Raw genomic sequence first — 55,505 nt, 5'->3', positions numbered from 1 at the left:
TAGTAAGATTTTAAACATGATGACAGGGTGAAAGGCACTTTCGCCACGGTCACTGCTATGGACATGGCGTAGGGTGTGTTCGATACTTTGCCAGTTGATTAGGTTATGTAGTTCATCGAGTTCTTCGATGGCTTTGTGAGCGTTAATGAGACTGTCTGCTAGGGAGAGTTGCCCTGTTTGTTTCCATGCCATATTCGTGTCTTTTGCCATCTGTTTGATTTTACTGTATTATATCACTTTTACAAACTTTTGTGCATTTGTTCGTGCAAAGGTTTCTTTAGTAAAAAAATGCCAAAATTTGGCCCTACCACGCCGCTGTTATATGACGCTAAAGCACACAACACGCCTGCAAGCCGCTCGAACAAATGGTGGACAACATACCCAATCTAAACCATTATACCCAATCCAACTACTTAATTTGGGTAAATATTGCGTTAAAAAAGTTTGGTCATTGATAGCAAAAAATTAGTAAAATCGTCAATCAGCCTTGCTTTTGACCGTCGGCTGACAAAAATTTTGGTCAAGTGATATTTAGGCAAAAAATAGTACGGATTGCGCCACACTTAGCCTGTTGGCTCATTATTCATTGCCGTAAACCTGTGACTTCACGCGGTACTATACGTGTCTGACTATTTGATGTGTTACAAAAAAGCGTTGGGTTAAACCCAAAGGCAAGACAATGGACGATGGACAGCTAGCCCACTTGTTACCTTGTCACCGTTGTGCCACACTTGGCTTACAATTGTGTCATGGTTTTGACACACCGCCGCGTTATACTGCTGGTGCTTGAGCAATTTATATCAAGCGGTCTTGATGTTTTATGATTGATAAAATCAAACGATTTTATAAAAACTTTAAACTAGACTGATTGTTCGCCCTACGGCATACTAACCCAGTCAAATGACAACCGCCATTTATAAGTTGATGGCGGCATACACCATAAAGAGGATATAACCATGGCTGCAATTATTAACCAAACCATCCCTGATTTTAAAACCGAAGCCTTTGTGAATGGCGAATTTAAAACCATTTCATCAGACGATGTCAAAGGCAACTGGGCGATTTTCTTGTTCTACCCACATGACTTCACCTTTGTTTGCCCAACTGAGCTTGAAGACATGGCAAACCACTATGAAGAGTTCAAAAAACTTGGCGTAGAGGTGTATGCCGTCTCAACTGACAGCCATTTTGTCCACAAAGCATGGCATGACGCATCACCTGCCATTGGTAAAGTACAATACCCAATGTTGGGTGATGGTACAGGCGCATTGACCCGTGGCTTTAATATCATGATTGAAGAAGACCACGCTGCGCTACGCGGTACATTCTTGGTTGACCCAGATGGCAAAATCAAAGTCGCTGAAATCCATGACCTCGGCATTGGCCGCTCAGCCGCTGATATGCTGCGTAAAGTCAAAGCGGCACAGTATGTGCGTGAAAATGATGGCGAAGTCTGCCCAGCCGCTTGGGAACAAGGTCAAGAAACCTTGAAACCTAGCCTAGACCTTGTGGGCAAAATCTAATCTAACGGGTTAGTTTTTGGCACGTTTTAGCACAAAATCGGCTATCCACGGCTTGACGTTTGTGCTAGGATAAAATAAAAAACCTGTCGTCTTACGGCAGGTTTTTTGTGCCCTGTCATCTGGGCGCGGTGAGCCTTATCTGGACCATATCACCAAAAAACGCCCTGCGATACAGCAGGGCGTTGTTGGTGTCAATGTCGGCCGCGTGTTTAGCCGTTGGCATGGCTGTTGGCGGCATTGGTTGGCTGATGCTTTGATAAAATGCTATACAGCTGGTCTTTTAGGCCCAATTTTTCTTTTTTTAAGGCTTCAATATCCACATCACGGCTAGCAGCGGCAACGGGGTCGTTTTCAAGATTGGCGATTTGGTGGTCAAGGTCATTGTGTTTGTCAAACAACTTGGCAAAGTGTTGGTCGCTGGTTTTTAGTTGGCTAATTAGGTCGCGATATTCTGGGAACATGGTATCCTTCCTGTTATCCGATTGATTTAAATACGGGTGCTTAAACGATAAAGCCGATTATTTTTACACTTTATCTAAATTCATTGTAGCCCAAACGGTTTAAAGTTCTGCTGGTTTATTGTAACCTTCAATGGTTTAAATAATAAAACGTATTCGTTCTATCGTTTTATTTTATAAAACATAATAATTGATAGGATACGGTTGCCAAGTGTGGGCAAAAGCCCAATAATACACTTATCCAATGATGAGATGAAACAACCAAGATTGAGGTAAGTATATGTTAGACCAAGGTTTATTAGACGCTATCAAATCCTACAGTGAGCGCATGACCCATGGGGTTGAGTTTGTTGTGGGTACAGGTGAGCACGCCAAACGCGCTGAATTGTTGGACTTTTTGCGCCAAATCGCTGCCACCACGGATAAAATCAGCCTAAGCGATGAGCACGATAGCGCGTTGTCTGCGGTGAGTTTTAAAATCCGCGCGCAAGGCCGTGATACAGGCATTGTGTTTAGCGGTATCCCCGGTGGGCATGAGTTCACCTCGTTGATTTTGGCGATTTTGCAAGCAGGCGGTAGCGAGCTAAAGCTTGATGCCAGTGTGCAAAACTTGATTCGTGGTATCCAAAAACCGCTGCAATTTCAGACCTTTGTGTCTTTGTCTTGCCATAACTGCCCTGAGGTGGTGCAATCGCTGAACCAATTTGCCTTGCTCAATGACAACATTTCTAACGAAATGATTGACGGGGGTGTGTTTCAAGATTTAATCGCCAAACACAACATCCAAGGCGTGCCTGCGGTGTTTTTGAACGGTGAACCCTTTGCCAATGGTAAAATCGACACCGCCAAGCTGATTGATAAATTGCAAGACAAGTTCCCCGATTTGACTGAAGGGGCAAGCCATACCAGCGAGCTTGGTTTGCAAGATGTGACCGTCATTGGCGCAGGGCCTGCAGGCACGGCCGCGGCGATTTATACCGCGCGGAAAGGGCTCTCGGTCACGCTGATTGCTGACCGTATCGGCGGACAAGTCAAGGACACCCAAGACATCGAAAACTTGATTTCTATTCCTTTGACCACAGGCAATGAGCTTGCGGCAAACTTTGCCAAGCACATTGATGCGTATGCTATCACCACCAAACAGGCGGTGAGCGTCAAGTCAGTCGTGGCAAACGCCGATGATACCTACCAAATCACGCTCAACACGGGCGAGACATTTGCCAGCCGCAGTGTGATTGTGGCGACGGGGGCAAAATGGCGTAAACTTGGCATCAAAGGTGAAGAAGAAAACATCGGCAACGGCGTGGCATACTGTCCGCACTGTGACGGCCCATTTTTTAAAGGTAAAGATGTTGCCGTGGTGGGTGGCGGTAACTCAGGCATTGAGGCAGCGATTGACTTGGCAGGGATTGTCAAACATGTGACCGTGCTTGAGTATGCCGACAGCTTACGCGCCGACCAAGTGCTGATAAACAAAGCCCGTGAGCGTGATAACATCGACATCTTGACAGGCGTTGCCAGCCAAGAAATCCAAGCGCAAGACGGCAAAGTTACCGCGCTGGTTTACAATGAGCGCGCAACGGGTGAGCAAAAAACCTTGCCATTGTCGGCGGTGTTTGTACAAATCGGCTTAGTGCCCAATTCAGAGTTGTTCAAAGACTTGCTTGATATCAACGCGCGTGGCGAGATTGAAATTGATGAGGGTTGTCGCACCAACCGCAAAGGTATTTTTGCCTGCGGAGACGTATCAACCGTGCCATTTAAGCAGATCAACATCGCCATGGGTGAGGGCGCAAAAGCAGGTTTGGCCGCGTTTGAGTATTTGATGTTGCAATAGATTAACGTTTGTTCAGATTTCACCTTAAAAAAAAGTCAGCCGTGCGCTGGCTTTTTTGTTGGTTAAAACACGTGTTTGTTGTGTACGTTGTTTAACGCTGGCATGATAACCGCCAACTACCGCAAGCGGCTAAAATCGGCTAAACTGGCAAAAATTTTTGCTTTGTAAATACCATGTCCAATCACGCACCCGATGCACTTGCGCCCGATGCCGCGGCCGACCAACAAATGCGCACCTTGCTGTATTACTTACGCAGCAAGCAAACACCGCCGTTTGTGCTGCTTGGCTGGCAGACGCTACAAAAAATCCCGTTTGACCAGCCACAAATTGCCGATAACGCTATCGTGGCGTTGTGTCAGCAGCTACACACGCGTGGGCTTGGGGTTGAGCAAATCACCGCGCGGCAGGGTGGGGCGGCGTTGCTGTTGGCATTGGCGGCATATGTGGGGCAACGCGTTGCCGATGACTGTGATGAGCCGATTGCGTGGTATCGGCGGACAACGTTGGCACAGATGCCAATGTTGTCTGAGGATGGCGCATTGCCTGCGCGGTTTGAGTACTCGGTGGTGGCGCGCATTGGTGGCGCGTTGTGCCAGCCGCTGGCAGTACTGGCACAGCTGTTGGCAGGCAAGGCTGAGTTAGCCAACAGTTTGGACGATGGTGTGGCGCAAAACCCTTTGGAGGAGTTTTACCGCACATCGCGCCAAGCTGTGATGGCGGCACGGCGTATTGATTTGACCCAAGATGCCAATGACGTGGCCGACCAGTATTTGCTGCAGCTTGGTGCAGGCAAATTGTGGCAGGCGTTACCGACGTTTGCCCATGCCCTACAGTCCATCGCGTTTGATGGCAGCGCGCTAAGCTTGGTGCGGCTAGATGCGGCGTGGATGGCATTGCGTGCCAAGGTTCAGCCGCAAGATATTGCACGGTGGCAAGCACTGCCCGAGTTTCAAACGTTGGTGTATGCGCTGGGGTTTTATATCGGCGCGACGGCGGCACAGTTGGCAGGGCAGGTGTACAAATGGGCAGATTTTGCCGAAATTAGCGCATGGCTGACGGATACGGATTTTCGACCGACGTTGGCACACAGTTTTGTGATGCTCACACCTGAGGACTTGCACGCGCCGCTGTCGGTGGTTGTCGGGCAGTTGTTTGAGGTGGCAGATGCTCAGACAGCGCAGGGGTTTGCCAACCATTTGGCGCAAGCCGCCAGCGTGCCACTCGCGGTGCTCACCCCAAGCCAAGCGCCGATGGGGCAGGCATTGCCCACCCATTGGCAAGCGGCCGCACAGGCAACGGCAGATTTGATGGCGCAGGCTTGCCAAACGCTGCAAACCCAGCAGCCGCTTGCCCCTACGGTGGTGGAGATGGCAAACACCCCACCTGCGTCAGAGGCGCAAACCATCACGTTGGCACTGCCCACCAACACCACCCGTGCCGATCAATACGCCGCTAAGCTTGATGCCACCATTAACACGCTGTATCGGCGATTGGCAGAAAATCCCAAGCTGCTGGCTGCCCAAGCAGGCGGCTATGCAGGGTTTGCCAATTTACCGACAGGGCGCAGCCACGCGCTGATTTTGGAGGTGCGTGCGTATGACCAGCCGCCACTAAATGGCCAACTGTTATTGCCGTATCGTTGGCAAGCAGGTGAATTGTATGTTTATCCGTTGGTGAGTAACCAAACCGATTGGCTAACGCCTGACCCGATGGCGCAGCGCTGGCTACAAATGGTATACCAAACGCTACGTAATCATACCGACATCACCGTACGCACACTATGGCAAAGCCGTTTTATCGCTGATATGGCAAAACGTCCGCCACAAGGCAGACGCGAAGCAAAACCCGAGGCGCTTGCCAGTCACATCACGTTGCCACTTTTGACTGGACAAATAACCGCAGCACTAGCCAAACCAACGCCTGCACAGCCTATCGCTAGCACGAGCCAAACTACTATGCCGCCGCTCACGTCAGTGGCAAACGCGCCAACACCGCCCAAACCGCCTACTGCTGTGTTGTCACAAGACTTACAGCAACAGCTTGCCGCAGACCGCGCGCGCCTACAACGCGAACTTACCACTGACGCTGACGACAAGATGCACAAACTTTGGTTATTTGTCGCAGCGATGCTTGCGCTTGTGGCGGTTTTGTGGCTGGTGGTAAAACTGTGGTTGCGCCATTGATTGAAAAAATTTTGCCTTGACTTCCTCCCCTCCCTAAAGTGAGGGGATTCCTTCTGCAAGACGGTGAAGCCCCACCGCAAACCTAAGACAATGGCAACCGCCCGTACGACACACCGTACATCTTAGGTTCTTATTTTAAGCTAATCCTACCGTTAGGATTGTCATAGACACGAATTAGCTTAAGTGTGTGTTTGGAAACGTCTTACCAGTTAAGTTACTGCGTACTCGCAATTTAGTCTTAACTTAACTGTGGAATGTAAGACATTGAATATAGTGAGATGAGTATAGCAAAACTCATCGCATTTAACAATTGCCTTATATCCACCGCCTGAAGTCGCAGGTTTACGGCAACGAATGATAATCACAGGCACTTTTTGATAATACGCCACCGCTTTGGCCGTATCTAGGGTTTTACCACCGCCAAGTCCAACCACAAATTCAGCGTTGTTGTCATCCATGATAGCACGCAAACGGTTAATTTCATCGTCCGTGGTCTCACCGCTAAATTTACTAAATACCGCTTGGATATTGTGTTCTTTAAAGGTTGCTTCGGTGTCTTGTTGGGCTTTTTGCAAAATAAAAGGGTCACAAACCAACAGACCTGCCTTACCATACGGCTTGAGGTATTCACCCAATTGTGACAGCAAATTGGCTTGGATCAAAAATTTCATCGGGGATGTGATTGACTTGATGACACTCATGGTATTCTCCTGTTGTTGTACGTGGTTTTTTAAGAGCAGTAAAACGACAATAGCGTAACCATCGATTTCATCTTAGCACAAATCCCCACCTTTAGTAAGGTTTTACCTAATCATTTGGTGACTGGTCAATCCAAAATAATTTTAAGTGATCGATTAGCTGGCAATACCACAAAGGTCACACCCGCCAAATAGCGGTTAGTTATAGACGGCGTGATAACAACAAGCAAAAAAATAAGCCTTTATGACAAAGGCTTATTGGATCATAACACCCTGTTGCGCCTTAGCTAGCAGCCATTGGCGCGCAGTTTATGCTCTACTCGACTTATACTTTACCCATCTTACACTTTACCCAATTTAGGCTTTACCCCATTGTGGAAACTTGATCGACAAAATCGCTGTGACAGACAAGACCAGCACAATAAAGCCCAATGAAACCGTCATCGGCACATGCAGCACCTCAAGCAGCAACATCTTAACACCGATAAACACCATAATCACACTCAGCGCGTACGGCAACAAGTGGAACTTATCCGCCAATCCCGACAACAAAAAGAACATTGCCCGTAAGCCCAAAATCGCCAACAAGTTGGCCGTCAGCACGATAAACGGATCTGTTGTGACCGCAAAAATCGCAGGAATCGAATCCACCGCAAAAATCACGTCCGACAACTCAACCAAAATCAGCACCACCGCAAGCGGCGTCAGATACCGCACACCTTGTTGAACCAAGATAAAACGCTCTTGTCCAGCGGCATCGCGGCTTTCATCCGTCACACGCAAATGCTTTTGTAAAAAACGGTACAAGGCAGATTGCTTGGGGTCTTGTTGCTCCTCATGATTGCGCCACATCTTAACGCCTGTGTACAACAAAAACGCGCCAAAAATATACAAAATCCAGCTAAATTCCTGAATCAGCCACGCGCCAGCAAAAATCATCACCGTACGCATCACAATCGCGCCAATCACACCATACAGCAAGATTTTGCGCTGCATGGCAGGCGACACCGCAAACGCACCAAAAATCATCAACCACACAAACACATTATCCACGGCAAGCGATTTTTCAAGCAAATAGCCTGTGAAAAACTCGCCAACCTTCTCATTAGCCACCGCCGCGCCAAACGCTTGCTGCAAGTACCACCACAGCCCGACAGCAAACAGCACCGACACGCCCACCCAAATGGCACTCCACACACCTGCTTGGCGCAAGGACACCGTCTCGCCCGCATGGGGCGTTTTGAAGGTAAAAAAATCGACCAACAACAACACAGCGACAATGGCAAAAAACACCGCGTACAGCATCGGACTACCGATGGCAACGGCAGATGTCGCGTTTAATAAACCAACAAGCAGCATAATCGCTCCTTTTAGATAACATTAAAAGTTCGATAATCCTGCAGTGAGCGATGAGGGTGAGGGATGGTTCGCCAAAGACACAACAACCTCGACCAACGCTAACCACAAGTGATTAAACAGGTCAAGGTCTGGCTAACTATTTTGACAATAGCTGACTTACCGATAAGGACGACTGCCTTATGTGATGACGATAAGCCACCAACTTAGAAAAAAGTAGGAAGTTACTCCCCTTGATGGTCTGTATTGTAAAATATGCAATGGTTTTGCACAATATATTGCTTAAAGTATTTTGTGAAAATTTGTTAGGTATTGTGTAGTTTTAAGTTTAATCCTTTGGCTTTGGGTGTAACAATACATGGATGTGATGATCCACATCATACTTAATTTACGCGGTTCTATAGGTCGTCAGCAATCAGTAGGTTGCCATAACATCTTCATTTTACAAAATATTTTTTTAATTATTCAGCCTAGCCTTCCAAAATTGCATAATCAGCGCCAATAACGCTCCGTTTAAAAACCAAACCAAAGTTTACGTGCAGAAACTTTTTAGGCTTAGTTTAATGTGTTGCGGTTTGTTATACTTAAAAATGCGCTTTAGACTGGTGTTGTGACCAACCTAAATTAATCAATAGATCATCCAGTCATCGCTCTGTTTTGTCATTTTTCATTACAACTTGGGCATTTTTAACCTAACCACGAGGCTATCCATGGAACAGACCACCATCGGTAAATATCTAGCCGCTCGGCTAGAAGAAATTGGGCTAAAACATTATTTCACCGTACCAGGTGATTATAACTTGACCTTGCTAGATGAACTCATCAGCAATAAAAACATGCAGTATGTGGGCAACTGCAACGAGCTTAACTCTGCCTATGCTGCCGAAGGCTATGCGCGTGCCAATGGCGCAGGCGCGATGATTACCACGTTTAACGTGGGGGCTTTTTCGGCATTAAACGGTATCGTGAGCGCGTATGCCGAGCGCTTGCCAGTGATTTTTGTGTGCTCTGCACCCAATAGCAATGATATTCTTTCAAATCGTTTTGTGCATCACAGTATTGCAACGCATGACTTTAGCTATCAATATGAGATGATTAAACGGGTGACGTGCGCCGCAGAGCGTATTTTATATGCCGAAAACGCGCCTGCACAAATTGACAATGCGATTCGTACCGCGATTCGTGAACGTAAACCTGCTTATATTGAAATTCCTGCCAACCTATCCACGGCTAAATGCTCTGTGCCACAGCCGCTATTGCTTGATGCGCCTGTTGGCGGCAATACCCCCCTACCCGTCAATGAAGCCGCGCTCAATGCCGCCGTTAAGGCGATTGCCGAGCAGCTCAACAACGCCGAAAAACCGGTGTTATTGGCAGGGCCACACTTGCGTTCATTTGGGGCGGTGGAAGCTTTTCGCCGTTTGGCTGAAGCGTTGGGCTGTGCGGTTGCGGTGTTGCCAAACGCCAAAAGCTTTTTCCCAGAAGACCATCCGCAGTTTATCGGCGTGTATCTGGGCAAAGTCAGCAGCCCCGGCTGTGATGCCATTATGGAATGGTCAGACATGGTGTTGTCAGCAGGTGGCGTATTCACTGATTACTCAACCGTGGGCTGGACGATGGCGTTGCCAGAACGCGAGAAGATGATTGATGTGCGCCCTTGGGATGTGCAGTTGCCTGACGCAGACTTCACCAATGTGCCTATCGCGCAGGTGCTAGATGGTTTGGTGGCTCACGTCAATGCCAACAAGACCACCCTTGAGCAATTTAACCGCGATAACCAAATCGGTGAGGTGGTGGACTATACCCCACAAGCGGCGGATGAGCGTCTAAGCCGCGCTGAAATGGTCAATCAAATCGAGCACAAATTGATAGATGCCAATACCACTTTGGTGGTTGAAACAGGTGACTCTTGGTTCAATGGCATGTATATGCGTCTGCCCAATGGCGCAGGGTTTGAGATTGAGATGCAGTATGGCTCAATCGGTTGGTCATTGCCAGCAAGCCTTGGCTATGCGTTGGGCACGCAGCCTGACCGCCGCGTGGTGCTGATGATTGGCGATGGTTCATTCCAATTGACCGCGCAAGAAATCTCTAAGATGATTGAATTAAAACAAAACATCATCATGGTGGTGGTCAATAACTTTGGTTATGTGATTGAATCCGCCATTCACGAAGGCCCTTACAACTATTACCAAAACTGGGACTATGCCGCGCTGATGACCGCGTTCAATGGCAAAGACGGCAAAGGCTTGGGCTTGACGGCTACCACCGCAGGTGAGCTAAACGATGCTATCATGCAAGCCAAAGCCCATACAGGTGGCCCTGTGTTGATTGAATGTCAAATTGACCATGATGACTACACCAAGCAGTTAATCACTTGGGGCAGTGCGGCGGCAGAAGCCAATGCGCGTCCACCAAAACATGTTTAACCCAGCAGCACCAAGCCGCAAAGTTTAAACTCTAGCGGCAAAAAAAAGACCTAACGCGTGTTAGGTCTTTTTTGCTGGCAAGTAGTTGCGCTAAACGGCCGCGTTTAAAATCCGCTCAGAGACGGCCAAGTCATTGGTACGGTGTTCACCCAATTCTACCATGTTGTGTGCTTTGAGTTGGCTGACAATCGGCGCGATTGCAGATGCGTCCAAATCAACATCAGACAATCTGACGGGTAAGCCAAGTTCGCGGAAAAATGCCTCGGTGCGGCTGATTGCTTGCTCGATTTTTTCATCATCGCTGCCTTGCGTGATGTGCCAAACGTTGGCGGCGTATTGTAGCAGCTTGTCTTTTTTGCTGTCTTTGAACTCACGCATGACAGCAGGCAGCACAATCGTCAAGGTGCGCGCGTGGTCAATGCCATGCAGCGATGTCAGTTCATGCCCAATCATGTGCGTTGTCCAGTCTTGTGGCACACCGACACCAATCAAACCATTTAGCGCCATGGTTGCCGTCCACATGATGTTTTTACGCGTTGCCATGTCGTTGGGGTTGGCTTTGACCGCACGCCCCTCTTCAATCAAAATTTTGAGCAAACTTTCGGCATAGCTGTCTTGCACCTTGGCATTGACAGGGTAAGTCAGATACTGCTCCATGACATGCACAAAGGCATCGGCAATGCCGTTCATGACTTGGCGTTCAGGCAAGGTCAGGGTTTTGGCGGGGTCAAGGATTGAGAATTTTGGAAATACCAACGGGTTGCCAAACGGCAATTTGGCTTTGCGTTCGCTGTAGTTGATGACACCGCCTGAGTTCATCTCAGAGCCTGTGGCAGGAATCGTCAAAACAGTGCCAAGCGGTAAGGCTTGTTGGATATCACGGGTATAGCCTTTGAGCGCGTCCCACGCTTTTTCGTGGTCGGCATCATCCTCAAGCGTCGCCGTCAGCGCGATAAATTTGGTGCCATCAAGCACCGAACCGCCCCCAACGGCCAGCAAAAAGTCGATGTCGTGGGCGTGCACCATATCCACCGCTTTCATCAAGGTTGTAAATTCAGGGTTTGGCTCAATACCACCAAATTCAAAAATTTCACGGTTTTTGCCTTGTAGCGCGTGTTTGACTTCATCAAGCGTGCCTGTGCGCTTGGCAGAGCCGCCGCCATAGGTGATAAGAACGCGCGCGTTGTCGGGCACCAAATCGGCAAGCGCGGCAATTTGCTCTTCGCCAAATACGATGCGCACAGGGTTGTAATATTGAAAGTTGTTCATCTTTAACCTTATGTGAGTGAGTAAAATTTGTATTGATTGTTAAATAACTGTTAGGCTGTCTAGACGTTGCGCATAAGCTTGCAGCAACTGCTTGACTTTACGCTTTATTTGGGTGATGGTCTGGTTTTACAAGTGGCAAATTTGTGTGGGTTAAAGACGGGGGCAAGGCAGTTTTTTGGCTATATCGGCCGCCATGTCTGCTATGATACATGGGATCATTATCCCGTGATCTACGCCCCTATCAGCGATGTCATCAAAGCAATGACAAAAGCAGCAGTGACAAAATTTTATTCTCGTATACAAATTTTTATCAGGATCATTTATGGATATTTTAATTACAGGCGGTTCAGGATTTTTAGGCACGGCTTTGACCCATGCGTTAAAACACTGCGGCATCGATGGCAATACCGTAAACGTCACATGGGTGTCGCGCTCACCTATACAAGAACAGCAGCGCGATATCGCCGATGCAGTGATCAGCTATGATGACCTTGCCCACACCGACAAATACTATGCGATCATCATTAATCTAGCAGGTGCAGGCATTGCCGATAGCCGCTGGACGGACGCGCGCAAACAGGTGCTGTTTGACAGCCGCCTACAGCCCACGCAAGCGCTGGTTGATTATATCGCACGCATTGGCAACAAGCCTAAATTGTTGGTCAGTGGCTCGGCTGTTGGTTGGTATGGTGCGCAAGATACCAACGACCCCACCGCCCTGACCGAATCCCACGCGCCCGTCAAAGCCGACTTTGCCCATGAGATTTGCGACGCATGGGAAAAACTGGCATTGAGCGTGCAAGGTATCGTCCCTGTGGCGATTGTGCGCACAGGGGTGGTGATTGACCCAGCGGGCGGCATGGTTGCGCGGTTGGTGACTCCGTTTAAACTGGCAGCAGGCGGCAAACTTAGCAACGGCAAGCAGGTGATGAGCTGGATTAGCCGCCATGACTGGGTGCGTGCGGTGATGTTTATTATCACGCAAAATTTGCGCCAACCGCTCAATCATCAGCAAATTTATAATCTGACCAATCCAAAGCCCGTCACCAATACCGAATTTACCAAGGCGATGGGGCAATGGCTGCACCGCCCAACGCTGGCAACCTTGCCTGCCTTTGTCGTTAAAACATTGTTTGGTGAAATGGCAACCCTACTGCTTGATGGACAAAAAGTCGTGCCACAAGCATTGTTGGCGCAAGGATTTGTGTTTGACGACAACACCGTTTTACAAGCGTTGGCAAAACAATAGCCAATGCTTGCGCCGATTTGGTTTTAGCAGTTTTTAACATGATTTACAGGCATACGTGGCTTGTTTTGGCGGTGTTTCAGCACTATTTAGGGTATTTGGTTGCCCAAATAGTCTGATTTTTTATGCGACAAGATATGTCGTTTTGCCACGTCCATGCGCTTTTTTTTAGCCCAAAATTTGCTATCATAGCTTCATCAACGTTTAACAATCAGTAAAAATTTTATAGGCATTTTTTAAGTTATATTTAAGTTTAACAAAAATCTGCCTACCAAATAAGGAGTCCATATGGACGCAGATAAAGCAAAAGCGTTAGCCGCCGCGCTATCTCAAATTGAGAAGCAATACGGCAAAAACACCATCATGCGCTTGGGTGATGAGTCTGCCAAGGTCAAGGTTGATGTCGTGCCAACGGGTTCGTTGGGGCTAGATATCGCGCTGGGCATTGGCGGTTTGCCCAAAGGGCGCATTGTTGAGATTTATGGCCCTGAAAGCTCGGGTAAGACCACACTGACCTTGCAAGCCATCGCGCAATGCCAAAAACAAGGTGGCACGTGCGCGTTTATTGATGCTGAACACGCGCTTGACCCTGTGTACGCACAAAAACTTGGCGTGGATGTCGATGCTCTGCTGGTCACCCAGCCCGACAACGGGGAGCAGGCGCTTGAAATCGCCGATATGCTGGTGCGCTCAGGTGCGGTGGATTTGATTGTGGTCGATTCGGTCGCAGCCTTGACCCCAAAAGCCGAAATTGAGGGCGAAATGGGCGACAGCCACATGGGCTTGCAAGCGCGCTTGATGAGCCAAGCGTTGCGCAAAATCACGGGCAACGCCAAACGCTCAAACTGTATGGTGATTTTCATCAACCAAATTCGTATGAAAATCGGTGTGATGTTCGGTTCACCTGAGACCACCACAGGCGGTAACGCGCTGAAATTTTATGCTTCGGTGCGGCTTGATATTCGCCGCATTGGCTCGGTCAAAGATGGCGATAGCATCATCGGTAACGAAACGCGCGTCAAGGTTATCAAAAACAAGCTTGCGCCACCGTTTAAAGAAACCAAATTTGATATCCTCTACGGTGTGGGTGCGAACTTCTTGGGCGAGCTGATTGACATTGGCGTAGAGATGGATTTGGTCAAAAAATCGGGCGCGTGGTACAGCTACCAAGACAGCAAAATCGGACAAGGGCGTAACAACGCGATTCGTTTTTTGGAAGAAAATCCTGCCATCGCGCAAGAGATTGAAGCCAAAATCCGTGCCGAAAAATTCACCGATGTGCCTGCCGCCCAAGAGATGGACGATATTGAAGACGAGGCTTTGGTCGATGAGTCTTGACTTCCTCCCCTCCCTATCGTTCGGGGATTCCTTCTGCAAGACGGTTAGACCTGCCGCAAACCTAAGACAATGGCAACCGCCCGTACGACACACCGTACATCTTAGGTTCTTATTTTAAGCTAATCCTACCGTTAGGATTGTCATAGACACGAATTAGCTTAAGTGTGTGTTTGGAAACGTCTTACCCGTTAAGTTACTGCGTACTCGCAATTTAGTCTTAACTTAACTGTGGAATGTAAGACATTGAATATAGTGAAATGAGTCTAGCAAAACTTATCGCATTTAACAATTGCCTTATATCCATCGCCTGAAGTCGCAGGTTTACGGCAACGAATGATAAATAACCGTACTCACACAGTCCCACTGCCTAGGCACACCGCCTAGGCTTTTGCTATTTTATTTTATCCCATCCACCAGCACGATACCATGAACCAACAACCCACCTCCGACACGCCTGCCGATGTGTTGGCAACCATTCAAGCCCAACTGATGACGGATGAACAACGCGCCGCCCATCACGCGCAAATCAAGCAAGACGCGTATATGCGCTGGCTGGCGTTTTATTATCTGGGGCGGCGCGAGCATTCGGCACAAGAGCTGCGCGACAAGCTACTGGCAAAAGGCTGTGAGGCAGCGCGGGTTGAGGCATTGTTGGTCGAATTTGCTGCCGAAGGTTACCAAAGCGATACGCGCATGACCACCGCGCTGATTGCCGCAGGCATACGCAAAGGGCATGGGCGCACGCGTATTTGGCAAGCTATCAAACGCCATGGGCTTAAGACCTTACACAGCGCGCGTGCTATAGATAGCTGGATCAGCGAACACGCAGAGTTTTTTACACCAGATGACAGCCCAACCACTGGCACGACTGGCGCAAGCAACCCTACCCACGCTGACGCACACGCAACCACAGACAACACCACCTCAGATGCAACCGAGGTCGATTGGCTGACACTGGCTGTTGAAACACGGGTCAAAAAATTCGGCTCGGCTATACCCACCACGCCAAAAGAAAAAGCCCGACAGTTGCGTTTTTTGCAATATCGGGGCTTTGATACCTCGGTGTGCTTTGACGCGCTGCAACACGATTTGGACAGCCTTGCCGCGCGTTAAATGCCGCACGTTAAATATAGATGCCATCGGTTTTAGGTGTGATTCAGCGGTTCAACGGCCAAACCGCGTTATTTTGCCCCACTGGCAAGACTGGCAGGGTTGGCAAGTTGGTCAAACAATGCGCCATCTTTGAAATATTTTTCCATAATGGTCTCCCAATCGCCAAAGGTGTCATTGGCATCAAACGTGGCCATATCAGGAAAGCGGTCGCGGAATTTTGCCAATACCTCACCATCAACGGGGCGCAGATACTCTTCTGCCATCAGCGTTTGGGCAGGTTTGCTCCACAGGCTTGCCAAATAGTCATGCGCCAGTTGGGTAGTGCCGCGTTTGTCGGTCACAGCGGTGACCACTGCGACGGGGTTATTGATGCGAACTGAGTAGCTGGGGTACACGATTTGTAAGCCATCGTTGGCAAACTGCTGTTGGCTGATATGCGCTTCGTTTTCGGTGGTAATTAGCACATCACCGATTTGCCGCTGGGCAAAGGTCGTTGTTGCGGCGCGCGCACCGCTGTCATAGGTCGCCACGTGTGACAAAATCTGCTGCAAGGTGCGTTGGGCGGCTGTTTCATCGCCGTGTTTGAGCGCGTAACCGTAGGCGGCTAACACACCATACCGCGCCGTGCCGCTGGTTTTTGGGTTGGCAATGACCACGCTTACGCCATCGCGCGCCAAGTCGTCCCAGTCTTTGATGTGCTTGGGGTTATCCTTGCGCACCAATAGCACCATCGTGGTGGTGTATGGCACGGCTTGGTTGGGCAGTGCGGCTTGCCAATTTGGGTCAATCAGGCCTTTTTTGACCAACATGGCGATGTCTGAGCCTTGGTTCATCGTCACCACATCGGCGGCTAACCCGTTGGCGACGCTAAGCGCCTGTTTGCTTGAACCGCCATGCGATTGTTTGACGCTGACTGCCGTACCGTGTTGGGTTTTGTACTGCTGGCTAAACCAGTCGTTGTATTTTTTGTACAAATCGCGTGATACGTCATAAGAGACGTTTAGAATTTCATGGGGGTTGTTTGCGGTGGTGACGCTGTTGTCACTTGCCGCGGCAGAGGTGCTGGCAGCTTGGGTTGCCGTGTTGTCGGCAGCGTGTTGGGTGGGTGCGCGTGGGCAGCCTGTCAAAGCCAGCGCGCCAAGGCTTAACGCTGTTAAACCCAACAGCGGTTTGATTAAGCTGGTTGAAATCATCGAACGCGAAAAAACAGAATGTGAACGCATACAGCCGAATTCCTTTTGAGCAACTGATGAGACAAACGTGGCTGATTTCAGCACCGTTGATTGCGTCATCATAGCCAAATCGTATTAGGCTGTCTTGTTATAAGATAGGCTTTATTTAGTCAAAAATGGCATATAATCGGCAGCATTGAAAATTATATTTTAACCATCAATGTTTTATTTTTAATTAAAGTTAATAAATTGTGATAAAAATAACGGTCTGGCATAAAATGCCCTTGAAGTTGAGCCATGCCCAGCGCCTTTGGTGCGCGGCTGGATATACACGCCCATGCTACCAGTAAGTGAATTAAATCCTCTTTGCGGATCAAGCAGGGCACTTCTTACGGTGTCATAATCAGCCTTAACCGCTTCATACAACGGCGTTCCTTCATCAAGGTCAAATTCCACAATATCATAAACAAAACTAGCGTCACTATAATGTGAGCCAACGGTTCTAGCGACAACCACAGCTTTTCTAAGCTTGGCCAGTACATGGCTGTCTTCAAATTCTTTTTGGCAAACATTGACGGGGTCTATCATGGTGATTGCCATAGTTTCTTTGAACGCCAATCTACCATTTTTTAAAGTCTTGATGGGGATTGATTTTAATTCCCATGATCCAAAATTTGGTGATTGTGCCGAATTTAGAGGCAGTTCTAAAAATCGTTCTATTACATGACCTGCCCAACCTTTGTTTACTTTGCCAAGTGGGCTTAATACCGTTACATTGTATTCTAATGCAAGCTCATGTAGGTTTTTACCTTTCAACGCCTGCATTTTTTCAATAGCTTCTTTGCGTTCCATGATTACCTGAAAGTCATTTAAAAATTGCCAAAATTTCTTTGGCTTTGGTGCGCCCGTTGCCTTTTGAAGATATATTGCGCTGAACAGCTATGGTTTTGATATCCGCCCCTTGATAAAGCGTTCTGGTTAAGTCGGTGTCGTGGTTTGATATCAAAATGCCTTCGGTGTTGCTTGCCATCTGGTTTGCCAGCTGGGCTAAACGCGCTTGATCGTGGTAGCCAAAACCGTCTTTTGAATACGCTGTAAATGACGCGGTTTGACTCAAAGGTATATAAGGTGGGTCACAATACACCAAATCTTGGCGTTCAATCTTGCCAAAGGTGGTTGCAAAATCTCCATGCATCAATTCAATCCGACTGGATTTGGCAATGAAATTTTGCATTTCAGCTTCTGGGAAATAAACCGTTTTGTATCGGCCAAACGGCACATTGAAAATGCCGTTACGGTTGTAGCGGCATAAGCCGTTGTACGCATGGCGGTTTAGGTAGATGAATAACGCTGATCGTTCTACTATGTCGCTGGATTGATTAAACTGTTCTCTTAGTGCGTAAAATCGCGCGGCTTGGTTGTTATCATCAACAAAAAACGATTGCGCATAATCGATGAAGGCTTGTTTTTCGTGTTTTAACGTGGCAAACAGATTGATAAGATCGGCATTGGTGTCAGCCAGTAAATAACTGTCAAAATCAATGCCAAAACTCATCGCACCGCTACCACAAAAGGGTTCTATCAAACGCTGACGTTTATGGCTGGGCAGATTTGCCTCAATAAATGGCACAAGTTTGGCTTTGCCCCCTGCCCATTTTAAAAAAGGTTTGGTCACGCACACTCCTATCGCTCAAGGGGCTGTGTCGCCAAAAGGTCAGCTGCTTGGCAACCAACCTTTTGGCTCAATACACGCTATCATTTAGCACCAACTATTGGGCTTTTATTGCCCAACTGATGGCTTGTATCACGGTTTTAACGGCTTAAAACCGTGTTTTAAAGCGCGGTTTGTTGGGGCTTGTTGGCAAGTTTGGCGTGCTACCATTGCCCAAATTAACACCTGCGTTGGGCATGGTTGGCATTTGCACCGCGCTGCCGTCGGCCGCTGGTTGGTTACCGCCAAACAACGGGCCGCCACCACCGCCCATACCTTTGGCAAGCCCTTGTACGGCTTTCATCATGCGCTCGATGCCGCTTGGGTCTGCCAGCATTTTCATCATTTTTGCCATCTGTTTGTGTTGTTTGAGCAGTTGATTGACGTGCTGCACCTCTTTGCCTGCACCTGCGGCGATGCGACGTTTGCGGCTGGGGTTGATTTTGTCAGGGTTGCGCCGTTCATACGGGGTCATTGAGTGAATCAGCGCTTCCATTTCTTTGATTTTGTCTTCGGGGCGTGATTCTTCGATTGCCTTTTGTACCTCAGCGTTGCTCATGCCTGGCATTTTGTCCAAAAAGCCTGCCATACCGCCCAAATTACGCATTTGCTGAAATTGGGTCAGCAAGTCCTCAAGGTCAAATTCACCGCCTTTTTGGATTTTTTGCGCCATTTTTTCGGCTTTTTCGCGGTCAATTTTTTGCTCAACCTCTTCAACCAACGACAGCACATCGCCCATGCCCAAGATACGCTGCGCGATACGTTCAGGATGAAAGGGCTCAAGCGCGTCCAGTTTTTCTCCACGTCCCAAAAACTTAATGGGTTTGCCTGTGATGGCCCGCACCGACAACGCCGCGCCACCACGCGCATCACCGTCGGTTTTGGTCAAAATCACGCCTGTGAGCGGCAAGGCATCGTTGAAGGCTTTGGCGGTGTTGGCGGCATCCTGTCCTGTCATGGCATCGACAACAAACAGTGTCTCAGACGGATTGACGGCGGCGGTGAGTGCTTTGATTTCGGCCATCATTGCGTCATCGATGTGTAGCCGCCCTGCTGTGTCGATGATAAGGATATCTTGGTACTGGATTTTTGCCTGCTCAATGGCGCGTTGGGCAATGGCAATCGGGTCTTCGCTGGCATCCGATGGCACAAAGCTTGCGCCTACTTGACTGGCAACTTGCTCAAGCTGCTTGATGGCGGCAGGGCGATACACGTCTGCCGATACCAGCATGACTTTTTTCTTGTGTTTGGTTTGTAGTAGTTTGGCTAGTTTGCCTGCGGTGGTGGTTTTGCCCGCGCCTTGTAGGCCTGCCAGCAAATAGACAACAGGCGGCTTGCCAGTCATCTCAAGGCTTTGGTTGGCACTGCCCATCATGTCGGTCAGTTCGTCATAGACGATTTTGACAAACGCTTGCCCCGGTGCAAGCTCTTTGAGCACGGCCTGTCCCAACGCTTTTTCTTTGACACGGGCGACAAAATCGCGCGTAACAGGCAAGGCAACATCGGCTTCTAACAACGCCATGCGCACCTCGCGCAAGGTGTCTTTGATGTTGTCTTCGGTCAGTTGCCCCGTGCCTGAGATGTTGCGTAGGCTGGTGGATAGGCGTTCGGTGAGCGTCTCAAACATAACACGTCCTAACTGGTTGCAATCTAAAGAAATTTTTGCCGATACTGGCGCACACGTTTGCCAGCAGGCTTGTCATTTAAGCGGCAATATTTTGCTATTTTATGCCAAAAATGCCAAAAATGCCAAAACTGCTAATGATTTGCTGCTAAAATAGTACGTTATACGGCGTTTTCAATGGCGATGGGCAAGCCAATCTGCCCCACGCGCCACACAATAACGCGCCGATGGCAAACAATAAGGATTTGGCAAAATCGGGTTGTGATGATGATGACAGCGGTGTGGTGGGTTTGCTTGGTGTGCTATGGCTTGGCGACGGGTTATGTCGTCAAAGGCTTGCTACGCGGACAGCCATTGGCAAAAACATGGGTACTGGGGCTGACGGCAGTGGGCTTGCTGGCACACGCGGCGGTACTGTATCCCAAAATTGTCACAGCGTTTGGTTTAAACTTCAACCTATACAACGTGTTGTCGCTCACATCGTGGTTGGTGTTGCTATTTTATCTGGGGTTTTGCCTGCTGCGCCCCATCGTCGCACTTGGGGTGTTGGCATTGCCGCTAGCATTGGGCGGGGCGATGGTGGGCTATCTTGCCGATGCACCGTATCATGCGATTTATCAACTCTCGCCGATGTTGCAAGCGCATATCGTGGCTTCGATTGCGGCGTATTGCCTACTTGTGATGGCGGCGGTGCAAGCGGTGGTGCTACGCTTACAAATTGCTGAACTTAAGCGCGTGCGTGAGCATCCGCTGTGGGTCAATCGCCTGCCTGCACTACAAAGCATGGAAGCGTTGTTGTTTGATATGATTGGCGTGGGTTTTGTGCTGCTGACGGTCGCGCTGGGGCTTGGCTTTGCTGATACCACAAACTTACTGACGCAGCATTTGACCCACAAGACGGTGTTTAGTGTGTTGTCGTGGTTGGTGTTTGGGGCGTTGCTTATTGGGCATTGGCGGTATGGCTGGCGCGGCGCGCGCGCGGCAAATATGACGCTATACGGCGTGGCACTGTTGGCAATCGCGTTTATTGGCACTAAGTTTGTGCTTGAGGTGGTGCTGCAGCGCGGCTGATTTTTTAACTTTTAAACAACTTAAGTCAGCGTCAGCAAATACACCGCAGTTGCTTGTACCACCATTTCAACCAACGTAATAGCAAAAAATCCAATCATCGGTGCAAAATCCAACATCCCCGTGGCAGGCAACAGCTTACGAAACGGTGCGATAATCGGCTGAGTTAGCTGCTCAATCATGGCAAACGCAGGCGGCATTTTATTGCTAAAAAACACCACCCAACTGACCAAAAATGACGCGATAATCAAGTAGCGGCACATACGCAAAAAATCCAGCACCAGCGTCACCAAGGTGACAAACACCAGCATAAACGGTGAAAAATAACGGTGCAAATGCTCAACCATCTTGAGGTTAAAGTCATTCATCTGAAACCAGCCAATATACTGGCTATCCCAATTAAGCACTTGCAGAACACCCCAAATAAAAATCAAGCGCAGCAATGCCATGAGCGCCAGCGCAGCGGTGTTGATTCTGCCATCCAACCACGTCGGAAAAATCCGCCCAAACACATCCACCACACGGGTAAGGCGATAAATCACACGGGCAAACGGCTGCTTGGTCTCAACCTCCGCAAATTGCAGCATAAAGCGCACAAACAGCAGCAGCATGACGCTGCCGACAACGATGTCAAATAACCCTGCGATAATACCAGTCATGACGGCGTGCCTGTTAAGGTGGAGGTGGGTTTAGATGTGGTTGCGCCAAGCTCTTGGCTGATTTGCTGCGATCGTGTGGCACAAGCGTGCATCGCCTGTGCAATCGCCTGTCCAACATTTGCATCATCAAAAGCAGCAATCGCCGCTTGCGTTGTGCCGTTGGGTGAGGTGACTTTTTGGCGCAAAGTGGTCGGGGTGTCGGTGTGTTGGTGGTGGCTTTTGGCGGCCATGTGCGCTGCACCCACGGCGGTTTGTAGCGCAAGCGCTGCGGCATCGGCGGCATTGAGCCCCATCGCCTCGCCTGTGGCTATCATGTGCTCAAGCAGATAAAACACATACGCAGGCGCAGAGCCCGAAATCGCTGTGGCAGCGTGCAGCAAGTTTTCATCTGCCAGCCAGCGCACCAACCCAACGGCGGATAACAGCCGCTCAGCAAGTGCGCGTTGCTCGGCCGTCACACCGTCATCGGCATACAAGGCCGTTGCGCCTTGCTGAATCATGGCAGGTGTATTGGGCATGGCGCGCACGATTGCCACTGGCGCACCCAACCAATCCTTGAGCGTGGCAAGCGCGATGCCTGCGGCAATCGAAATCACCAACTGCCTATCCCACACACCTTGCAATGGTGTCAGCACGGCTTGCAGTACCTGTGGCTTGACCGCCAACACCACAACATCAGCGGCATGGACAGCAGCTGGCGTTTGCCCTGCGCCGGCCGCATAAGTGTGCACGCCCTGTGCAGCCAAATCGGCAAGCTTAGCGGTGTCCGTATCGGCAACGTGCAAGCAATCTGCAGGGTGACCTTGGGCAAGCAGCCCTGTGATTAACGCCTGCGCCATGTTACCGCCGCCGACAAAGGCAATGCGCGTGGGCAAAATCGGTTGTGCCATCGGTGAGTACGCCTTTTATGTTTAAAATTTTTTTGCAATCAATCGGTTAAAGCACCCAGCATCGGGCAACCATGAACCCCATCAAAGTAGCACAGGCAAGTTTAGCATAAGTTGGGCAAAAAAATAGCGATTTTCAACCGACGATTGCCGAACGCGCGTCTGCCGCATCAGCGAGCCAAATCAGCCGCTTGGGTAGCCACAACGCGCGCGCTTGGCCATCCGCTTCCACCACCCACAGCAAATCGCGCTGCCAACTTGGGATGGCAAGGCGTTGGCAGAGTTTTTTGAGCGGCTCATGAAAGGGCTTGCCTTGTCGGCAAAAACGCTCGCCCGTGTTGGGGCGGCGTAGGCGAAATGTGGCGTAAAAATCGGGCGTTGGGTTAAGCGTTGCCAACATGGCCGCCACCGCCGCGTGTGCCTGTGCGCTATCTGTCCAACGCGCGTGTTCGGTACTATAATCAGCCGCCAGCCGATACAGTGTGTTGTGATATCGTCGCACACTCACGCCTTGCCAATGGATTTGGTTTTGCGGTGACAGCCTGTGCGCATCATCTAAGCCCAGTAGTGCGACGATTTGCGTAATGACCTGTCGTGGTGGCGCGTACGGTTGGTGCTGGGCAAGCCACAGGCGCAACAGCGCGCGCACCCGTGGCAGCGGCAAATCCGCCACCTGTGCGATGTCTAACCGCGATTGGCTTGGTGTCCAGTCCGCCGCATCACCTGCCAGCAGGCACACCGCCAAATCCTGCTCGGCCTGCGTATGGACAATGTATTCTGCATCGGCAAGATTGGCACTGGTGCGCGTCAAATTGTCCAATAAACCGCCAAATTCGGCATTGAGCAGCGGTAACACTTGCGCGCGCAACCACGCACGGCGGTTGTGCGTACCGATGTTGGTTGGGTCATCGACATACGGCAAGGCATGGGCATGAGCATACGCGCTAATCGTCTCACGGCTGACGGCAAGCAGCGGTCGCCACAGCAGCAGCGGCACGCCAAATTCATGCTGCACACTCACCGCGCGCATACCCACAAGCCCACGCAAGCCCGTACCTTGGCACAGATTGAGCAGCAAGGTTTCGGCATGGTCATCGGCATGATGCGCCAATGCCAGTACGGGCGGCGCGGCGGCGGTATGGTTGGTTTGTAGCCAATTGGCCAAGGCGTGGTAACGCGCTTGGCGGGCGGTCTGTTCATTGATTTGCGCCCCGTCGGCCGCTTGCCAATCCAACGTCAAGCTGGTGCACGGCAACGCTCGCGCCTTGCAAAACGCTTCAACCTGTCGTTGCCACGCATCGCTCATCGTTTGCAAGCGGTGATTGACGTGCAGCACATGCAAGCTGAGCGTTAAGGCCGTTCTTAACTGACACACAACGTCCAGCAGCGCCAGCGAATCACGCCCACCGCTACAAGCGACGTAAATACACGGCGGCGGTACTTGGTCAAACTGGGCATAAAACGGCAACAGCTGATGGTGGTAGCTATCGGCAACGGTGTGGCAAAGCTCGATGGTCGGTGGGGTATGCGCAGACAAATTTTTTTAAAAACGGCAAATAGTTGAGAATCGTTTACATCAAGATGGGTGTTTGCCCGATGGTTGAATTGTACGTCATGAGTTTGGCGTAGCGCTGGTTGAGCCGTTCAGCGTTTGGCATAGCTTGCAAATGATCAAGCTGGGCACGTAATGCTTCGTGTAACGCGCTGATGGTCACCGCGCTGTCGATATGCGCCCCTGCCCCCTCGCTGATGACGTTATCAATCAGCCCAAGCCTTGCCAAATCCTCGGCAGTAAGCTTGAGCGCGGCACTGGCTTTGGGGGCTTGCTCGGCAGTTTTCCACAGAATCGACGCGCAGCCCTCGGGCGATATCACCGAATAAATACTATTTTCTAGCATATTGACCCGATCGGCCACGCCCAGCGCCAGCGCACCGCCTGAGCCACCCTCACCGATGATGGTCGCTATCGTTGGCACATTGATGCCAGCAAACACGGCCAAACACTCGGCAATCGCTTGCGCCTGACCGCGCTCCTCTGCGCCCACACCGGGGTACGCGCCTTGCGTGTCAATAAAGGTAAGCACAGGGATGCCAAAGCGTTCGGCAAGTTTGATAAGCCGCACCACCTTGCGGTAGCCCTCAGGATGCGCCATGCCAAAGTTGTGCTCAATACGCTCGCGCGTGCTGCGTCCACGGTGCTGCCCAATCAGCATCACCGCTTGCCCATCAAACGTCGCAAGCCCGCCCAAAATCGCCTTGTCATCACCAAACACGCGGTCGCCTTGCAGGATGTCAAACTCGCCAAACAACGCAGCGACATAATCCAAAAACAACGGGCGTTTGGCATGGCGCGCCAGCTGTACCTTTTGCCACACACGCTCAGCGGCTTGGGCTTGGTTGTCGGTGGCGGTCATCAGCTTGCCTCAGCCGATGCGTGTGGCTGGCCTTGGCTGCTTGACGATGCGTTCAACGCCTCGATGGTTAAATGCATGTGCCATTTTTGCCAAGCTTCGGCTTCATCGTGCAAATCACCTATCAGCATGCCACCGCTATCGCTGTCATCATCTAACGCCAGCGTCCAATGCGTTTCATCTTGGACACTAAGGCGTAAGGCAAATTCATCTTGCTTGCTGCGATTGTGGTGCAAAATCACCGCCAACCTAAGCAGCAGTGTCAAATACACCAAACTATCACCGCCGACCATTTTGACCTCGTCATAGCCTTCGATTTTAAGCTTGCGCCGATGATGCAGCACAAGCTGCGCCATACGGGTTTTATCAACTTGTGAAAAACCGTCAATATCCGAATTTTGCAGCAAATACGCGCTGTGGCGATGGTAGCTGCTGTGGCTAATCGCCAGGCCAATCTCGTGCAAATACGCGGCACGGCGTAGCAAATCCGCGTCCTCATCGTCCAATCCCAGCCGATTTTTGACTTGGTCAAACAGTAATTGCGCGGTTTTGACCACGCGTTTGGCTTGTTTTTTGTCCACCGAATAGCGCACCATCAATGCCTGTACACTGCGGTCACGCACATCTTCACTGGCAAAACGCCCAAGCATGTCATACATCACGCCTTCACGCAGTGCGCCGTCAGAGTAGCGAATGGTCTCAATGCCCAACACACTCATGGCAGCAAGCAGCACCGCCACCCCAGCAGGCAGCACCGCCTTGCGCGTGTCTTTGACATCGGCAAAACTGATATCATTGACGTGTTTGGTTTTAATCAACAAACGTTGTAGCTCTTTGACCCCGTGCAAGGTGATGCGCTCTTGCTCATCGGCAAGCCCCAGTTGCAGCAAAATCTGATTGACCGCCTTAATCGTACCGCTTGAGCCCGTCACACTGTCCCAGCCCGTTTTTTGGTACAAACGGCTGATGCTCAGCACCTCTTTGCGCGCCGCCGCCATCGCCTTGTCAAAGCCTTTGTCGGTGATATGCCCATCTGCAAAAAACGCCTTGGTAAACGCCACGCAGCCCATTTGCAGGCTTTCGGTCAAAATCGGATCAAAACCCTTGCCGATAATAAATTCCGTTGAGCCGCCGCCAATATCAATCACCAACCGCTTGTCTGTACTGGCGTTGGTATGCGACACCCCCAAATAAATCAGCCGCGCCTCTTCACGCCCTGCAATCACCTCAAGCGGTTTGGGTAAAATCTGATTGGCGCGCGTGATAAACTCATCGGCATTTTTGGCTTGGCGCAAGGCATTGGTCGCCACAATCCGCAGCCTCTGCGGCGACACCGCATCAAGCCGCCCAACAAACCGCGCCAGACAATCTAGCCCGCGCTGCTGCGCTTCTTCCGACAAATAATTGTTGTCATCCAGCCCTGCCGCCAGCTGGACTTTTTCTGACATCGAGGCAAGCTTACGCACCTCTCGATGATCAAGCCGCGCAATCGCAAGATGAAAACTGTTTGAGCCAATATCAATGGCGGCCATCAGCTCATTATCAGCAAGTAAATCGGGCATACGGTTGCTTATTCCAGTCGCTTGTCAAATCAAAATACGGCTTTGCCGCCAAAATTCCTTTATTTTACGCATTTTCGCCCAGCGGTGACAAGCAGTTTTGCCAAGCGCATGGCATTTGGTCGGCTTATTGATTTTTTAAAACCTCATGATTGGTTTTATACCATGCCAAACAGCCTGTTAGGCTTGTTTTTTGTTGTACGCACCCCATATCAAACCCAGCAAGATTTTTACGTTCAATTTTTTAATTTTAAAAAGGAAAAAACGATGTCTGGCGTAGTTCATGCAGGTGAAGACACCTTTGAAAAAGCGGTATTGCAATCTGACGTACCCGTGTTGGTCGATTTTTGGGCACAATGGTGCGGTCCTTGTAAAGCCATTGCACCGATTTTGGACGACTTAGCCGCTGACTATGGCGACAAAGTGCGTATCGTCAAAATCGACGTTGATGCCAACCCCAATCTTGCCGCCCAATACGGCATTCGCAGCATTCCAACGCTGTTTGTCTTCAAAAATGGCGAAAAAGTTGATAACGTGGTTGGTTTGCAGCAAAAACCACAATTGGCCGCGCTACTGGACAAACATCTATAAGCCTGCGGCAGACGCTCATAGCTGCCTAGCCAAAAGCACTGATTGACAAACCAAAAAGCAAACGGTCGTTGTATGACGTTTGCTTTTTGGTTTTTTTAACACCGCCTATCGCCAAATACTTGACAAATTTGGCACGCTTACCGTATAGTGTAGCCCACGATACCGCGTAGCTTTTTGCCAACAGGTTGGCACAAGCACATTATGACAAAAAGCGGTATTGGCAAGGGTACATCTACCCCATCGCTCAAGGCAATGTTGCCTTGTCTGTGTATTTTGGTTGGTCACTCCTCGGCTTGGTGCGCAATGATTTGCGGACACTGTGGCTTTAGGGATTGCTCAATCTGGCATTCTTTTCTTAATTATTCTACGTTTACGCCGTTGATGGTGCAAAAGCTGTGGCAGGCTGCATGACCTTCATGCGATGCCCAACTGTGTGTTGCGATGTCGGCGGTTGTCTTGGATTTGGTTGGGTGTAATTTGGCAGGCGTATCGCGCATGGTCAAAGTTAGCGAATCTGATTTTCTAAAGCCTTTAAAATCCTTGTATCATCATGTAGTTACCGTATGAATCTGACCGAACTTAAACGAAAATCCGTTGCCGAATTACTTGCCATTGCCCAACAAATGGGCTTAGACAACATGGCGCGTAGCCGCAAGCAAGACATCATTTTTGCGATTTTAAAAACCCATGCGCGTAACGGCGAAGCCATCTATGGCGATGGCGTGCTTGAAATTTTGCCCGATGGGTTTGGCTTTTTGCGTTCTTCAGAAGGCTCTTATTTGGCAGGCCCTGACGATATCTATGTCAGCCCCAGCCAAATTCGGCGTTTTAACCTACAAACTGGCGACTCTATCGCAGGCACGATTCGCCCGCCCAAAGACTCTGAGCGTTATTTTGCCTTGCTCAAGGTCAATGAAATCAACTTTGATACGCCTGACCGCTCACGCCACAAGCTGATTTTTGAGAACCTTACGCCATTATTCCCCACCCAGCAGCTAAAGCTTGAGCTTGGCAACGGCACGACCGAGGACTTGACGGGGCGAATCATTGATTTAATCGCGCCAATTGGTAAGGGACAGCGTTCAATCATCGTTGCACCCCCCAAAGCAGGTAAAACCGTGCTGCTGCAGTCCATCGCACAGTCAATCACGCGCAACAACCCTGAAGTATATCTGATTGTGCTGCTGATTGACGAACGCCCCGAGGAAGTCACCGAGATGCAGCGCACCGTGCGTGGGGAGGTGGTTGCCTCAACGTTTGACGAGCCGCCTGCGCGACACGTGCAGGTTGCCGAGATGGTCATCGAAAAAGCCAAACGCTTGGTTGAGCACAAACAAGACGTGGTGATTTTGCTTGACTCCATCACCCGTTTGGCACGTGCTTACAACACGGTGATTCCATCATCGGGCAAGGTGCTGACAGGCGGTGTGGATGCCAACGCGCTGGAGCGTCCCAAACGCTTTTTTGGGGCAGCGCGCAACATTGAGGAAGGCGGTAGCTTAACAATTATCTCCACGGCGCTGATTGACACAGGCAGCCGCATGGACAACGTGATTTTTGAAGAGTTTAAAGGCACGGGCAACCAAGAAATCACCCTTGAGCGTGAAATTGCCGAAAAACGTGTATTCCCTGCCATCAACATCAAAAAATCAGGCACACGCCGTGAAGAGCGTTTGATGGATGAAGCCATGCTGCGCAAGGTCTGGATTTTGCGTAAGCTGTTGCACCCGATGGATGAAATCCAAGCCACCGAATTTTTACTTGAAAAACTCAAAGACTCAAAAACCAATGACGAATTCTTTGAGCAAATGACACGCAAAGACAAAAGCTAGCTTCTAAGTCAAAACGGTCTTAAAAAAGGGCGTATATTTGCCCTTTTTGCGGCCTGTGATTTGGCAAAACCGACTAAATCCCACTGCTAAAGGTGTCACAATCGGCAAGGTTGCCGTTTTTCAAACCGCGTGAAAACCACGTCATGCGCTGCTCACTGGTGCCGTGGGTAAAGCTATCGGGCACGACGGCGCGGCCTGCCGCTTGAGCCAAGCGGTCATCGCCAATTTGGTGCGCCGCTTGCATTGCCTCTTGGATGTCGCCTTCTTCCAAAAAGTGTACGCGCTGCTCGTTGCGGTTTGCCCACACGCCTGCAAAACAATCCGCTTGCAACTCTTGACGGACGGACAGATTGTTGGCTTGGGCTTTTGACACGGTGCGGCTGGCTTCGCTGACTTTTGCGCTGATACCCAGCAAGTTTTGCACGTGGTGGCCAACTTCGTGCGCGATGACATACGCTTCGGCAAAGTCGCCTGCGCTGTTGCGGTTTTGCGCATCACCTGAGCCTTGGATATCCCCCGTAATGCCCAGTTGTTGGCGCATTTCTTGGAAAAACGACGTGTCTAGATACACGCGTTGATCGGCAGGGCAATAAAACGGCCCTGTGGCAGAGGTCGCGCTACCACAGCCTGAGCGCACGCTACCGCTAAACAAAATCATCTTGGGTTCACGGTATTGCATACCGTTTTCGGCAAATACTTGTTGCCACACCGCTTCGGTATCTGCCAATACCACCGAGGCAAAGCGTTGGTCGCGGGTGGCGTTTTCATTGTCCAGTGGGCGCGTTTGCTGGCTGCCTGCACCTGTCACCGCGCGGCTGGTTTGCATGGCGGTCATCGGGTCCATACCAAACACCAGCCACAAAATCCCACCCAAAATCAATGTACCGATACCACCGCCTGCCGCCGCACCGCCGATGCCGACGTTAGAACTGCCCTGTCTGCCTTCCCATTTCATAGTTTTTTGCCTTTACTGTCGTTGGCTCTGGTGTGCCATTTGGCTATTGCGCCATTTGGTTTATGCCGCTAGGCTTGTTGCCTACCTACCATGGCCCATCATCAAAATTTTGCTGCCAGTTTAAATTAAACTTCAGCAATTTACTAGCCGCTGCAACCGATGCGATACAAACCCACGAAAAAACCCCAGCTGGGCTGAGGTTTATCACGTGATATTGGCTGCATGTCTTTAGCAGTATTGCGCGGTTACCCTTCGGGGCAGACAGCCGTTATTTGGCCGTATCAACCGCAGAGGCGACAGGCGGTGCAACATCGGGGAGCGCGCCCGTATTTTCTTTGATTTCGCCCTTGGCTTCAGCGGTTGAGGCGTTGCGCTCATTGATGGTTGATTGCTCAGCGGCAGCGGTTGGCTCGCTGGCAGGGGTCATCACGGCGTTGTCTGGGCTTGCGACACTGGTATTGGGCGCAGATACGGTGGTGCTGTCTGTTGGCACGGTGACCGCATCAGTGGTGCTAACGGCAGAGGCTTCCACCGCTTGGGCAACGCTCATTGGTGTGCTGGCAACACCTGAGCTGGCTGCTTCGGCATTGAGTTTTGCCACGTCAATGTGTTGCCCTGCAGGGCGCAGATAGCTAGCTAAGCCGATAAGCAGCACGATTGATGCAAATGCCAACACCCCAACCAACGTCATGATGAGTTCGTTTTTGGTGTTTTTTTCTACCACGTCATGATGTTGATGCGCCATTACTTTCTCCCAACCTGTGCGCCGTCACGCTACAACTGGTGTAAATATTTAATCTAAAAATAGCCAAAACGTTACGCTATTATATGTCAGTTTGTTGCTATTATATAGCAAAATTTTTGAAAGTGCGACAATACCTTAACCAAAGTGGGGAGATGCCCGTGAGATTAGCGCAGGCGTGCGCGCGAATGACGCTGACCAAATGCACTCATCACAACCAACAGGGCGCTAAGTAACAACACAGGGTAGCTACCCCAACGCATAAATGGTGTATCACCTTGCCGTGGATGCACCTCACCGCGTAAGACAACGCGTTTAAATTGTGGCGCACGCGCGACGATTCGCCCGTTGTGATCAATGATGGCGGTCACGCCCGTATTGGTTGCGCGGATGAACCAGCGTCCCGTCTCCAACGCGCGCATTTGCACCATTTGTAAGTGTTGCAGCGGACCTGCCGACGTACCAAACCATGCGTCATTGGATACGGTCAGCAAAAAATTGCTGCCGCGCGCGTTGTGACGGGTGGTGTCAGGGTAAGCGACTTCATAACACACCGCCACGCCCACGCGCTGGTTTTTGACCGCAAGCGGTGGTTGGTTGGGCGCACCTGCGCGAAAACTCATCTCACCGCCCATCAGATTGGGCAATAGCCAGTTGAGCGCGCCCTCAAACGGGATGTACTCCCCAACAGGCACCAGATTTTGTTTTTTATACAAGCCTTTGGCATCCGCGCCCAGCGCAATTACGCTGTTATAAAATGGCTCATAGGCATCGGTTTGTGGGTTGTATTCAGCCACATCAAGGTAGGGCACGCCCGTCAGCCACGCGGTGTTGTGCTGTTTGGCAATACGGGCAACCTGACTGATAAACGGCATGGCATCGGTCTGGAGCATCGGGATTGAGGACTCTGGCCACAATACGATATCACGCCCCCATTCGGTTTTGCTTAGACCAGCATAAATCGCCAATGTTTGGATTTGGTATTCTTGCAGCCATTTTAAATCTTGCGGAATGTTGCCTTGGATCAATGACACCGACAGCGGCCGCGCATCCGTTGGCGTTGTCCATGACGGCGCGCGCCAATACAGCGCGACACTTGCCAACAGACTCACCGCCACGGGCAACAAAAAATGATAACGGCGGCGTGCCGCCTCAACCACACTTGCCGACGCAAGTACCGACAAAAACGACAGCGCAAACACGCCAAACACGGGCGCAAGGCTGGCGAGCCACGCCTGCTCCGTGTACGCATAGCCGACAAACAGCCACGGAAAGCCCGTAAACAGCCACGTCTTGAGCCACTCTTGTAACACCCACAACGCGGCAAAGGCAAACGGCTGTTTGCCCAAACGGTTAAACACCAATGCCAGCACCGCATGAAACAGCCCCATGACCGCGCCCATGCCGGCAATCAGCACCAGTGCAAGCCATGTTGGCGTATCGCCATAGGTGTGAATCGAGGTGTACAGCCAAAATGCGCCAACGCACCACAGCCCCATGCCATACGCCTCACCGAGCCAAAACGCACGCGCGTTTGACTGGTGGGGCAACAGCAGCGCGTACAGCAGCGCAGGCGACAGCAGTGCCACACCCCACACACCATACGGCGCAAGCGCGAACACAAACACCGCACCTGCCAGCCACGCCAACAACAAATGTGCCAGCACTCTGCCACGGGTGGGCGGTTGCTCATGGGTATTGACCAACCGCTTATGGCGTAAGGTTTGCGTGGTTATGCGCATAAATCTGTTACCGCAGTCATTGCCGCCGCACCTGCATTGGGCGTTGGCGTATCGGTGCTATCACAACGTATTGCCATCACAACGCATCAGCCTCGGGCGGCGGAAAATCTTTTACCAACTCAATGGCTTGAATAAAGCGGTCTTGTGCTGTCAGCACCGTCAAGCGGCAATTATCCACATACACCGTCTGCCCGAGCACCTCATGGACATCGCCCAAGTGCTGCATGACCAGTCCACCCATCGTGGTGACATCCTCGGTATCAAACGTCGTGCCCAGCTGCTCGTTGCACTCCGTAATCGGTGTTAAAGACTGGATAATCCAGCAGTCTTTGCCCAGTGCCGCGCCACCTGCCGCTGCAGGCACAATGTGATACATCGAACTGTCTTCGCCCAAGTCATCGTGCTCATCGACAATATCACCGACGATCTCCTCAAGCAAATCCTCCATCGTCACCACGCCTGCGGTATTGCCAAACTCATCAATCACAATCGCCATGTGCATTTGGTGTTTTTGAAACAGGCGCAGCAGGTTGTCTGAACGCGCATTTTCGCTAACATAAATCGGCTGACGCACCCAATCCATGACGTTAAAACTGCTTATCGCCTCACCGCTGTCCGCTTGACGGATTTGGGCGGCTTGTACCAAATACGGGATGACATCCTTGGTCACCAAAATACCTTTGACGGTTTCTTGCTGATTGTTCGGGTCTTGCCCAAACACAGGGTAACGCGAATGGGTAGTCTCAACAAACACCGCCATGATATCGGCAAGGTTTTGCTTTTCGTTAAAGCTGACCACATGGCTGATGGGGGTCATGATTTCATGCACCAAGGTGGCAGGCAAATCCAGCACCCCCTCAAGCATATCGACGGTATCGGGCTCCAAAAATTTGCGCGAATCATGCACCAATTTGACCAGTTCGTCACGGGTTTCGGGCGCGGTGGACAACCAGCGTTTGAGTCCCCGTGACCAACTACTGCCCGACGGGCTTGCGTTGTCGTCTGACATACGACGTACGACCTCTTATGGCAAAAGATTTTTCAACCATACCGCAAGCCTAGACGGAATGCAAGCGCGATTTTTTAACCATGTAATTAGGGCAAAAACCAACCTAGGCCTTAGATTTAGACCACGCGCGCGCAATCTCAATCAGCATAGGCAATACGGAAATCGCAATAATCGCCAACAAAATCCAAGAAAAATGCGTTTTGACAAACGGCAACTGCCCAAAAAAATACCCCAACAAGCTAAACAGCGTCACCCACACCACCGCACCAACGGCGTTATAACGCACAAAATACCCATACGACATCTGCCCCATGCCTGCAACAAACGGCGCAAACGTGCGCACAATCGGGATAAACCGCGCTATCACCACCGTCCGTCCGCCATATTTAGCAAAATACTGCTCGGTTTTGTGCAAATAACTTTGGCGAAAAATCCGCGAGTTGGGATTGGCAAACAGCCTGCGCCCGTAATGCTTACCGATTTCAAAATTCAGCCAATCGCCAAGGATTGCCGCGACAATCAACGTGCCAATCAGCGCAACAATGTTCATCCCCCCCACCGCAGCAATCGCACCTGCCGCAAACAGCATTGAATCACCGGGCAAAAATGGCATCACCACCAGCCCCGTCTCACAAAACACAATCACAAACAAAATGGCATAAATCCACGCGCCATATTGCGCCACCAGCGCCTCAAGGTGCGCACCGATATGCAAAATAAAATCAATCAACGCCATAGTGGTTTTACTCGTCCCTGTCAAAAATTTGCCAACATCGCATCAATCAAAACGACTGCTTGCCAAGACCTGCCAAAACTTGCGCCATTATAGCAGGCTATGGCGGATGCTCTAACCGTTTAAACACACGCATTGCCCCAATATGCGTGCCAAAAACTTGCCAAATTGGCTCATAGCGCGGTGATGATAAATTTTTTTCGATTGGTGCTTGACAAGCTTGGCACGATTCTATAAAATACGCGCACTCTTAGGCAATGGATTTAAGATTGGTGTTGGGTGACATACCGCATGAGCCCAAACACTCCCAAATATCGGGGCTATAGCTCAGTTGGTAGAGCACTACAATGGCATTGTAGGGGTCAGCGGTTCGACTCCGCTTAGCTCCACCAAATTTTAAATCCACTTAAAGTAAGCTGACATTTTGGCATTTAATTTGTGTCTAAAATTATTTGGCTGCTTTTGTTTGCGTCCCCATCGTCTAGAGGCCTAGGACATCGCCCTTTCACGGCGGTAACCGGGGTTCGAATCCCCGTGGGGACGCCACTTATTCCAAAATCGCTCATCTTGTCAAGATGGGCGATTTTTTTTGTCATCAACCAAAGTACGGTTTCAACAAAAATCCCCCACGCCAGCGTGAGGGATTTTTTTTGTGTGCGACAGGCTTATTTACTCAAGTCGATTTGATAATCGGCCAAACCTTTGCCTTGTCCGTCGTCACTGTTGAGTTGAGTGACGTTGTTGATGCCCGCAGCTTTGGCAAGCTCGATTTTGTTCGGTGCAGATTTGAACAACACAGGGCCTTGGGTGATGACTTTGGTGAAGTGCCAGCTGCGCGCGCTGCCGTTTTGGGCGCGGGTTAGGTTTTTGACAGCTTTGATGTGGTCAATCAATACGTCGCGGTTGGCATCTGGCGCAGAATAGATAGTCTTGCCGTCAGCGATACCTGCGTATTTGCTCAAACCTGAGGCGCGGTAGTTGTTGGTTGCGATGATGAAGTTGGCGTTGTCTGCCATCGGCTGGCCTTTATAGGTCAAGTTTTTGATACGACTGCCGACGGGTTGGGTGACATCGATTTCATAATGCACGTCTGGTGTGGTGAAGATGTCGAAGTTGTAACCTGGGAACGTGCTGGTTAGGTATTGGTTGTCTTTTTTGCTTGGGTCGATGTGGTTAAAGCGTTTGGCGGCGTTTTCCAACCATTTTTTGATGTCGCTGCCTGTGACCAGCACTGCTGATACGGTGTTGGGGTACAAGTACAGGTCGGCGGCATTGTTGATGGCAACGTCACCTTGGGCAACATCGGTGAAGTCATTTGCGCCAGCGTAACCGCTCTTAAACGGTGCGCTCACTGACAACACAGGCACGCCTTTGTATTGCGGCAAGTTGGCGTTGATGTAGTCGGCAACGTAGTTGGCTTGTGCCTGATTGACGATTTGAATGGCAGATACGTCACCCACGTCAGCAAAGTAGCTGGTCATCGGGAAATTGGTCATGCCAATTGGGGTTTTGACGTAGTTGATGGTGGCTTGGTGAGCATCGGCAACCAGTTTGCTGACAGTTGGGTCAGCGGCGACGTAGGTTTTGTCGGCGTTTTGGATGTTGCGTAGTTCAACGTGGGTCGCGTCTTTTTTGACGTGCCATTGTTTGCCATCATAGACAAGATTTAGTTGAATCACGCCCAAGCTTCTGCCCCATTGGTTGGCCATGGTGGCAGGTACGCCATGGATAGTGCCTTTTTCTTTGTCCACGCCTGCCGCGTCCCAGTTGGGGTTGGTGCTGTTTTTGTCAGGGAAAGACTGGTGCGAGTGCCCCATGAACAGCGCGTCAATGCCCGGTACTTGCGCGATGTAGTAGCTGGCGTTTTCCATGGTTGGGCTGTAGCCTGAGGTGTCAAGCCCACCGTGTGACAAGGCAACGACGATATCCGCGCCTTCTTGGCGCATTTGTGGCACGTATTTTTCTGCCATTTCTTTTGCGCCTTGGGTGGTGACTTTGCCTTCTAGCCAGTTTTTGTCCCATGTCATGATGCCAGGGGTGGTAAAGCCGATGACACCAATTTTGATGGGTACTTGTACCTTGCTGCCGTCGGGTTTGGTTGCGGTGAAGGTTTTGGTGATGATTTGGTATGGCTTAAACAATGGCTGCCCGCTCTTGACGCTCCACACATTCGACAAGACCAACGGGAAGTTAGGACCTTGGCAGGGCTTGGCGCGGTTGGTCACGCCATCGACGTTAAACTGGCTGCCTGTGACTTGGTTTAGGAAGTCTAAGCCGTAGTTGAATTCGTGGTTGCCAATCGTACCTGCGTCAAATTTTAAGTCATTCATGACTTTGTAAATCGCCAAAGTGTCTTCGCATTTGACGGGGTTGATGACGGCTTGGTAGTCGGCAAGCGCGGTGCCTTGAATGGTGTCGCCGTTGTCGAATAGCAGGTTGTTGGGGTATTGTTCACGCGCTTGTTTGATTAAGGTGGCGGTGCGCTCAAGCCCCAGTGATTTGTCTTCTGCCAGTTTGTAGTAGTCGTAGCTTAGGATATTGGTGTGTAGGTCGGTGGTCTCAAGCAGGGCCAAGTTTAAGCTGGTGTTGGCAGGTGTGGTGTTGGCGTTAGGGTTGTCTGTGTTGGTGTTATCGGCAGGTTGTACGGCAACGATTTTGGTTTCGTTGTCGTCATCGTTACACGCGGTCAGCCCAACCGCGAGCAGCAGACTTGGTACACCGATGTGCAAGGCTTGGCGCACCGCGCGGCGCAAGGTGGTTGGGCGATTGAGGGTGATGTTTAAATTCATGGGGTTTCCTGTTTTTGGTTAGGGTTTTTATCAACCACATTCGGTTTATGGTTTAAATGAGGGGCGCGGTTTAGGCGTTGTTAGCCGCTAGCATGCCAAGCATCTGTCATGCGGCGCAAGATTAGCGCAACCATGTTACCGTAACGTGACAGCGTTGGGTGTTGGCGGATTTTTTGGCAAAAATTTTGATGGGTGTTTATCCAGTTGCCGCGTAATTGCTTTGCGGTGACTTGCCGATCGCCTTTATAATGCCAGGCAAATATAAGGATCAGACGATGGCAAATTTTCATACCCATTTCACGGTGGCATGTGTGGCAAGCGCGGCGGCAAGCTTGGTGATTTATAAAGCAGGCATGGTCAGCGGTGCGGAGTTTGTGTTGTGCGCGGTCACGGGTACGGTGGGCGGACTGCTGCCTGATATTGACCTTGACCATTCGCTGCCTGCGCGGGTCGGGTTTAGCCTGCTGTCAATTTTGGTGGCGTTTGGGTTAGTGATTTATTGGTCGCCAAGGCTGTCTTTGTTATCGCTGTGCGCGCTGGGGCTGTTGGTGTATGCCATCATGCGCTATGGCGTGTTGGCGACGTTTTCACGCTTGACGATGCACCGCGGGATGGTGCATTCACTGCCGTATATGGCGGTGCTGGCGTTGGGGCTGGTGTATGTTAGTTTTTTTGGCTTAAAAAACGGCGTGGTGGTGAGCTGGTTTTTGGGCGCGTTTTTGTGGTTTGGCGCGTTGATTCATCTGCTACTTGATGAGCTATATAGCGTGAATGTGTTTGGACTGCGCTTAAAAAAGTCATTTGGCACGGCATTTAAGGTGTTTGAGCGCAAGCACGCGCGTTGGTACATCGGGTTGTACGCGCTTTTGGCGGTGATGTTGGTGTTTGCGCCGCCGTTTGCGCTGTTTTGGCAAACCGTGACCGACCCGATGAGCTGGCGGATCTTGCAGGCAAATTTGCTGCCCGTTTTGTAGTTTTACCCATAGACACCTAGACCATGGCGACCAAAAAACGCTTTGCCATCAAAACGCAATTTTTGCTAAACTGGCTTAACAGCCCATTGGCGAATATCACGATCAATTTTACTTGGTTTGTTAAATCATTAAAAAAAAGGACTGACCATGCCTGCCCTACGCCCCGACTTAAACCCTCATATTGACCCTGATGGCTTACTTGAGTTTTCGGTGGTCTATACCGACCGCGCATTGAACCACATGTCACAGCAATTTCAACACGTCATGCGCGATTTGTCCGCCGATCTTAAAGCCGTGTATCACGCCGATGCGGTGGCCATCATCCCCGGTACGGGTACATACGCCATGGAGGCGGTGGCGCGTCAATTGGCGACTGATAAGGACGTGCTAATTATCCGCAATGGTTGGTTTAGCTACCGCTGGACACAAATCATCGACAAGGCACGTATCACGCCCAACGCACGCGTACTCACCGCCCATGCCGCCGATGACCACACGCCCAAGCAAGCCTACGCGCCTGTTGATATTGACACAGCGGTAGCCGCGATTCAAGAACACAAGCCTGCAGTGGTGTTTGCGCCGCACGTTGAGACAGCGGCAGGCATTATATTGCCCGATGACTATATCAAGGCGCTAAGCGATGCGGTACACAAGGTTGGCGGCTTGTTGGTGATTGATTGTATTGCCTCAGGCTGCGTGTGGCTGGATATGCAAGCGCTGGGCATTGATGTGCTGATTTCTGCCCCACAAAAAGGCTGGGCAAGCACGCCTTGTGCAGGGCTTGTGATGATGAACCAGACTGCGGTAGAACGCGTGGATGCCAGCGAATCAACCAGCTTTGGGCTGGATTTGCAACAATGGCTTAACATCATGCGCGCCTATGAAAAGGGCGGCCATGCCTACTTTGCCACCATGCCCACCGATGGTCTGCGCCAGTTTCGTGACACCATCGCTGAAGCCAAAGCCGTGGGGCTAGACAAGCTCAAAGACGCGCAGTGGCAACTGGGGCAAAAAATCCGCGATTTGCTCAGCCAACATGGCTTTGTCAGCGTGGTGGCAGATGGCTACCAAGCCCCCGGTGTGGTGGTGGTGTATACCGACCGCGACGACATCAAAAGCGGTGCTGCATTTGCCAAACATGGGCTTCAAATCGCCAGTGGCGTACCACTAAAAATCGGTGAGCCTGATAGTTTTAAGACCTTTCGCGTTGGGTTGTTTGGACTTGATAAGCTGACCGATATCGACCGCACGGTGGCTCAGTTTGAACAAGGCTTACACAACGTCTTGGCAGACGGCTAATTGGCGTATTCGCTGCTTGCTATTGCCGTTGGCACGGTGTTGGGCTTGGCGTGTTATGGGTGGTGGACAAGCCGCTAAGCGGTTGTATTTTTGCACTTAAAAACGATTGGATTTAAGTAAAATACAAGCGCTGCGCCAAGCGAAACGTGTTGCAATGCGCCTCTACCACCTCATCCACGTCTGCCGAATAACCGCCGCCCATGCTAATCGCCACGGGAATACCGTGCTGCTTGGCATGGCTGAGCACGATTTCATCACGCGCCAAACAACCTGCCTGCGTCAATGCCAGCTTGCCCAGTTTGTCGGTCGCTAACACATCGACGGCGGCTTGGTACAGCAGCATATCGGGTTTGACCTTGTTGATAAGCCTTGGCAAGGTATCACCCAAAATCGTCAAATACTCCTCATCGCCCGTGTCATCGGCAAGCGCAATATCCAAATCCGACACCTGCTTACGAAACGGGTAATTTTTTGCCCCGTGCATACTGAAGGTGAACACGCGCGGCTCGTTGGCAAAAATGCTAGCCGTGCCGTTGCCTTGGTGGACATCCAAATCCACAATCAAAATTTGCCGCGCCTGCCCACGATTGAGCAGCAAATTGCTGCTGATGGCAAAGTCATTGAGCACGCAAAAACCCTCGCCATGGTCGGCAAACGCGTGGTGCGTGCCGCCTGCGACGTTCATCGCCACACCGTATTGCTGGGCGTACAACGCACATTCGTAACTGGCATGGCTGATATAACGCGCGCGCTCAACCAGTTGTGGGGTCATCTCAAAGCCAATCGCGCGTGCCGCCTTGCGATCAAGGGTTTGCGTTTGCAGCGCGTGCCAGTATTCGGCGGTATGGGTGGTTAAAATTTCGTCATCCGTTGCAGGCGTTGGCGCAAATAGATTTGCCTCGCGCAATGTGCCTTCTGCCAGCAGTCGCTCCACCATCAGCGGATATTTTTGCATGGGAAAGCGGTGGCGTTCGGGCACATGATAGACAAAAATCGGTGAATAGGCGACTTTGAGCATGGTTTCATCCCACTTTTTTACCTTGACAAACTAACCCGTCAAACGCTAGCACCCACCCGACGGGCGATGGCGATGCCCTCGTCAATGCTCAAGTAGCGCGGTGCGTCGGGACGGTCGGCAAATACCTTGCTGCCTTGCTCAAACACCACGCATTCATCAACCGCCAACTGCTGCCATGTTTCATCGCAGGTCAAAGGAATGGTGACCAGCACGGTGACTTTGTCGTTGTCCGTGGTGACTTCACTAAAATCAATTGACAAATCATCATCGGCAAGCGTCGCCTGCCCAAACGGTGCTTGCCGGGTCAGATAAAACAACAAGCTGCCTGCGTATGCCAGTTGCCAACGCCCGTTCGACAGTAAGCAATTAAACAAGCCCTGCCCTGCCAGTTCACGGCAGATTTGGGTCAAAAATGCAAACAATGTCGTATCATCGGGCGGCGCGTCAAAGGCTTGTTTGAGGCGGTTGAGCAGATAGCAAAATGCCTGCTCCGAATCGGTACTGCCAACGGGTTGGTAGTGAGCGGTCACGCTGGGCAGACACGCGCTAAAGTCGTGTTGTAATTGCCCATTGTGGGCAAACGCCCATTGCTCGCCCCACACCTCGCGGACAAACGGATGGGTATTGGCAAGGCACAGCTTGCCTTGGGTGGCTTTGCGGATGTGGGCGATAACGTTCATCGCCTTGATGGGATAATGGTTGATAAGGTCGGCAATCGGTGATGAGTGGCTGGGCTTGTCATCATAAAACAGCCGCAAGCCTGCCTTACCCGTACCACCGCTGGTCACAGAACCCTCCACCGAGCTGGGTTCAAAAAACGCGATGCCAAAACCGTCCGCGTGGTGGTCGGTCAGTCCGCCGCGCCGCCGAAAGCCTGCAAAGCTAAAGCCGATGTCGGTGGGGGTGTTGCAGTTCATACCGAGTAGCTGACACATGGGCGGTTGGTTGTTCCTGTATGGGTTGGACGGTTGTTTGGTGCGTTTTTTTGCCCTATTCAAGGCGAGATTACGTGCGCTCTGCGTTGAGCGATGGTAGCATCAGCTGGGGTAGCAGTTGGTTGGCGCAGGTTTGATAGCCTTTGCCGTCACGTTTTAGCCAATCGATGATATCGCTATCAAGCCGCAAGGTGATTTGTTTTTTGATGGGTTTATACGATTGGCTATTTGCCAAAACAGGGTTAAATCGTCTAAGTTGGCTGATTTGCTCAAACGTGCTATGAATGGTAACCATATTTATCCCACTCAAAGCCCATATCTTTGACTACCAGTAAAACACAACCTCTTATTTATAATGACAACATTATAACGACAACCTTGGCGTTATCCCAGCATTTAAGCAAAAAATCTTTGTCTTTTGAATGGCTTACCCACAAGAATTCATTGACCTACTTTGTGCCAATATTCGCCCAATGATACGCCGCCAAGCGTTTCATCAAATCAGGATTTTTGACCATGATATGCTCGCCTGTGCGCCCCTGTTGGCGGTTGTAATAAATCACATTTAGGCGCAATAACCAAAAAATCACCGCCGCTTTTGCCAACATCACGGGCAAGGCGTGTTGCTCGGCGGCATTGAGCGGGCGCACGGCTTGGTAACCCGCCAAAAACGCCTGCATTTTGTCGCGGTCAAATGCCACGCGCTCGCCTGTTTCGGCATGACCCCACATTGTGCAAAAATCATTGATGGTAATGGCAATATCCATGACAAACGCCTCTACGCTGACCTCGGTAAAATCCAGCAAGCCGCTTAGCGTTTGTTTGCCGTTTTTTGTCTGCCACAGCGTGTTGTCGGCAAACATATCTAGGTGACACAGCCCCGTTGGCAAATCATCATGCGGCAAGTTGTCATACGCCTGCCAAATATCGTGCATCAGCGCGGCTTCATCCTTGGGCATGAACTGGGTTTCGCGGTCACGCACCAGATGCCACGGGTAGAGCTCTACGCCATAATTTGCCGCAGGGGTCAAGCCTTGCAACCGCGCGTGCAGCACCGCCAACGCCTCACCCATTTGCCGACACATATCGCGGTCAATCGCGGTGGGGTGACTGCCTGCCAGTTTGGGCGCGAGGGTCATCGCTTTGTTGTCAAAATACAACAAAAATTCGCCATTGGCGGCGCGTTTGGGAGCAGCAACGGGTAAATCGGCTTTTAGACGGTCAAGGATAATCGCCATTTTTTGGATTTCGTGCGGTTTGCGTTCTTCAAACAACGTCAATACCCACGATGGTGTACCTGTCGCGTCGGTTTGTGTTTCAATAAACCAGTTGCTGTTTTTAATGCCTTGGGTAATCGGGATGGCACGGGCAAACGCCACGCCAAACGCTTGGCAAAAGTCATTAAATTGTTGTTCGGTAAGTTGGGTATAAACAGACATAGGTTTTCCAAACTCAATAACTAAGTTATAGCGTTTCGTCGTTTGCTAGCATTTTAGCCATAGTCAAGCTATGATAATCAGACGAATCGCTAAATTTTCAAGTAAGTGGTGAAAACTGCCATAATAGCACAGCCCTTACCATCATCGCACTTGCTGAGCCGTATATTAAACTGTTTAAAAAGGATGCACCATGCTTGCCAAACGTATTATCCCCTGTCTTGATGTTGATAACGGCCGCGTGGTCAAGGGCGTGCAATTTGTTGATATCAAAGATGCAGGCGACCCTGTCGAGGTGGCGCAGCGTTACAACGAACAAGGCGCAGATGAAATCACCTTTTTGGATATCACCGCCACGCATCACGAGCGCGACACGACGTATCACACCGTTGAGCGCATGGCTTCGACGGTGTTTGTGCCGTTGACGGTGGGCGGCGGTGTGCGCAAAATCGACGATATTCGCCAACTGCTCAACGCAGGGGCGGACAAAGTGGCGATAAATTCGGCGGCGATTTTCAACCCCGATTTTGTTGGTGAAGCGGCGGCGCGGTTTGGCAATCAATGCATCGTGGTGGCGATTGACGCCAAGCAAGTCGCTGACGGACGCTGGGAGATTTTTACCCACGGTGGGCGTAAGCCAACGGGCATTGACGCGGTGGCATGGGCGATTCGTATGGCGGATTTGGGCGCAGGTGAATTGCTGGTCACGTCGATGGATGCGGATGGCACCAAAAACGGCTATGACTTAGCCTTAATGCGGCGAGTGACCGATGCGGTCAGTGTGCCTGTTATCGCTTCGGGCGGTGTGGGCAATTTGCAGCATTTGGCAGATGGTATCACGCAAGGCGGCGCGGATGCGGTGCTGGCCGCAAGCATTTTTCACTTTGGCGAATACACGATTGGGCAAGCCAAAGAGTTTTTGGCGCAGCAAGGCGTGGCGGTGCGCCTGTAGGTCGGCTGTGCGAAATTTTTGCTGCCATGATGCTAAAAACGCTGGCAAAAATGCTATGATAACGCCATTTTTGGCAGATTTTTTGCCATATCATCCGCCGTATTTGATCCGCTTAACTGCCTTGTCGCTGGACGTACCATGATTGTGCTGACCTTAATTCACCCCCAACCCAACCCCGTCGCGCTGGACTTAGGTTTTGTGCAGGCGCATTGGTATGGTCTGATGTACCTGTTGGCGTTTGCGTTTGCCTATGGTCTGGCGTGGTATCGCACCAAGCGGCGCGCAGACTGGACACCTGATATGGTGGCAGATTTGGTATTTTATGGGGCGATGGGTGTAATTTTGGGCGGACGCATTGGCTATGTGCTGCTGTATCAGTTTGGCGAATTTTTAGCCAACCCGTTGTATTTGTTCAAAATTCAGCAAGGCGGCATGTCGTTTCACGGCGGTTTTGTCGGTGTGTTGCTGGCGATGTTATTGTTTGCGCGCAAGTACAAAAAGCCGATTTTTAATGTGTTGGATTTTATCGCGCCGTGTGTGCCAACGGGACTATTATTTGGACGCATTGGCAATTTTATCAACGGTGAGCTGTGGGGGCGCGTCTCAGAAGGTGGCTATAGCTGGCTGATGTTGTTTCCGCAGGCGGCAAATGCCGACTATGAGCAGTTGTCGCTACACCCTGCGTGGCAACGCATTGCCGAAAACGTCAATGGCTATTGGCTGCTACCGCGCCATCCATCACAGTTGTATCAAGCGTTTACCGAGGGCGTGCTGCTGTTTGTTTTGCTGTGGTGGTTTGCTGCCAAACCGCGCCCACGTATGGCGGTGTCGGGGGTGTTTTTGCTGGGCTATGGTGTGGCACGGTTTTGTACCGAGTTTTTCCGCCAGCCTGATGTCGGTTATGCGTTATTTTTTGGTTGGATGAGCAAGGGGCAGTTGTACAGCCTACCAATGGTGATTTTTGGTGTGTTGCTACTGTGGCAAGCGTACCGCCGCCCGATTTATGACGGGCTGCCTGCCAGCCATCCGTTAGCACATACACATGGGGCACATACACAAGGAACACGCACATGATCACCAATAAAAATGAAGCCGCGTATTTACATCTGTTGCGTTGGGTGTTGGCGCACGGCACGCCTAAGGGTGACCGCACGGGTACGGGTACGCTAAGCTATTTTGGCGCGCACATGCGTTTTGATTTGACCGATGGTTTTCCGCTTGTGACCACCAAAAAAATCCATACCAAAAGCGTGATTTATGAGCTGTTGTGGTTTTTGCGTGGTGATACGCATGTCAAATATTTGCAAGACCATGGCGTGCGCATCTGGAACGAATGGGCAACCGCCGAACAAACCGCACGTTTTGGTAAGCCTGAGGGCGAACTGGGCGCGGTTTATGGGCACCAGTGGCGCAACTTTGGCGCAAGTCAAAACGACGATGGCAGCTACAACCAAGACGGTTTTGACCAAATTCGCTGGCTGATCGATGAAATCAAAACCAACCCCAACTCTCGGCGTTTGATTGTATCGGGCTGGAACCCCAAAGAAGCAGGCGAGGTTGCCTTGCCACCGTGCCACACCTTGTTCCAGTTTTTTGTTGCCGATGGGCGGCTGTCGTGTCAGTTATACCAACGCTCGGCGGATTTGTTTTTGGGCGTGCCATTTAACATTGCCAGTTACGCGCTTTTGACTCACATGGTCGCACAAGTTTGTGGGTTACAGGTTGGCGAATTTATTTGGACAGGCGGCGACTGCCATATTTATCAAAATCATTTGGCACAGGTGCATGAGCAGTTATCGCGTACCCCTTACCCACTGCCAGCACTGCGCCTCAATCCTGCGGTTGATGACATTTTTGCGTTTGATTTTGCCGATATCACCATCGAAAACTACCGATGCCATCCAACAATCAAAGCCGATGTCGCGGTATAACAGCACCGTTTCGTCAAAATAATGCAAAACACACAGGTCAAACATGAGCTATCATCACTTTGAAGTCGCCCAAATCGCTGCCATTAGCCGTAATCACGTGATTGGCAAAGACAATCAGCTCCCGTGGTACATTTCAGCGGATTTACAACACTTTAAACGCCTGACCCAACGCGGTGTGGTCATCATGGGGCGCAAAACCTTTGAATCCATGGGCAGACCGCTACCTAACCGCGCCAACATCGTCATCACCCGTGACACAGATTGGGCAGCGCGTATGACGGACGCGGATGTCATTGTTTGTCACAATCTAGATGACGCACTCACACAAGCCGCCGAGCACGCGCGCGCACGTGAGGTAACGACACTGTGGCTGATTGGCGGTGAGCGCGTGTTTGGCGAAACTATGCCAATCACCGATCGCCTAGAGATCACCGAGGTAGACACTGATATACCCGACGGTACGGCATTTTACCCTACCATTCCTGCGGATTTTGTCGCCCAAACAACCAGTGAATGGCAACACGATGACCAAAGCGGTTTGGCATTTCGTTTCATTCACTATCAACGCCAACACTAAAAAAACGCTAAAAATTTAACATAGCCCAAACTTTTTTGTAAAAATCCTATTCAAACCTTGCATATTGGGTTAAAATAGGTCATTTTTTAGCGAGCGCAAATAAGATATCTTTTTTTAAAATTTAAGCGATTTGGTCGTTTTCATTACCAATTTTGTCAAAATTCGCCTATCTAGGTGCAAGTGTAAATGCAATTTGCTACAGTTTGTCAAATTGTTACAATTTTGGATAAAAAGCTATTTTGTTTGCTATTATTTTCGGCTAAAATGTGGAACGTTGTACGCCCGTGTGTCCTATCGCCCAGCGGTTAGATGGTTTAACGCACGGGGTTATTTTCCTATGGAGTATACCTCATGAATACCAAACTTATCGCTGTATCTAGCGTGGTTGCCGCTGCTTTAGCCCTAACCGCGTGTAACAAACAACCAGAAGCACCTGCTACTGACGCTGCTTCTACCACCACTGCTGAACCAGCCGTGGTTGAAGTACCTGCTTCAAATGTTGCTGACGCAAACATCGTTGCCTCTACTGTTGTGGTAGAAACTGCTGACGCCTCTGCAACTGCGGACGCTGGCACAATGCCAATGGACAACACAGCAACCGCATCTGCACCAGTTGATGTCAATGCCGCACCTGTTGATACCACTGCCATGCCTGCAGACAACACTGCAACCGCTGTACCAGACGCATCAAATGCTAACACAGTTCCAGATGCTTCAAACGCTGACACTATCCCTGATGCCAGCAAACAATAAGCCAAACGTTTACATGAATCCTGTGAAGTTTGATTAATCGCATTTTGCTTAGGGGCTATTTGCCATAAGCACCTTAAAAAGGAGACGTTTTATAAACGCCTCCTTTTTTTGTATAATTTATCATTCGTTGCCGTAAACCTGCGACTTCAGGCGGTGGATATCAGGCAATTGTTAAATGCGATAAGTTTTGCTATGCTCATCTGACTATATTCAATGTCTTACATTCCACAGTTAAGTTAAGACTAAATTGCGAGTACGCAGTAACTTAACTGGTAAGACGTTTTCAAACACACACTTAAGCTAATTCGTGTCTAAGACAATCCTAACGGTAGGATTAGCTTAAAATAAGAACCTAAGATGTACGGTGTGTCGTACGGGCGTTTGCCATTGTCTTAGGTTTGCGGCAGGTCTAACCGTCTTGCAGAAGGAATCCCCGAACGATAGGGAGGGGAGGAAGTCAAAAACACGGGCAAGCAATCATGTCCACCAACGCATGTTGTTATGGATTGATAGTTTGGGGGTTGATGGTTTGGTTGCCAAATTCTGCGCGCTGTGTGTCCACACCACGTGCTTGGTGTTCGGTTTTTAATGACTTGGCGACTTCAGGCGGCATATAGTTTTCATCATGCTTGGCCAATACTTCTTTGGCCTGAAAGGTGTTGCCGCTGAGCTCACCTGTGGCCACCACCCCCGAGCCTTCGGCAAATAAATCGGGTAAAATGCCGCGATACGCCACGGGCACGGTGGATTTAAAATCCGTAATCTTAAAATTGACTTGCAAGGGGTCAGCGGCATCACGCTGTACGCTGCCACGCACCACCATGCCACCTGCGCGAATACGCGTGTCTTGCGGTGCTTTGCCTGCGCTGATGGCGGTTGGGTCATAATAGTAGTCGGTCTGTTGCCCAATGGCGTACAACACCAACACCACGGCAATCACCGCGCCTGCTAGCGTCGCCAACACCCACAGCAATTTTTTTTGTCGCACGGGGTTCATGCTGAGAGGATTTGCGCTTGTTGTTGCCATAGCTGTCTCACTTTAGCGTCTCGAATCTTAACCAACCCATAGCCGCTTGTTGGGGGTCGGCGGTGCGGCTAATGCGTTGATTATACCACGATTTTGCTGCGCGGTTCACGCGGCGCAATCATCTGGGCAGTGGTAAACAAGGCAACGACACACCGCCACGGGCGATTTTTGCCCTACTGTTGGGCTGGGTCTGGTGGCGGCTTGGCAGCGGTGATAGGCGCGGTGTTGCGATGTTGCCGCCGTGAGGTCTGGCGCGCATGTTGGTTTAGGATGTCGCGCTGGATGCGACGGCGTTGGGCGCGGCTTTGTACCATCAAGCCGATGATGGCAAGCAGCGTCAAGCCATAGCTTGCCCAGACATAACGCCCGTGTCCACCCATGGCGATAAAATCATTGAGGTTGTCAAAATATGGGCTCATGGTGCACCTTTTTCATCAACGTTGTCGCGCCTTGCTTTGACACACCGCCACTACCCACGCTTTGCCGCGTTCGCGCTGCAAAATCAAGCTGTTGGTGCGATAAATCGCCAACGCCGCCACCAAACAATAGCTGCCCAATAGCATCAGCAGCAGTGGTAGATACATCTCGGGCGGCATTTTTGGGCGCGCGGTTAAAGTGAAGGTTGCGCCTTGGTGCAGCGTGTTCCACCAGTTTACCGAATATTTGATGATGGGTAGATTGACCGCACCGACGACTGACAACACGGCAGCGGCTTTGCCACGGCTGGCGGAATGCTCAAACGCGGCAAACAGTGCCATCACGCCTGCGTACAAAAATGCCAAAATCAGCATACTGGTCAGCCGCGCGTCCCACACCCAAAACGTGCCCCACGTCGGCTTTGCCCAAATCGAACCTGTTATCAAGCTAAGCACGCACAGCACAAATCCCACAGGTGCGAGCGCTTGCGCGACCAAATTGGCGGTTTTAATTTTCCACACCAAAAAAATCACGCCCAACACTGCCATCGCCATATAAATCGACAGCGCAAGGCTAGCGGCTGGTACGTGGATAAAAATAATACGGTAACTGTTGCCTTGTAGATAGTCAGGCGGTGCAAACGCCAGCCCCCACACACTACCGACCGTCAAAAGCAAAGCCGCAAGTGCGGCAAGGTAGCGCACCCACGGCGCAAAAATGCGATAGAATTCTTTGGTGCCAACGGTTTTTAAAAAGCCTTGCCAAATTCGCGTGGTCAGTGAGTCACTGCGCGGGGTATTTGGGGCAACGTTTGGGGTGTGGTCTGCCATTTAGGTGCCTAAGCGTGCAACATCAGTGGGTATCATATCAGCCGACCCAACGATTTTTGGGCGCGTAAATATGTGTCAAATCAGTGTGTTATTTTAGGCGATTTTGGCAAGGTTTTCATCTATCTTGTTAGCTCAGCCACGACAATTTTAAAGTATAGCCAATGACCCACGGCGTGACCAAGACCGCAATGATACTGCCTGCCAGCAACAATGCCAAAATTGGTAAACCATCCATGCCCATGCCGACACGCTCCACCGCGCCTGTGGCAAAAATCAATACAGGCAACTGCATTGGCAACGCGATCAGCGGCACAAGCACCGCCCCACTTTTTAGCGATAACGTCAAGCTGCTGGCAATCGCCGACAGGCACAGCAACAGCGGACTGCCTGCAACAATCGACGCCATCAACGCCCATGTACTCTTGGCAGGCAGACCAAACAGCGGCATCGCCAACATCGCCAGCACCGCCACCAGCCCTGCGCTGGTCAGCCAATGCACGGCAAGTCGCGCCAACACCCACAAGGGCAACGGCGTGCGCGCTACCATCAACTGCGCCAACACGCCGTTATCACGCTCAGCACGAAACAGCCCATCAGTACCCAATAGCAATGCCAACAGCGCGGCAATCCAGACCGCAGGCACAGCAAGCTGGCGCAGTAGATTGACCTCTGTGCCCAATGCCAGCGGAAATAGCGTCACAATCAGCAAAAACAGTACCAACGGATACAGCCATTGCACCGTATGTTGTTGTTTTAACTGCCATTCACGTCGCCACAACGTGCCAAAGCCCACACTCATCCATTCGCCTTTTTATTCCAGCTAAACCGTTTGCTACACCATAAACGCTGTCAAATCCAAGCGTTTATTGGCAACGTGCAACGCTTGATGGCTGGTGACTAGCACCACGCCGCCACGCGTGGCATATTGCGCCAGTCGCGCCTCCAGCCGTTGCACCATCGCGCTATCTAGTGCCGTCAAAGGTTCATCAAGCAGCCAAAGCGGACGCTCGTCAGCAAACCACAGCCGCGCCAGCCCCACGCGCCGCGTCTGTCCTGCCGATAGCTGATAACACGCCACGTCATCAAAGCCTGCCAACCCAACCCACGCCAACGCCTCTGCCAGTTCATCCGTCGTTGGCACGACATCATACAACGCCAACAAAAACCGTAAATTTTGCGCCACCGTTAGCTGGCTGTCGATACCAACTTGGTGCCCAATATACACAGGCTGCGGCGGTAACATCGCCTGCCCCTGCCAAAACACCTCACCACGCTCGATGGGTAACAGCCCTGCCAACTGGTGTAGTAACGTGGTTTTGCCTGTGCCATTTTCGCCCGTCAGATGGCAAATATCACCTGCGTTTAGCGTCAGATCGACATCGGAACACAGTACCACCTCACCGCGTATGACATCAAGCCCACGGCAGGTAAGCTGCGCGTCGTGTGGCAAAGTAGCATCAAAGGGGGACAAATTCATCGGCATGTCACAAAAATGCCCGTCAAAGACAGGCTCAATTCCAGTCAAAGGCAAAAAGGCAGGGCGAAAGCTGGCCATACACGTTTTTACTAAAAAAACCTTGTCCGCATTATACCGAAGCTTGCTAAAATAGTCAGTCTTAGCACCAATTCTTAAGCAATTTTTTAACTAAACGTTGTGTGGTATGCCGCAAAAAAAATCCCTTAGCCTGTTTCAACGCCTCAAACAAGCCTTTGGTGGCAAACGTCGTGAGCCATCTGCCAGCCCAACACCCGATGATGACGCGGCAACAGACGCGACCGACACCTCGACCACAACGGCTAGTGCAACCCACGCATCAACCAGCGTTGCCCCTGCCACCCGTATCAGCTACTCGGTTCAACCCAAAGGCACACCGATTGCTGCGCGTGATATCGAGCATGCACTTGGGCAGCTAGACTACAAATTTACGTATCACGCGCCTCCAACAGCAGCCAACATGCCCGATGATGAGCCGCCTGCACCCGTGCACCATTTTACCATGCAAATCTCGGATGAAACGCATACGTGGGGCTGCATGGTGCGCTATTTTGAGACCCAGCAACTGCTGGTGGTTTATAGCATTTTGCCATTTCGGGTGCCTGATAGCCACCGTGCAAGTCTTGTGGTCAGCCTAACGCAACTCAATTATGATTTGGTGATTGGCAATTTGGAATTGGATTTGAGCGATGGTGAATTGCGCTTTAAAACTTCGCTGGATATCGAGGTGACGGGGCTTGATGAGGGTGTGCTTGGCTATTTGCTCAACAGCAATTTTGCCACAACCAGCCGTTTGTATGACACGTTGGAACAATTGACGCAGCTAGACACACCTGCCGCTACGCTAAGCGAAGCATTTGAGCAGGTGCTGTATTTGGAGCAAGCGACGGCGTTTTATTTGGCCAGTGACAGCCGCCAATAAAATATTTATGGCATTTTATAGCATGCTCGCCAGCTCTGCCCCTTCACGAATGGCACGTTTGGCATCAAGTTCGCCTGCCAATTTTGCCCCACCAATCAAATGATACTGTGCACTTGGCGTTTCGCCGACTGTTGGCATGAGGTCATTGACCGATTCTTGCCCTGCGCACACCACGATGGTATCGACTTCAAGCAGCTGGCTGTTGCCGTCTGCATCGGTTATCCAAATGCCTGCTTCGGTGATTTTATCATAGCGCACGCCTGCCAGCTGCTGCACACCGTGTTTGCCGATGTGCGCGCGGTGCACCCAGCCTGTGGTTTTGTTGAGCCCTGCACCCAGCCGCCCCGTTTTGCGCTGCATCAGATACACCTGCCGCGCAGGTTGGATTTGGCTAGGCTCGACCAAACCACCTGCGCTGGTATAATCCGCGGCGGTGTCCACGCCCCACTCGTTTTTCCATGATTCGACACTTTGCGGATGCGGCTCGGCAACCAGTCGGCCATCGGCGTTGCGCTCAAACGGTTTGACGTGCGTTGAGGTCAAGTATTCACTGACATCAAAGCCAATCCCACCTGCTCCAATCACCGCCACTTTATCACCGGCTGTTTTTTTGCCCGATAATAGCTCAGCATAGCTGATGACATTGGGCAATTCTGCGCCTGCTAGGGTCAGTTTGCGCGGTATGACGCCTGTGGCAATGACGATGTCTTGATAGTTGCCTGCCGCCAGCTCTTCTTTGGTCACGGTGTGGTTGAGGCGCAAATCCACCCCCATCGCTTGCACCAAGTTGCCAAAATAGCGGATGGTTTCAAAAAATTCTTCTTTACCAGGGATGACTTTGGCGTAATTAAACTGCCCGCCGATTTGGTCACTGGCTTCAAACAATGTGACATGATGGCCGCGCTGCGCCGCCACCGTTGCCGCTGACAGCCCTGCCATGCCTGCACCCACCACAGCGATGCGCTTGGGCGATTTGGTCGGGCGATATACCAGTTCAGTTTCATAGCACGCGCGCGGATTGACCAGACAGGTCGAGCGTTTGTTGGCAAAGGTGTGATCAAGACAGGCTTGGTTGCACGCAATACAGGTATTAATCAAATGCGTATCGCCATGTTGAGCTTTTGCTACCCAATTGGGATCTGCCAAAAACGGACGCGCCATTTGCACCAAATCCGCCACACCATCTGCCAACAATGTCTCAGCAGTGTCGGGCATGTTGATACGGTTGGACACCATCACAGGAATGTCAAGTGCCGCTTTGACCTCAGCAACAACATTGGCAAACGCCGCCCGTGGCACAGAAGTTACGATGGTCGGCACGCGCGCTTCATGCCAGCCAATGCCCGTGTTGATGATGGTCACACCTGCGTCTTGCAAGGCTTTGGCGATGGTGAGCACCTCTGCCATCGTGTTGCCATCGGGCACCAAATCCAGCATCGACAAGCGAAAACTGATGATAAATTCTTCACCACAAATCAGCCGTACCGCACGGACAATCTCCACAGCAAAGCGCATACGGTTGTCTAGGCTACCGCCCCAACGGTCGGTGCGTTGATTGACATGACGGCTTAAAAATTGGTTAATCAAATAACCCTCAGAGCCCATGATTTCCACGCCATCATAACCTGCCAGTTTGGCAAGCTTGGCGCAGCGTGCGTAATCGGCGATGGTGTCTAAAATGCGTTTGTCGCTCATCGCGCGTGGTTTAAACGGTGAAATTGGCGACTGAATGGCGCTTGATGACACCACCAACGGCTGGTAGCCATAGCGTCCGCTGTGCAAAATCTGCAGCAAAATTTTGCTACCGTGCTTGTGCACCGCGTGGGTCACACGGCGATGGTTGATGACATCGGCATGGTGATTGAGCGTACCACCAAGTGGCGTTAGCCAGCCTTCGCGATTGGGCGCGATACCGCCCGTCACCATCATGGCAACGCCCCCTTTGGCGCGTTCGGCAAAGTACGCCGCAAGTTTGCCATAATTAAAAAATCGGTCTTCAAGTCCCGTGTGCATTGAGCCCATGACCACGCGGTTTTTGAGTGTGGTAAAACCCAAATCCAGCGGCTCAAACAAGTGTGGATAGCTGTTGGTGTTGTGATGATGTAGCGTGGTGCTGGCAATGGTCGTTGTTGTGGGCATAGCGTCTTTCCTTAGCGTAGCAAACCTTGATATGACAAATGAAGACAACATAACGTGGCATCTGGATGCACTGACCGCTTCCGTTTGGCAGCGCACCGTCTTGGCGCGTTATCGACAAAAACTTGGTTTAGACTAGCAAAAGTTACGCCAAAAACCAACGCCTACTAACAAAATTTTGTGCCTGTAGCGTTTACTCATCGGTCAAGCGATTGCAACAAATAACTGCTTGATTTGGCAAAAAATGTCGGCTAACCACCAACGCCGCATGACCGATTAGCGCGGCTCTAAACGCTCGTACCATGCAACATCGCGGTCAAAGCCAATAGCCAGCAAACTTGCCGTGATACGCGCGGTTAAGCCCCACACCGTTTCGCCTGCGATGATAAAACTTGGCGATACATACACCTGCTTGCCATACGGGTAGGCATACGGCACGGTGGGCTGGCCAATCAGCGTTGGCAAATCCGCCCAAAATACGCGCGCAATCTCCTCAGCTTGCAGCCGCAAACCCGTGTCCGCCGCAATAACACCAACGACTGGCTTGACCGCGCGCCCGCGTTTGCCAAATGCCAGCGGCAACTCGCCCAGCACACGCACGGCGGTGGGTGCAATGCCGACTTCTTCATGGGCTTCGCGCAAGGCGGTGGCAGCATTGTTGGCATCATCGGCTTCGCGCCGCCCCCCGGCAAACGCCACCTCGCCTGCGTGTTCGCGCAAGTGTGCTGCACGCACACTGTAGAGCACCTGCGGACGCGGTGCGTCGGTCAGCGCAATCAGCACCGCATACGGCTGCGGTGTCGGGTCATGCGGCAACGCGGCTAAGCGGCTGGCAAGCTGATTGAGCAACGGGCTTTGAAATGCAGCAAACAAGGGATTTTGGTAAACGTTGGGCAAGGTGATTTAAGCAAATTCATACACAGCGCATTTTGTAAAATGCACAATCAATGCTACCATACTTTACCCAATAAAACCTCCAAAAACCTATGCACGCTGCGGTTCACGCACACGTTGCCGACTGCCACCTTAGTGCCAACCAAGGAATTCTCATGGCTTATTGTATGCAATGCGGTCACGCCGCCGACCACGTCATCCCTGCAGGTGACACACGCCCACGGCTGGTATGCCCCGCGTGTGGCTACATCCACTACGACAACCCCAAGGTGATTAACGGCTGCGTACTGGTGCACGCGGATAAGGTACTGCTGTGTCGCCGCGCGATTGAGCCCCGACGCGGTTTTTGGACATTGCCTGCAGGCTTTATGGAGCTTGGCGAAACCATGCGCGACGGTGGCAACCGTGAGTGCATGGAAGAGGCTAAAGCCCAAGGCGACAACCTACAGCTATACTGCCTGTATGACATCCCAAGCATCGGGCAAATTCACGTCATGTTTTTAGGAACGCTCAAAGACGGACAATTTGGTGTGGGCGAAGAGAGCCTAGAATGCGCGTTGTTTACCGAAGACGAAATCCCGTGGGAACAACTGGCGTTTCAAAACGTCATCGAGACTTTGCGGTTTTATTTTGCCGATAAACAAGCAGGCGCGACGTTGGGCAGTTTTCCGCTACACCAAACAACCATCGAGCGCAACCGCGACGCGCCTGACAGTGCCAGTGGCAATCCTTAAAACTCACCATTGATGCAAACGGTTGATTTTATCATTCGTTGCCGTAAACCTGCGACTTCAGGCGGTGGATATAAGGCAATTGTTAAATGCGATAAGTTTTGCTATACTCATCTCACTATATTCAATGTCTTACATTCCACAGTTAAGTTAAGACTAAATTGCGAGTACGCAGTAACTTAACTGGTAAGACGTTTCCAAACACACACTTAAGCTAATTCGTGTCTAAGACAATCCTAACGGT

Annotated in this window: 50 protein-coding genes and 2 tRNA genes; 21 read left to right on the top strand and 31 right to left on the bottom strand. The window is 50.9% G+C overall.

All coding sequences use genetic code 11. The features are described 5' to 3' along the window. Positions 1-192: transposase (locus AC5L4R_RS07350; protein WP_494472339.1), on the bottom strand; the 192-nt coding region annotated here is incomplete at its 3' end. A gap of 764 nt (positions 193-956) precedes the next feature. Between AC5L4R_RS07350 and ahpC the strand changes: the two genes are divergently transcribed. Continuing rightward, positions 957-1,523, top strand: a complete 567-nt coding sequence (gene ahpC, locus AC5L4R_RS07345; protein ID WP_290001363.1) for an alkyl hydroperoxide reductase subunit C — start codon at positions 957-959, stop codon at positions 1,521-1,523. A 209-nt stretch (positions 1,524-1,732) separates the two neighbouring features. Here ahpC and AC5L4R_RS07340 read toward each other — a convergent pair whose 3' ends face one another. Beyond that, complete coding sequence (locus AC5L4R_RS07340; RefSeq protein WP_494473784.1) at positions 1,733-1,984, bottom strand: HP1242/YdcH family protein; 252 nt, start codon at positions 1,982-1,984, stop codon at positions 1,733-1,735. A gap of 277 nt (positions 1,985-2,261) precedes the next feature. On the opposite strand from AC5L4R_RS07340, the gene ahpF reads away from it, so the two are divergent. After that, entirely contained in the window at positions 2,262-3,818 is a 1,557-nt protein-coding gene (gene ahpF / locus AC5L4R_RS07335) for an alkyl hydroperoxide reductase subunit F (RefSeq protein ID WP_494473785.1), read from the top strand. Between the two features lie 173 nt (positions 3,819-3,991). Next, positions 3,992-6,001, top strand: coding sequence for a hypothetical protein (locus tag AC5L4R_RS07330; RefSeq protein ID WP_494473786.1), 2,010 nt, complete (start codon positions 3,992-3,994; stop codon positions 5,999-6,001). A gap of 209 nt (positions 6,002-6,210) precedes the next feature. Here AC5L4R_RS07330 and AC5L4R_RS07325 read toward each other — a convergent pair whose 3' ends face one another. Then, on the bottom strand, positions 6,211-6,702 hold the full coding sequence (locus tag AC5L4R_RS07325; RefSeq protein WP_494473152.1) for an iron-containing alcohol dehydrogenase: 492 nt from the start codon (positions 6,700-6,702) through the stop codon (positions 6,211-6,213). 354 nt (positions 6,703-7,056) lie between these two features. Beyond that, the gene (locus AC5L4R_RS07320) at positions 7,057-8,058 is read right to left on the bottom strand and encodes a TerC family protein (protein ID WP_494473153.1); all 1,002 of its coding nucleotides are present in this window, start codon (positions 8,056-8,058) and stop codon (positions 7,057-7,059) included. Positions 8,059-8,765: 707 nt separating this feature from the next. Between AC5L4R_RS07320 and AC5L4R_RS07315 the strand changes: the two genes are divergently transcribed. Further along, positions 8,766-10,484, top strand: coding sequence for an alpha-keto acid decarboxylase family protein (locus tag AC5L4R_RS07315; protein ID WP_494473154.1), 1,719 nt, complete (start codon positions 8,766-8,768; stop codon positions 10,482-10,484). Positions 10,485-10,574: 90 nt separating this feature from the next. Here the strand turns inward: AC5L4R_RS07315 and AC5L4R_RS07310 are convergent, their stop codons facing one another. Next, complete coding sequence (locus AC5L4R_RS07310; RefSeq protein WP_494473155.1) at positions 10,575-11,753, bottom strand: iron-containing alcohol dehydrogenase; 1,179 nt, start codon at positions 11,751-11,753, stop codon at positions 10,575-10,577. 322 nt (positions 11,754-12,075) lie between these two features. On the opposite strand from AC5L4R_RS07310, the gene AC5L4R_RS07305 reads away from it, so the two are divergent. The 3 genes from AC5L4R_RS07305 (at position 12,076) to AC5L4R_RS07295 (ending at position 15,450) form a co-directional block, all read left to right on the top strand. Continuing rightward, positions 12,076-13,002, top strand: a complete 927-nt coding sequence (locus AC5L4R_RS07305) for a TIGR01777 family oxidoreductase (protein WP_494473156.1) — start codon at positions 12,076-12,078, stop codon at positions 13,000-13,002. A gap of 285 nt (positions 13,003-13,287) precedes the next feature. After that, positions 13,288-14,337 carry a recombinase RecA gene (gene recA, locus AC5L4R_RS07300; protein ID WP_494473157.1) on the top strand — a complete coding sequence of 350 codons (1,050 nt, stop codon included), beginning with the start codon at positions 13,288-13,290 and terminating at the stop codon, positions 14,335-14,337. Positions 14,338-14,763: 426 nt separating this feature from the next. Continuing rightward, positions 14,764-15,450: a regulatory protein RecX gene (locus AC5L4R_RS07295; protein ID WP_494473158.1), complete on the top strand. Its 687-nt coding sequence runs from the start codon at positions 14,764-14,766 to the stop codon at positions 15,448-15,450. Positions 15,451-15,518: 68 nt separating this feature from the next. Here AC5L4R_RS07295 and AC5L4R_RS07290 read toward each other — a convergent pair whose 3' ends face one another. The 4 genes from AC5L4R_RS07290 to ffh form a co-directional block, all read right to left on the bottom strand. Next, positions 15,519-16,640: a sulfate ABC transporter substrate-binding protein gene (locus tag AC5L4R_RS07290; protein ID WP_494473210.1), complete on the bottom strand. Its 1,122-nt coding sequence runs from the start codon at positions 16,638-16,640 to the stop codon at positions 15,519-15,521. A 213-nt stretch (positions 16,641-16,853) separates the two neighbouring features. Continuing rightward, positions 16,854-17,474, bottom strand: coding sequence for a MutH/Sau3AI family endonuclease (locus AC5L4R_RS07285; RefSeq protein ID WP_494473159.1), 621 nt, complete (start codon positions 17,472-17,474; stop codon positions 16,854-16,856). Between the two features lie 13 nt (positions 17,475-17,487). Next, the gene (locus tag AC5L4R_RS07280) at positions 17,488-18,297 is read right to left on the bottom strand and encodes a DNA adenine methylase (protein WP_494473160.1); all 810 of its coding nucleotides are present in this window, start codon (positions 18,295-18,297) and stop codon (positions 17,488-17,490) included. Positions 18,298-18,442: 145 nt separating this feature from the next. Beyond that, positions 18,443-19,960, bottom strand: coding sequence for a signal recognition particle protein (gene ffh, locus AC5L4R_RS07275; RefSeq protein WP_494473161.1), 1,518 nt, complete (start codon positions 19,958-19,960; stop codon positions 18,443-18,445). A gap of 267 nt (positions 19,961-20,227) precedes the next feature. Between ffh and AC5L4R_RS07270 the strand changes: the two genes are divergently transcribed. Then, positions 20,228-21,028 carry a cytochrome C assembly family protein gene (locus AC5L4R_RS07270; RefSeq protein WP_494473211.1) on the top strand — a complete coding sequence of 267 codons (801 nt, stop codon included), beginning with the start codon at positions 20,228-20,230 and terminating at the stop codon, positions 21,026-21,028. A 20-nt stretch (positions 21,029-21,048) separates the two neighbouring features. Here AC5L4R_RS07270 and AC5L4R_RS07265 read toward each other — a convergent pair whose 3' ends face one another. The 5 genes from AC5L4R_RS07265 to ppx all read right to left on the bottom strand — a co-directional run bounded on the left by AC5L4R_RS07265 (position 21,049) and on the right by ppx (position 26,544). Continuing rightward, a complete protein-coding gene (locus AC5L4R_RS07265) occupies positions 21,049-21,684 on the bottom strand; it encodes a YggT family protein (protein WP_494473162.1) in 636 nt (211 codons plus the stop codon). After that, positions 21,681-22,574: a pyrroline-5-carboxylate reductase gene (gene proC, locus AC5L4R_RS07260; RefSeq protein WP_494473163.1), complete on the bottom strand. Its 894-nt coding sequence runs from the start codon at positions 22,572-22,574 to the stop codon at positions 21,681-21,683. The genes AC5L4R_RS07265 and proC overlap by 4 nt, the downstream gene beginning before the upstream one ends. Positions 22,575-22,707: 133 nt before the next feature. Then, positions 22,708-24,108, bottom strand: a complete 1,401-nt coding sequence (gene tilS / locus AC5L4R_RS07255; protein WP_494473164.1) for a tRNA lysidine(34) synthetase TilS — start codon at positions 24,106-24,108, stop codon at positions 22,708-22,710. A gap of 34 nt (positions 24,109-24,142) precedes the next feature. Further along, positions 24,143-24,985 carry an acetyl-CoA carboxylase carboxyltransferase subunit alpha gene (locus AC5L4R_RS07250; protein WP_494473165.1) on the bottom strand — a complete coding sequence of 281 codons (843 nt, stop codon included), beginning with the start codon at positions 24,983-24,985 and terminating at the stop codon, positions 24,143-24,145. Then, positions 24,985-26,544, bottom strand: coding sequence for an exopolyphosphatase (ppx, locus tag AC5L4R_RS07245; protein WP_494473166.1), 1,560 nt, complete (start codon positions 26,542-26,544; stop codon positions 24,985-24,987). The genes AC5L4R_RS07250 and ppx overlap by 1 nt, the downstream gene beginning before the upstream one ends. 264 nt (positions 26,545-26,808) lie before the next feature. On the opposite strand from ppx, the gene trxA reads away from it, so the two are divergent. Next, positions 26,809-27,132 (top strand): thioredoxin, encoded by a 324-nt coding sequence (gene trxA, locus AC5L4R_RS07240; RefSeq protein WP_494473167.1) that lies wholly within the window; start codon positions 26,809-26,811, stop codon positions 27,130-27,132. A 563-nt stretch (positions 27,133-27,695) separates the two neighbouring features. After that, a complete protein-coding gene (gene rho, locus AC5L4R_RS07235; RefSeq protein ID WP_494473168.1) occupies positions 27,696-28,964 on the top strand; it encodes a transcription termination factor Rho in 1,269 nt (422 codons plus the stop codon). Positions 28,965-29,037: 73 nt separating this feature from the next. Here the strand turns inward: rho and ypfJ are convergent, their stop codons facing one another. From ypfJ to AC5L4R_RS07210, 5 genes are all read right to left on the bottom strand, one after another. After that, entirely contained in the window at positions 29,038-29,919 is an 882-nt protein-coding gene (gene ypfJ, locus AC5L4R_RS07230) for a KPN_02809 family neutral zinc metallopeptidase (RefSeq protein WP_494473169.1), read from the bottom strand. A gap of 268 nt (positions 29,920-30,187) precedes the next feature. Next, positions 30,188-30,664: a hypothetical protein gene (locus AC5L4R_RS07225; protein ID WP_494473170.1), complete on the bottom strand. Its 477-nt coding sequence runs from the start codon at positions 30,662-30,664 to the stop codon at positions 30,188-30,190. Positions 30,665-30,828: 164 nt separating this feature from the next. Then, entirely contained in the window at positions 30,829-32,403 is a 1,575-nt protein-coding gene (gene lnt, locus AC5L4R_RS07220; RefSeq protein ID WP_494473171.1) for an apolipoprotein N-acyltransferase, read from the bottom strand. 76 nt (positions 32,404-32,479) lie between these two features. Continuing rightward, a complete protein-coding gene (locus AC5L4R_RS07215; protein WP_494473172.1) occupies positions 32,480-33,412 on the bottom strand; it encodes a CBS domain-containing protein in 933 nt (310 codons plus the stop codon). 103 nt (positions 33,413-33,515) lie between these two features. Further along, entirely contained in the window at positions 33,516-34,148 is a 633-nt protein-coding gene (locus AC5L4R_RS07210; protein ID WP_494473173.1) for a DedA family protein, read from the bottom strand. Positions 34,149-34,461: 313 nt separating this feature from the next. Between AC5L4R_RS07210 and AC5L4R_RS07205 the strand changes: the two genes are divergently transcribed. Beyond that, a tRNA-Ala gene (locus AC5L4R_RS07205) sits at positions 34,462-34,537 on the top strand. A gap of 78 nt (positions 34,538-34,615) precedes the next feature. Further along, positions 34,616-34,691: transfer RNA gene (locus tag AC5L4R_RS07200), tRNA-Glu, on the top strand. A 119-nt stretch (positions 34,692-34,810) separates the two neighbouring features. On the opposite strand, the gene AC5L4R_RS07195 is transcribed toward AC5L4R_RS07200, so the two are convergent. Then, positions 34,811-36,934 (bottom strand): bifunctional 2',3'-cyclic-nucleotide 2'-phosphodiesterase/3'-nucleotidase, encoded by a 2,124-nt coding sequence (locus AC5L4R_RS07195; RefSeq protein WP_494473174.1) that lies wholly within the window; start codon positions 36,932-36,934, stop codon positions 34,811-34,813. Between the two features lie 275 nt (positions 36,935-37,209). On the opposite strand from AC5L4R_RS07195, the gene AC5L4R_RS07190 reads away from it, so the two are divergent. Further along, on the top strand, positions 37,210-37,908 hold the full coding sequence (locus tag AC5L4R_RS07190) for a metal-dependent hydrolase (RefSeq protein WP_494473175.1): 699 nt from the start codon (positions 37,210-37,212) through the stop codon (positions 37,906-37,908). Positions 37,909-38,055: 147 nt separating this feature from the next. Further along, positions 38,056-39,207 carry an aminotransferase class V-fold PLP-dependent enzyme gene (locus AC5L4R_RS07185; RefSeq protein WP_494473176.1) on the top strand — a complete coding sequence of 384 codons (1,152 nt, stop codon included), beginning with the start codon at positions 38,056-38,058 and terminating at the stop codon, positions 39,205-39,207. Positions 39,208-39,319: 112 nt separating this feature from the next. Here the strand turns inward: AC5L4R_RS07185 and AC5L4R_RS07180 are convergent, their stop codons facing one another. From AC5L4R_RS07180 to AC5L4R_RS07165, 4 genes are all read right to left on the bottom strand, one after another. Continuing rightward, on the bottom strand, positions 39,320-40,225 hold the full coding sequence (locus tag AC5L4R_RS07180; RefSeq protein ID WP_494473177.1) for a histone deacetylase family protein: 906 nt from the start codon (positions 40,223-40,225) through the stop codon (positions 39,320-39,322). Positions 40,226-40,263: 38 nt separating this feature from the next. After that, a complete protein-coding gene (locus tag AC5L4R_RS07175) occupies positions 40,264-41,160 on the bottom strand; it encodes a class II glutamine amidotransferase (protein WP_494473178.1) in 897 nt (298 codons plus the stop codon). 70 nt (positions 41,161-41,230) lie between these two features. Further along, the gene (locus AC5L4R_RS07170) at positions 41,231-41,455 is read right to left on the bottom strand and encodes a BrnA antitoxin family protein (RefSeq protein ID WP_494473179.1); all 225 of its coding nucleotides are present in this window, start codon (positions 41,453-41,455) and stop codon (positions 41,231-41,233) included. A gap of 154 nt (positions 41,456-41,609) precedes the next feature. Then, the gene (locus AC5L4R_RS07165) at positions 41,610-42,599 is read right to left on the bottom strand and encodes a homoserine kinase (RefSeq protein WP_494473180.1); all 990 of its coding nucleotides are present in this window, start codon (positions 42,597-42,599) and stop codon (positions 41,610-41,612) included. A gap of 190 nt (positions 42,600-42,789) precedes the next feature. Here AC5L4R_RS07165 and hisF point away from each other — a divergent pair, with 190 nt between their 5' ends. The 5 genes from hisF (at position 42,790) to AC5L4R_RS07140 (ending at position 46,809) form a co-directional block, all read left to right on the top strand. Beyond that, positions 42,790-43,548: an imidazole glycerol phosphate synthase subunit HisF gene (gene hisF, locus AC5L4R_RS07160; protein ID WP_494473181.1), complete on the top strand. Its 759-nt coding sequence runs from the start codon at positions 42,790-42,792 to the stop codon at positions 43,546-43,548. Between the two features lie 138 nt (positions 43,549-43,686). After that, positions 43,687-44,622 carry a prolipoprotein diacylglyceryl transferase gene (gene lgt, locus AC5L4R_RS07155; protein ID WP_494473182.1) on the top strand — a complete coding sequence of 312 codons (936 nt, stop codon included), beginning with the start codon at positions 43,687-43,689 and terminating at the stop codon, positions 44,620-44,622. Next, positions 44,619-45,479, top strand: a complete 861-nt coding sequence (locus AC5L4R_RS07150; RefSeq protein WP_494473183.1) for a thymidylate synthase — start codon at positions 44,619-44,621, stop codon at positions 45,477-45,479. The genes lgt and AC5L4R_RS07150 overlap by 4 nt, the downstream gene beginning before the upstream one ends. 43 nt (positions 45,480-45,522) lie before the next feature. Then, positions 45,523-46,056 carry a dihydrofolate reductase gene (locus AC5L4R_RS07145; RefSeq protein WP_067058027.1) on the top strand — a complete coding sequence of 178 codons (534 nt, stop codon included), beginning with the start codon at positions 45,523-45,525 and terminating at the stop codon, positions 46,054-46,056. A 351-nt stretch (positions 46,057-46,407) separates the two neighbouring features. Beyond that, entirely contained in the window at positions 46,408-46,809 is a 402-nt protein-coding gene (locus tag AC5L4R_RS07140) for a hypothetical protein (protein WP_494473184.1), read from the top strand. A gap of 499 nt (positions 46,810-47,308) precedes the next feature. Here AC5L4R_RS07140 and ccmE read toward each other — a convergent pair whose 3' ends face one another. The 5 genes from ccmE to ccmA form a co-directional block, all read right to left on the bottom strand. Continuing rightward, on the bottom strand, positions 47,309-47,806 hold the full coding sequence (gene ccmE / locus AC5L4R_RS07135) for a cytochrome c maturation protein CcmE (RefSeq protein WP_494473212.1): 498 nt from the start codon (positions 47,804-47,806) through the stop codon (positions 47,309-47,311). Positions 47,807-48,009: 203 nt separating this feature from the next. Beyond that, a complete protein-coding gene (ccmD, locus tag AC5L4R_RS07130) occupies positions 48,010-48,255 on the bottom strand; it encodes a heme exporter protein CcmD (RefSeq protein WP_494473185.1) in 246 nt (81 codons plus the stop codon). Between the two features lie 15 nt (positions 48,256-48,270). Then, complete coding sequence (locus AC5L4R_RS07125) at positions 48,271-49,083, bottom strand: heme ABC transporter permease (protein ID WP_494473186.1); 813 nt, start codon at positions 49,081-49,083, stop codon at positions 48,271-48,273. A 127-nt stretch (positions 49,084-49,210) separates the two neighbouring features. Further along, positions 49,211-49,882: a heme exporter protein CcmB gene (locus AC5L4R_RS07120; protein WP_494473187.1), complete on the bottom strand. Its 672-nt coding sequence runs from the start codon at positions 49,880-49,882 to the stop codon at positions 49,211-49,213. Positions 49,883-49,915: 33 nt separating this feature from the next. After that, a complete protein-coding gene (gene ccmA / locus AC5L4R_RS07115) occupies positions 49,916-50,638 on the bottom strand; it encodes a cytochrome c biogenesis heme-transporting ATPase CcmA (protein WP_494473188.1) in 723 nt (240 codons plus the stop codon). Positions 50,639-50,744: 106 nt separating this feature from the next. Here ccmA and AC5L4R_RS07110 point away from each other — a divergent pair, with 106 nt between their 5' ends. Next, positions 50,745-51,500, top strand: coding sequence for a type III secretion system chaperone family protein (locus tag AC5L4R_RS07110; protein WP_494473189.1), 756 nt, complete (start codon positions 50,745-50,747; stop codon positions 51,498-51,500). A gap of 15 nt (positions 51,501-51,515) precedes the next feature. Here AC5L4R_RS07110 and AC5L4R_RS07105 read toward each other — a convergent pair whose 3' ends face one another. Then, positions 51,516-53,639 carry a 2,4-dienoyl-CoA reductase FMN-binding domain-containing protein gene (locus AC5L4R_RS07105; RefSeq protein WP_494473190.1) on the bottom strand — a complete coding sequence of 708 codons (2,124 nt, stop codon included), beginning with the start codon at positions 53,637-53,639 and terminating at the stop codon, positions 51,516-51,518. 273 nt (positions 53,640-53,912) lie between these two features. Beyond that, positions 53,913-54,509 carry an NUDIX hydrolase gene (locus tag AC5L4R_RS07100; RefSeq protein ID WP_494473191.1) on the bottom strand — a complete coding sequence of 199 codons (597 nt, stop codon included), beginning with the start codon at positions 54,507-54,509 and terminating at the stop codon, positions 53,913-53,915. A 176-nt stretch (positions 54,510-54,685) separates the two neighbouring features. Between AC5L4R_RS07100 and AC5L4R_RS07095 the strand changes: the two genes are divergently transcribed. Beyond that, positions 54,686-55,264 (top strand): NUDIX hydrolase, encoded by a 579-nt coding sequence (locus tag AC5L4R_RS07095; RefSeq protein WP_494473192.1) that lies wholly within the window; start codon positions 54,686-54,688, stop codon positions 55,262-55,264. Positions 55,265-55,505: the final 241 nt, after the last annotated feature.

The sequence above is a fragment of the Faucicola sp. SE7633 genome (assembly GCF_059264685.1).
This window is presented reverse-complemented; position numbering and strand designations above follow the sequence as displayed.

Excerpts from the sequence above, each read along its gene's own strand:
- AC5L4R_RS07285 (WP_494473159.1), bottom strand. The coding sequence starts at position 17,474 with ATGGAACGCAAAGAAGCTATTGAAAAAATGCAGGCGTTGAAAGGTAAA.
- AC5L4R_RS07110 (WP_494473189.1), top strand. The coding sequence starts at position 50,745 with ATGCCGCAAAAAAAATCCCTTAGCCTGTTTCAACGCCTCAAACAAGCC.
- AC5L4R_RS07315 (WP_494473154.1), top strand. The coding sequence starts at position 8,766 with ATGGAACAGACCACCATCGGTAAATATCTAGCCGCTCGGCTAGAAGAA.
- AC5L4R_RS07325 (WP_494473152.1), bottom strand. The coding sequence starts at position 6,702 with ATGAGTGTCATCAAGTCAATCACATCCCCGATGAAATTTTTGATCCAA.
- AC5L4R_RS07180 (WP_494473177.1), bottom strand. The coding sequence starts at position 40,225 with ATGCTCAAAGTCGCCTATTCACCGATTTTTGTCTATCATGTGCCCGAA.
- AC5L4R_RS07175 (WP_494473178.1), bottom strand. The coding sequence starts at position 41,160 with ATGTGTCAGCTACTCGGTATGAACTGCAACACCCCCACCGACATCGGC.
- ccmD (WP_494473185.1), bottom strand. The coding sequence starts at position 48,255 with ATGAGCCCATATTTTGACAACCTCAATGATTTTATCGCCATGGGTGGA.
- AC5L4R_RS07195 (WP_494473174.1), bottom strand. The coding sequence starts at position 36,934 with ATGAATTTAAACATCACCCTCAATCGCCCAACCACCTTGCGCCGCGCG.
- AC5L4R_RS07095 (WP_494473192.1), top strand. The coding sequence starts at position 54,686 with ATGGCTTATTGTATGCAATGCGGTCACGCCGCCGACCACGTCATCCCT.
- AC5L4R_RS07140 (WP_494473184.1), top strand. The coding sequence starts at position 46,408 with ATGAATACCAAACTTATCGCTGTATCTAGCGTGGTTGCCGCTGCTTTA.
- AC5L4R_RS07250 (WP_494473165.1), bottom strand. The coding sequence starts at position 24,985 with ATGACCGCCACCGACAACCAAGCCCAAGCCGCTGAGCGTGTGTGGCAA.
- ppx (WP_494473166.1), bottom strand. The coding sequence starts at position 26,544 with ATGCCCGATTTACTTGCTGATAATGAGCTGATGGCCGCCATTGATATT.
- lnt (WP_494473171.1), bottom strand. The coding sequence starts at position 32,403 with ATGCGCATAACCACGCAAACCTTACGCCATAAGCGGTTGGTCAATACC.
- ahpC (WP_290001363.1), top strand. The coding sequence starts at position 957 with ATGGCTGCAATTATTAACCAAACCATCCCTGATTTTAAAACCGAAGCC.
- ffh (WP_494473161.1), bottom strand. The coding sequence starts at position 19,960 with ATGTTTGAGACGCTCACCGAACGCCTATCCACCAGCCTACGCAACATC.
- AC5L4R_RS07330 (WP_494473786.1), top strand. The coding sequence starts at position 3,992 with ATGTCCAATCACGCACCCGATGCACTTGCGCCCGATGCCGCGGCCGAC.
- AC5L4R_RS07150 (WP_494473183.1), top strand. The coding sequence starts at position 44,619 with ATGATCACCAATAAAAATGAAGCCGCGTATTTACATCTGTTGCGTTGG.
- AC5L4R_RS07105 (WP_494473190.1), bottom strand. The coding sequence starts at position 53,639 with ATGCCCACAACAACGACCATTGCCAGCACCACGCTACATCATCACAAC.
- AC5L4R_RS07190 (WP_494473175.1), top strand. The coding sequence starts at position 37,210 with ATGGCAAATTTTCATACCCATTTCACGGTGGCATGTGTGGCAAGCGCG.
- ahpF (WP_494473785.1), top strand. The coding sequence starts at position 2,262 with ATGTTAGACCAAGGTTTATTAGACGCTATCAAATCCTACAGTGAGCGC.
- ypfJ (WP_494473169.1), bottom strand. The coding sequence starts at position 29,919 with ATGAAATGGGAAGGCAGACAGGGCAGTTCTAACGTCGGCATCGGCGGT.
- AC5L4R_RS07170 (WP_494473179.1), bottom strand. The coding sequence starts at position 41,455 with ATGGTTACCATTCATAGCACGTTTGAGCAAATCAGCCAACTTAGACGA.
- AC5L4R_RS07185 (WP_494473176.1), top strand. The coding sequence starts at position 38,056 with ATGCCTGCCCTACGCCCCGACTTAAACCCTCATATTGACCCTGATGGC.
- AC5L4R_RS07125 (WP_494473186.1), bottom strand. The coding sequence starts at position 49,083 with ATGGCAGACCACACCCCAAACGTTGCCCCAAATACCCCGCGCAGTGAC.
- AC5L4R_RS07270 (WP_494473211.1), top strand. The coding sequence starts at position 20,228 with ATGACAGCGGTGTGGTGGGTTTGCTTGGTGTGCTATGGCTTGGCGACG.
- lgt (WP_494473182.1), top strand. The coding sequence starts at position 43,687 with ATGATTGTGCTGACCTTAATTCACCCCCAACCCAACCCCGTCGCGCTG.
- AC5L4R_RS07320 (WP_494473153.1), bottom strand. The coding sequence starts at position 8,058 with ATGCTGCTTGTTGGTTTATTAAACGCGACATCTGCCGTTGCCATCGGT.
- proC (WP_494473163.1), bottom strand. The coding sequence starts at position 22,574 with ATGGCACAACCGATTTTGCCCACGCGCATTGCCTTTGTCGGCGGCGGT.
- trxA (WP_494473167.1), top strand. The coding sequence starts at position 26,809 with ATGTCTGGCGTAGTTCATGCAGGTGAAGACACCTTTGAAAAAGCGGTA.
- AC5L4R_RS07265 (WP_494473162.1), bottom strand. The coding sequence starts at position 21,684 with ATGACTGGTATTATCGCAGGGTTATTTGACATCGTTGTCGGCAGCGTC.
- AC5L4R_RS07305 (WP_494473156.1), top strand. The coding sequence starts at position 12,076 with ATGGATATTTTAATTACAGGCGGTTCAGGATTTTTAGGCACGGCTTTG.
- hisF (WP_494473181.1), top strand. The coding sequence starts at position 42,790 with ATGCTTGCCAAACGTATTATCCCCTGTCTTGATGTTGATAACGGCCGC.
- AC5L4R_RS07225 (WP_494473170.1), bottom strand. The coding sequence starts at position 30,664 with ATGGCGCATCAACATCATGACGTGGTAGAAAAAAACACCAAAAACGAA.
- AC5L4R_RS07210 (WP_494473173.1), bottom strand. The coding sequence starts at position 34,148 with ATGGCGTTGATTGATTTTATTTTGCATATCGGTGCGCACCTTGAGGCG.
- ccmE (WP_494473212.1), bottom strand. The coding sequence starts at position 47,806 with ATGAACCCCGTGCGACAAAAAAAATTGCTGTGGGTGTTGGCGACGCTA.
- AC5L4R_RS07145 (WP_067058027.1), top strand. The coding sequence starts at position 45,523 with ATGAGCTATCATCACTTTGAAGTCGCCCAAATCGCTGCCATTAGCCGT.
- AC5L4R_RS07340 (WP_494473784.1), bottom strand. The coding sequence starts at position 1,984 with ATGTTCCCAGAATATCGCGACCTAATTAGCCAACTAAAAACCAGCGAC.
- rho (WP_494473168.1), top strand. The coding sequence starts at position 27,696 with ATGAATCTGACCGAACTTAAACGAAAATCCGTTGCCGAATTACTTGCC.
- AC5L4R_RS07120 (WP_494473187.1), bottom strand. The coding sequence starts at position 49,882 with ATGAGTGTGGGCTTTGGCACGTTGTGGCGACGTGAATGGCAGTTAAAA.
- AC5L4R_RS07295 (WP_494473158.1), top strand. The coding sequence starts at position 14,764 with ATGAACCAACAACCCACCTCCGACACGCCTGCCGATGTGTTGGCAACC.
- recA (WP_494473157.1), top strand. The coding sequence starts at position 13,288 with ATGGACGCAGATAAAGCAAAAGCGTTAGCCGCCGCGCTATCTCAAATT.
- AC5L4R_RS07215 (WP_494473172.1), bottom strand. The coding sequence starts at position 33,412 with ATGTCAGACGACAACGCAAGCCCGTCGGGCAGTAGTTGGTCACGGGGA.
- AC5L4R_RS07310 (WP_494473155.1), bottom strand. The coding sequence starts at position 11,753 with ATGAACAACTTTCAATATTACAACCCTGTGCGCATCGTATTTGGCGAA.
- AC5L4R_RS07165 (WP_494473180.1), bottom strand. The coding sequence starts at position 42,599 with ATGTCTGTTTATACCCAACTTACCGAACAACAATTTAATGACTTTTGC.
- ccmA (WP_494473188.1), bottom strand. The coding sequence starts at position 50,638 with ATGGCCAGCTTTCGCCCTGCCTTTTTGCCTTTGACTGGAATTGAGCCT.